This window comes from Pelagibacterium nitratireducens, from assembly GCF_037044555.1.
GTDB lineage: Bacteria > Pseudomonadota > Alphaproteobacteria > Rhizobiales > Devosiaceae > Pelagibacterium > Pelagibacterium nitratireducens.
In genome coordinates, this window is sequence record NZ_CP146275.1 from 1,565,502 (window position 1) to 1,620,758 (window position 55,257).

Annotated in this window: 56 protein-coding genes, 3 tRNA genes, 1 pseudogene and 1 other annotated feature (2 of these 61 running past the window's edge); of the genes and pseudogenes, 36 read left to right on the forward strand and 24 right to left on the reverse strand. The window is 60.6% G+C overall.

What is annotated here, in order from left to right:
• Nucleotides 1-497 carry the beginning of a sigma-54 dependent transcriptional regulator gene (locus tag V6617_RS07820; protein WP_338610241.1) on the reverse strand. Its footprint begins 871 nt before the window's first position, so the window shows 497 of its 1,368 coding nt (coding positions 1-497); the start codon lies at nt 495-497; its stop codon lies beyond the left edge, outside the window.
• The gene (locus tag V6617_RS07825; RefSeq protein ID WP_338610243.1) at nt 494-2,320 is read right to left on the reverse strand and encodes a sensor histidine kinase; all 1,827 of its coding nucleotides are present in this window, start codon (nt 2,318-2,320) and stop codon (nt 494-496) included. Before V6617_RS07825 ends, V6617_RS07820 begins: the two co-directional genes overlap by 4 nt.
• A 189-nt stretch (nt 2,321-2,509) precedes the next feature.
• Here V6617_RS07825 and V6617_RS07830 point away from each other — a divergent pair, with 189 nt between their 5' ends.
• Nucleotides 2,510-3,334 carry a TraB/GumN family protein gene (locus tag V6617_RS07830; protein ID WP_338610245.1) on the forward strand — a complete coding sequence of 275 codons (825 nt, stop codon included), beginning with the start codon at nt 2,510-2,512 and terminating at the stop codon, nt 3,332-3,334.
• Here V6617_RS07830 and V6617_RS07835 read toward each other — a convergent pair.
• Nucleotides 3,331-3,852 (reverse strand): gluconokinase, encoded by a 522-nt coding sequence (locus tag V6617_RS07835; RefSeq protein ID WP_338610246.1) that lies wholly within the window; start codon nt 3,850-3,852, stop codon nt 3,331-3,333. The genes V6617_RS07830 and V6617_RS07835 overlap by 4 nt on opposite strands.
• A 297-nt stretch (nt 3,853-4,149) precedes the next feature.
• Here V6617_RS07835 and gndA point away from each other — a divergent pair, with 297 nt between their 5' ends.
• Complete coding sequence (gene gndA, locus V6617_RS07840) at nt 4,150-5,562, forward strand: NADP-dependent phosphogluconate dehydrogenase (RefSeq protein ID WP_338610247.1); 1,413 nt, start codon at nt 4,150-4,152, stop codon at nt 5,560-5,562.
• 24 nt (nt 5,563-5,586) lie between these two features.
• Here the strand turns inward: gndA and V6617_RS07845 are convergent, their stop codons facing one another.
• From V6617_RS07845 to V6617_RS07855, 3 genes are all read right to left on the reverse strand, one after another.
• Nucleotides 5,587-6,954, reverse strand: a complete 1,368-nt coding sequence (locus V6617_RS07845) for a TCR/Tet family MFS transporter (RefSeq protein WP_338610249.1) — start codon at nt 6,952-6,954, stop codon at nt 5,587-5,589.
• A 91-nt stretch (nt 6,955-7,045) separates the two neighbouring features.
• Nucleotides 7,046-8,236 carry an FAD-dependent monooxygenase gene (locus V6617_RS07850; protein ID WP_338610250.1) on the reverse strand — a complete coding sequence of 397 codons (1,191 nt, stop codon included), beginning with the start codon at nt 8,234-8,236 and terminating at the stop codon, nt 7,046-7,048.
• Nucleotides 8,237-8,242: 6 nt separating this feature from the next.
• The gene (locus V6617_RS07855) at nt 8,243-8,488 is read right to left on the reverse strand and encodes a zinc-finger domain-containing protein (protein ID WP_338610252.1); all 246 of its coding nucleotides are present in this window, start codon (nt 8,486-8,488) and stop codon (nt 8,243-8,245) included.
• Between the two features lie 145 nt (nt 8,489-8,633).
• On the opposite strand from V6617_RS07855, the gene V6617_RS07860 reads away from it, so the two are divergent.
• The 4 genes from V6617_RS07860 (at nt 8,634) to V6617_RS07875 (ending at nt 12,419) form a co-directional block, all read left to right on the forward strand.
• On the forward strand, nt 8,634-9,392 hold the full coding sequence (locus V6617_RS07860; protein ID WP_338610254.1) for an alpha/beta hydrolase: 759 nt from the start codon (nt 8,634-8,636) through the stop codon (nt 9,390-9,392).
• Between the two features lie 97 nt (nt 9,393-9,489).
• Nucleotides 9,490-10,311 carry a serine O-acetyltransferase gene (cysE, locus tag V6617_RS07865; protein WP_338610255.1) on the forward strand — a complete coding sequence of 274 codons (822 nt, stop codon included), beginning with the start codon at nt 9,490-9,492 and terminating at the stop codon, nt 10,309-10,311.
• Between the two features lie 150 nt (nt 10,312-10,461).
• The gene (locus V6617_RS07870) at nt 10,462-10,680 is read left to right on the forward strand and encodes a DUF3126 family protein (RefSeq protein WP_014130940.1); all 219 of its coding nucleotides are present in this window, start codon (nt 10,462-10,464) and stop codon (nt 10,678-10,680) included.
• A gap of 128 nt (nt 10,681-10,808) precedes the next feature.
• On the forward strand, nt 10,809-12,419 hold the full coding sequence (locus tag V6617_RS07875; RefSeq protein ID WP_338610259.1) for a BCCT family transporter: 1,611 nt from the start codon (nt 10,809-10,811) through the stop codon (nt 12,417-12,419).
• A gap of 20 nt (nt 12,420-12,439) precedes the next feature.
• Here the strand turns inward: V6617_RS07875 and V6617_RS07880 are convergent, their stop codons facing one another.
• The gene (locus tag V6617_RS07880) at nt 12,440-13,135 is read right to left on the reverse strand and encodes a hypothetical protein (protein WP_338610260.1); all 696 of its coding nucleotides are present in this window, start codon (nt 13,133-13,135) and stop codon (nt 12,440-12,442) included.
• A 95-nt stretch (nt 13,136-13,230) separates the two neighbouring features.
• On the opposite strand from V6617_RS07880, the gene V6617_RS07885 reads away from it, so the two are divergent.
• The 3 genes from V6617_RS07885 (at nt 13,231) to V6617_RS07895 (ending at nt 16,109) form a co-directional block, all read left to right on the forward strand.
• Nucleotides 13,231-13,557: a DUF6949 family protein gene (locus tag V6617_RS07885; RefSeq protein ID WP_338610262.1), complete on the forward strand. Its 327-nt coding sequence runs from the start codon at nt 13,231-13,233 to the stop codon at nt 13,555-13,557.
• 74 nt (nt 13,558-13,631) lie between these two features.
• Nucleotides 13,632-13,687 (forward strand) — a sequence feature (sul1 is cis-regulatory element that is thought to sense ions involved in sulfur or methionine metabolism; They are found in Alphaproteobacteria).
• A gap of 75 nt (nt 13,688-13,762) precedes the next feature.
• Nucleotides 13,763-15,247 (forward strand): SulP family inorganic anion transporter, encoded by a 1,485-nt coding sequence (locus V6617_RS07890; protein WP_338610264.1) that lies wholly within the window; start codon nt 13,763-13,765, stop codon nt 15,245-15,247.
• Between the two features lie 10 nt (nt 15,248-15,257).
• On the forward strand, nt 15,258-16,109 hold the full coding sequence (locus V6617_RS07895; protein ID WP_338610266.1) for a universal stress protein: 852 nt from the start codon (nt 15,258-15,260) through the stop codon (nt 16,107-16,109).
• 206 nt (nt 16,110-16,315) lie between these two features.
• Here V6617_RS07895 and V6617_RS07900 read toward each other — a convergent pair whose 3' ends face one another.
• From V6617_RS07900 to V6617_RS07915, 4 genes and pseudogenes are all read right to left on the reverse strand, one after another.
• Complete coding sequence (locus V6617_RS07900; protein ID WP_338610267.1) at nt 16,316-16,945, reverse strand: transglutaminase-like cysteine peptidase; 630 nt, start codon at nt 16,943-16,945, stop codon at nt 16,316-16,318.
• Nucleotides 16,946-17,081: 136 nt separating this feature from the next.
• Nucleotides 17,082-17,429, reverse strand: a pseudogene (locus V6617_RS07905) (cell wall hydrolase); the annotation flags it as partial.
• A gap of 286 nt (nt 17,430-17,715) precedes the next feature.
• Nucleotides 17,716-18,348, reverse strand: coding sequence for a PilZ domain-containing protein (locus V6617_RS07910; RefSeq protein WP_338610269.1), 633 nt, complete (start codon nt 18,346-18,348; stop codon nt 17,716-17,718).
• A 220-nt stretch (nt 18,349-18,568) separates the two neighbouring features.
• Nucleotides 18,569-19,222 carry a PAS domain-containing protein gene (locus tag V6617_RS07915; protein WP_338610271.1) on the reverse strand — a complete coding sequence of 218 codons (654 nt, stop codon included), beginning with the start codon at nt 19,220-19,222 and terminating at the stop codon, nt 18,569-18,571.
• A gap of 182 nt (nt 19,223-19,404) precedes the next feature.
• Between V6617_RS07915 and V6617_RS07920 the strand changes: the two genes are divergently transcribed.
• Entirely contained in the window at nt 19,405-20,148 is a 744-nt protein-coding gene (locus V6617_RS07920; RefSeq protein ID WP_338610272.1) for a rhomboid family intramembrane serine protease, read from the forward strand.
• Here V6617_RS07920 and hisI read toward each other — a convergent pair.
• Together hisI and folE are read right to left on the reverse strand one after the other, a co-directional pair.
• Entirely contained in the window at nt 20,136-20,585 is a 450-nt protein-coding gene (gene hisI / locus V6617_RS07925; RefSeq protein ID WP_338610273.1) for a phosphoribosyl-AMP cyclohydrolase, read from the reverse strand. The genes V6617_RS07920 and hisI overlap by 13 nt on opposite strands.
• Nucleotides 20,586-20,625: 40 nt before the next feature.
• Nucleotides 20,626-21,252: a GTP cyclohydrolase I FolE gene (folE, locus tag V6617_RS07930; RefSeq protein ID WP_338610274.1), complete on the reverse strand. Its 627-nt coding sequence runs from the start codon at nt 21,250-21,252 to the stop codon at nt 20,626-20,628.
• A gap of 191 nt (nt 21,253-21,443) precedes the next feature.
• Here folE and V6617_RS07935 point away from each other — a divergent pair, with 191 nt between their 5' ends.
• From V6617_RS07935 to thrS, 4 genes are all read left to right on the forward strand, one after another.
• On the forward strand, nt 21,444-21,872 hold the full coding sequence (locus V6617_RS07935; RefSeq protein ID WP_338610275.1) for an iron-sulfur cluster assembly scaffold protein: 429 nt from the start codon (nt 21,444-21,446) through the stop codon (nt 21,870-21,872).
• Complete coding sequence (yidD, locus tag V6617_RS07940) at nt 21,872-22,204, forward strand: membrane protein insertion efficiency factor YidD (protein WP_338610277.1); 333 nt, start codon at nt 21,872-21,874, stop codon at nt 22,202-22,204. Before V6617_RS07935 ends, yidD begins: the two co-directional genes overlap by 1 nt.
• Nucleotides 22,182-22,595 carry a GFA family protein gene (locus V6617_RS07945; RefSeq protein ID WP_338610278.1) on the forward strand — a complete coding sequence of 138 codons (414 nt, stop codon included), beginning with the start codon at nt 22,182-22,184 and terminating at the stop codon, nt 22,593-22,595. The genes yidD and V6617_RS07945 overlap by 23 nt, the downstream gene beginning before the upstream one ends.
• 129 nt (nt 22,596-22,724) lie before the next feature.
• Nucleotides 22,725-24,695, forward strand: a complete 1,971-nt coding sequence (gene thrS, locus V6617_RS07950) for a threonine--tRNA ligase (protein WP_338610279.1) — start codon at nt 22,725-22,727, stop codon at nt 24,693-24,695.
• A 641-nt stretch (nt 24,696-25,336) separates the two neighbouring features.
• Here the strand turns inward: thrS and V6617_RS07955 are convergent.
• A complete protein-coding gene (locus V6617_RS07955) occupies nt 25,337-26,320 on the reverse strand; it encodes a hypothetical protein (protein WP_338610281.1) in 984 nt (327 codons plus the stop codon).
• Between the two features lie 106 nt (nt 26,321-26,426).
• On the opposite strand from V6617_RS07955, the gene V6617_RS07960 reads away from it, so the two are divergent.
• The 3 genes from V6617_RS07960 (at nt 26,427) to V6617_RS07970 (ending at nt 29,171) form a co-directional block, all read left to right on the forward strand.
• Nucleotides 26,427-27,005, forward strand: a complete 579-nt coding sequence (locus V6617_RS07960) for a nitroreductase (protein WP_338610282.1) — start codon at nt 26,427-26,429, stop codon at nt 27,003-27,005.
• Nucleotides 27,006-27,063: 58 nt separating this feature from the next.
• Complete coding sequence (locus V6617_RS07965; protein WP_338610284.1) at nt 27,064-27,882, forward strand: transglycosylase SLT domain-containing protein; 819 nt, start codon at nt 27,064-27,066, stop codon at nt 27,880-27,882.
• 80 nt (nt 27,883-27,962) lie between these two features.
• A complete protein-coding gene (locus tag V6617_RS07970) occupies nt 27,963-29,171 on the forward strand; it encodes a DUF2336 domain-containing protein (protein ID WP_338610286.1) in 1,209 nt (402 codons plus the stop codon).
• A gap of 7 nt (nt 29,172-29,178) precedes the next feature.
• Here V6617_RS07970 and V6617_RS07975 read toward each other — a convergent pair whose 3' ends face one another.
• The 3 genes from V6617_RS07975 to V6617_RS07985 form a co-directional block, all read right to left on the reverse strand.
• Complete coding sequence (locus V6617_RS07975; RefSeq protein ID WP_338610287.1) at nt 29,179-29,955, reverse strand: NAD kinase; 777 nt, start codon at nt 29,953-29,955, stop codon at nt 29,179-29,181.
• Between the two features lie 60 nt (nt 29,956-30,015).
• Complete coding sequence (locus tag V6617_RS07980; RefSeq protein ID WP_338610288.1) at nt 30,016-30,612, reverse strand: HdeD family acid-resistance protein; 597 nt, start codon at nt 30,610-30,612, stop codon at nt 30,016-30,018.
• Nucleotides 30,613-30,684: 72 nt separating this feature from the next.
• A tRNA-Thr gene (locus V6617_RS07985) sits at nt 30,685-30,760 on the reverse strand.
• Between the two features lie 134 nt (nt 30,761-30,894).
• On the opposite strand from V6617_RS07985, the gene V6617_RS07990 reads away from it, so the two are divergent.
• Entirely contained in the window at nt 30,895-32,001 is a 1,107-nt protein-coding gene (locus V6617_RS07990; protein WP_338610289.1) for an NADH:flavin oxidoreductase/NADH oxidase, read from the forward strand.
• Nucleotides 32,002-32,003: 2 nt separating this feature from the next.
• On the opposite strand, the gene V6617_RS07995 is transcribed toward V6617_RS07990, so the two are convergent.
• Nucleotides 32,004-33,242 carry an ROK family transcriptional regulator gene (locus V6617_RS07995; protein WP_338610290.1) on the reverse strand — a complete coding sequence of 413 codons (1,239 nt, stop codon included), beginning with the start codon at nt 33,240-33,242 and terminating at the stop codon, nt 32,004-32,006.
• Nucleotides 33,243-33,469: 227 nt separating this feature from the next.
• Between V6617_RS07995 and xylF the strand changes: the two genes are divergently transcribed.
• The 6 genes from xylF (at nt 33,470) to V6617_RS08025 (ending at nt 39,396) form a co-directional block, all read left to right on the forward strand.
• The gene (xylF, locus tag V6617_RS08000) at nt 33,470-34,510 is read left to right on the forward strand and encodes a D-xylose ABC transporter substrate-binding protein (protein WP_338610291.1); all 1,041 of its coding nucleotides are present in this window, start codon (nt 33,470-33,472) and stop codon (nt 34,508-34,510) included.
• Nucleotides 34,511-34,598: 88 nt separating this feature from the next.
• Complete coding sequence (locus V6617_RS08005) at nt 34,599-35,921, forward strand: sugar ABC transporter permease (RefSeq protein WP_338610292.1); 1,323 nt, start codon at nt 34,599-34,601, stop codon at nt 35,919-35,921.
• A 12-nt stretch (nt 35,922-35,933) separates the two neighbouring features.
• Nucleotides 35,934-36,719 (forward strand): ATP-binding cassette domain-containing protein, encoded by a 786-nt coding sequence (locus V6617_RS08010; RefSeq protein ID WP_338610293.1) that lies wholly within the window; start codon nt 35,934-35,936, stop codon nt 36,717-36,719.
• 102 nt (nt 36,720-36,821) lie between these two features.
• Nucleotides 36,822-37,949, forward strand: coding sequence for an S-(hydroxymethyl)glutathione dehydrogenase/class III alcohol dehydrogenase (locus V6617_RS08015; protein ID WP_338610294.1), 1,128 nt, complete (start codon nt 36,822-36,824; stop codon nt 37,947-37,949).
• A 2-nt stretch (nt 37,950-37,951) separates the two neighbouring features.
• Nucleotides 37,952-38,413, forward strand: a complete 462-nt coding sequence (locus V6617_RS08020) for a YaiI/YqxD family protein (protein WP_422394814.1) — start codon at nt 37,952-37,954, stop codon at nt 38,411-38,413.
• A 182-nt stretch (nt 38,414-38,595) separates the two neighbouring features.
• Nucleotides 38,596-39,396: a polysaccharide deacetylase family protein gene (locus V6617_RS08025; RefSeq protein WP_338610296.1), complete on the forward strand. Its 801-nt coding sequence runs from the start codon at nt 38,596-38,598 to the stop codon at nt 39,394-39,396.
• Here V6617_RS08025 and rlmB read toward each other — a convergent pair.
• Nucleotides 39,393-40,253, reverse strand: coding sequence for a 23S rRNA (guanosine(2251)-2'-O)-methyltransferase RlmB (gene rlmB, locus V6617_RS08030; RefSeq protein ID WP_338610298.1), 861 nt, complete (start codon nt 40,251-40,253; stop codon nt 39,393-39,395). The two genes, V6617_RS08025 and rlmB, sit on opposite strands and share 4 nt — an antisense overlap.
• A 71-nt stretch (nt 40,254-40,324) precedes the next feature.
• On the opposite strand from rlmB, the gene V6617_RS08035 reads away from it, so the two are divergent.
• From V6617_RS08035 to V6617_RS08080, 10 genes are all read left to right on the forward strand, one after another.
• Nucleotides 40,325-40,409 (forward strand) — tRNA-Tyr (locus V6617_RS08035).
• 54 nt (nt 40,410-40,463) lie between these two features.
• A tRNA-Gly gene (locus V6617_RS08040) sits at nt 40,464-40,537 on the forward strand.
• A gap of 265 nt (nt 40,538-40,802) precedes the next feature.
• Nucleotides 40,803-41,738, forward strand: a complete 936-nt coding sequence (locus tag V6617_RS08045) for a DUF6282 family protein (protein ID WP_338610299.1) — start codon at nt 40,803-40,805, stop codon at nt 41,736-41,738.
• Between the two features lie 41 nt (nt 41,739-41,779).
• The gene (locus tag V6617_RS08050) at nt 41,780-42,772 is read left to right on the forward strand and encodes a fumarylacetoacetate hydrolase family protein (RefSeq protein WP_338610301.1); all 993 of its coding nucleotides are present in this window, start codon (nt 41,780-41,782) and stop codon (nt 42,770-42,772) included.
• Nucleotides 42,769-43,767, forward strand: a complete 999-nt coding sequence (locus V6617_RS08055; RefSeq protein ID WP_338610303.1) for an NAD(P)H-quinone oxidoreductase — start codon at nt 42,769-42,771, stop codon at nt 43,765-43,767. The genes V6617_RS08050 and V6617_RS08055 overlap by 4 nt, the downstream gene beginning before the upstream one ends.
• Complete coding sequence (locus V6617_RS08060) at nt 43,764-44,675, forward strand: helix-turn-helix domain-containing protein (RefSeq protein ID WP_338610304.1); 912 nt, start codon at nt 43,764-43,766, stop codon at nt 44,673-44,675. The genes V6617_RS08055 and V6617_RS08060 overlap by 4 nt, the downstream gene beginning before the upstream one ends.
• A gap of 141 nt (nt 44,676-44,816) precedes the next feature.
• Nucleotides 44,817-45,278 carry a tripartite tricarboxylate transporter TctB family protein gene (locus V6617_RS08065; protein ID WP_338610305.1) on the forward strand — a complete coding sequence of 154 codons (462 nt, stop codon included), beginning with the start codon at nt 44,817-44,819 and terminating at the stop codon, nt 45,276-45,278.
• 1 nt (nt 45,279) lies between these two features.
• Nucleotides 45,280-46,779, forward strand: coding sequence for a tripartite tricarboxylate transporter permease (locus V6617_RS08070; RefSeq protein ID WP_338610306.1), 1,500 nt, complete (start codon nt 45,280-45,282; stop codon nt 46,777-46,779).
• 3 nt (nt 46,780-46,782) lie between these two features.
• The gene (locus V6617_RS08075) at nt 46,783-47,253 is read left to right on the forward strand and encodes a MaoC family dehydratase (RefSeq protein WP_338610307.1); all 471 of its coding nucleotides are present in this window, start codon (nt 46,783-46,785) and stop codon (nt 47,251-47,253) included.
• Nucleotides 47,243-48,778, forward strand: coding sequence for a class I adenylate-forming enzyme family protein (locus V6617_RS08080; RefSeq protein ID WP_338610308.1), 1,536 nt, complete (start codon nt 47,243-47,245; stop codon nt 48,776-48,778). The genes V6617_RS08075 and V6617_RS08080 overlap by 11 nt, the downstream gene beginning before the upstream one ends.
• On the opposite strand, the gene V6617_RS08085 is transcribed toward V6617_RS08080, so the two are convergent.
• The 3 genes from V6617_RS08085 to V6617_RS08095 form a co-directional block, all read right to left on the reverse strand.
• The gene (locus V6617_RS08085) at nt 48,766-49,224 is read right to left on the reverse strand and encodes a MaoC family dehydratase (RefSeq protein WP_338610310.1); all 459 of its coding nucleotides are present in this window, start codon (nt 49,222-49,224) and stop codon (nt 48,766-48,768) included. The two genes, V6617_RS08080 and V6617_RS08085, sit on opposite strands and share 13 nt — an antisense overlap.
• Nucleotides 49,221-50,609, reverse strand: coding sequence for an MmgE/PrpD family protein (locus tag V6617_RS08090; RefSeq protein ID WP_338610312.1), 1,389 nt, complete (start codon nt 50,607-50,609; stop codon nt 49,221-49,223). Before V6617_RS08090 ends, V6617_RS08085 begins: the two co-directional genes overlap by 4 nt.
• Nucleotides 50,610-50,694: 85 nt before the next feature.
• Nucleotides 50,695-51,663, reverse strand: coding sequence for a tripartite tricarboxylate transporter substrate binding protein (locus V6617_RS08095; protein WP_338610313.1), 969 nt, complete (start codon nt 51,661-51,663; stop codon nt 50,695-50,697).
• A gap of 615 nt (nt 51,664-52,278) precedes the next feature.
• Here V6617_RS08095 and V6617_RS08100 point away from each other — a divergent pair.
• A complete protein-coding gene (locus V6617_RS08100; protein WP_338610315.1) occupies nt 52,279-52,914 on the forward strand; it encodes a PRC-barrel domain-containing protein in 636 nt (211 codons plus the stop codon).
• Nucleotides 52,915-53,004: 90 nt separating this feature from the next.
• On the forward strand, nt 53,005-53,250 hold the full coding sequence (locus V6617_RS08105; protein ID WP_338610317.1) for a hypothetical protein: 246 nt from the start codon (nt 53,005-53,007) through the stop codon (nt 53,248-53,250).
• Nucleotides 53,251-53,296: 46 nt separating this feature from the next.
• Here the strand turns inward: V6617_RS08105 and V6617_RS08110 are convergent, their stop codons facing one another.
• A complete protein-coding gene (locus V6617_RS08110; protein ID WP_338610319.1) occupies nt 53,297-53,668 on the reverse strand; it encodes a hypothetical protein in 372 nt (123 codons plus the stop codon).
• Nucleotides 53,669-53,672: 4 nt separating this feature from the next.
• Nucleotides 53,673-55,257 carry the 3' portion of a cytochrome c oxidase subunit I gene (ctaD, locus tag V6617_RS08115; protein WP_338610320.1) on the reverse strand. It continues 950 nt past the right edge of the window, so only the last 1,585 of its 2,535 coding nucleotides appear in the window; its start codon lies beyond the right edge, outside the window — the gene reads right to left on this strand; its stop codon occupies nt 53,673-53,675.

Consider the following 55,257-nt stretch of genomic DNA (forward strand, 5'->3'; position numbering starts at 1 on the left):
TCGGTCGGGCCGATGGTTCGCAGCTTGCGGCGCAACTCCACCATGGGATTGGAGCGGCCCAAAAGCCGCTGTTCGAGATCATCGCTCTGGCCGGCTGCAGCGCGCAGGACCCGGTTTTCCAACACCAGCTTGCGGTATTCGAGGGCGCGGGCGGCGATCTCGGCCAACTGGCTGGTCACGAACGGCTTTTCGATGAAATCATAGGCGCCTTCGCGCATGGCGCGGACTGCCAGTTGGACGTCGCCATGGCCGGTGATCAGGATCACCGGTATGTCGCGGTCGAGTTCGTGCAGCCTGTTCATCAATGTCAGGCCGTCCGGGCCCGGCATGCGGATATCGGTGATGACGATGCCTTTAAAGCCAAACCCGGCGAAATGGGTGGCCTGTTCGGCCGAAGCGAAATCGATGACCTCGAAGCCGGCCAGTTCCAGGGCCTGGGCGGTCGAATGACGCAATTCGTTTTCGTCGTCGACGAGGATGATCTTTGCGCCGCTCATTGTGCGGCCTCGGCAAACCCGGATTGGACGCTTTGGAGTTCGATGGTGAACAATGCGCCGCCTTCGGGATGGTTTTCCACGCGCAATTCGCCTCCGAAGTCCTTGATGATGTTGTAGGAAATCGAAAGCCCGAGCCCCAACCCCTTGCCGACTCCCTTGGTGGAAAAGAACGGGTCGAAGATCCGCTCGGCAAGGCTCGAAGCGATGCCCGGCCCGTGGTCGCGGATCGTGACGGCGACCCGGTTTTCCTCTCGCCGTGCAGTCAGTTCAATGCGGCGGTCGGTTCCGGTTTCGGCGGCGTCGATGGCATTGGTGAGAATGTTGACCAGGACCTGCTGGAGGCGAACCGGACCGCCAATGACCGTCAGCGGTTCTTGTTCAATGTCGACGATCAGGTCCACGCCAGTCGATTTCACCCGCCAGTTTATCAGTTCGATCGTATCGCCGATCACCAGATCGAGCGGCACATTTGTCAGCTTTTGCTTGGGCTTGCGGGCGAAATTGCGCAGGTGGCCCGAGATGGAATTCATGCGGTCGATCAGCCCCGAAATGCGCCCCACATTGGCGCGCGCGTCTTCGATCCGTCCACGATCGATCAGGACCAGCGCGTTGTCGGCATAGTTGCGGGCGGCCGAGAGCGGCTGGTTGAATTCGTGCGACAGGGCAGCCGACATCTGACCCAGAGCGGCGAGTTTGCCAGCCTGAATCAGGTCCGATTGGGTCTTGCGCAACATCTGTTCGGTCACCCGGCGCTCGGCCACTTCTTCTTCGAGCTTGATATTGACGCTGGCAAGTTCGGCCGTGCGCTCGGTGACGCGGCGCTCGAGCATTTCCTTGGCCTCGCGTTGCAGGTGCATGCGCTCGCGCAAGCGGGCCCGTCGCTGGGCGTAGATTGCACCGGCCAATGTGCCCAGCGCGATGGCGAGGAGGGCGATGATGGTGGTCGTGAGCGCCTGGGCACGGGCCGAGGCGGTGTCGAGCATGACGCTGACCGTCCAGTCGGCCTCGGGCATGGATTCGGAGACCACAAGATATTCGCTGGCCGTCGCCTCGCGCTCGATGCTGAGCAGGCGATGACGCGCGTCTCCGGTTTCGCGGAACGGCAGCTCGACGAGTTCGGCGTTGGCATAGCGCCGGGTTTCGGCGGTGCGGGCCAACCGGTCGGCGGTCAGCGGCAGCATGGAATTGTAGAGCAGGTCGGCCCGACTCGACATGAAGATGATGCCCTCGGGGTCGGTCACCACGATGAGATAGTCGCCGCCGCGCCAGGTCTCTTCGATCGAATCGACGTCGACCTTGACCGCCACGACACCCTTGAACTGGCCATCGACCAGAACCGGCGCGCCGAAATAATAGCCGCGCTTGAACGATGTGGTGCCAAGAGCGAAGAAGCGGCCTTCGCCCCCCTCGATTGCGTCGTAGAAATAGGGGCGATACTGGAAATTCTCGCCCACGAAAGGCGTATCGCTGTCGTAATTGGAGGCGACGATTGTCGTTCCGTCTTCGCCCATAACGTAGATGTCGGAGGATTCGAACTGTGTATTGATCTGCTTGAGATAGGTGTTGACGTCGGCAACGAGGTCCTGATTGCCGGGATCGGCGAGCACGGCCTTGATGTCATCAAAATCGGCAATAACCCTGGGCAGGCTTTCGTAGCGCTCCATGTGGCCACGCAACACGGCGACCGCGAGACGCAGGGTGTTGTTGCCGCGCGCATTGGCTTCGTCGAAATAGAGCCGGTTGGCGTAGCCGCTGCCCCACAAGGCCACCGCCGCCATGGCGAACACGGCAAAGCCAGCCGCCGCAATCCAGCGGCGTGGCATTGGCCGATGAAGCGGCGCGCTAATGGTTTGAGCAAGGGTCATGGCGCCATAGTAATGGCGAGATGAACTTTTCGAAACAATTTCTTGGACTGGGGGTTCTCCCCATTCCGCTTATCGACTTGAAAGGTTGAACTTATGGCGTTTGGACGATGGACACGAAGGATTGCGGCTGGACTGTTGTTTGGAACAATGGCCGGCCCGCTTGCCGCCCAAACGCCCGAGCCACCGATCTGGGTTATCGAGGACGACAATTCGACCGTCTATATGATTGGCACCGTGCATATGATGCGCGACGGCGTGGATTGGGAAAGCCCGCAACTGGCCGACATTCTCGATGCGGCCGACAACGTCTGGCTCGAGCTCGCCAGTTTCGATCCTCCGGAAAACCTGTTCGGGCTCATAATGGAATCGGGCATGTCGCCTGACCGTCCGCTGTCTTCATTGCTTGATGACGAGGAAATGGCAGGGCTTGAAACCATTCTCGATGAGCATGGGGTGCCGCTCGACAGTTTCGATGACTTGCGCCCCTGGTACGCGTATTTGCAGATTTCGAGCCTGATGCTGGTCGATGCCGGGTTCGATCCGCAGGGCGGCATCGACATGCACATCAAGGACCGGGCCGACCGGATGGGCATTCCCGTGATGGGGTTTGAAACCTTCGAGCAACAGTTCGAAACGCTTTCGGGCATGGACGAGGCCGTGCAACTGGACGTGCTGCGCCAGACCATAGTCGAATATGAGGAAGCCAAGATCAGTCTGGTCGATGAACTGGAAAGCTGGATCGACGGCGATCTTTCCACTCTGGAGAGGGAAACCGCCGAAATCGCCGAGGAACTGGAAGGGTTCTACGATGTGCTGTTTACCGAGCGCAATCTCGGTTTTGCCGATGGTATCGAGGACATTCTCTCGGGCAAGGGGACATCTTTGGTGGCCGTCGGGCTGGGCCACTATGTCGGCCCGGATTCCATTCCCGAAATTCTGGAAGAACGCGGCTATACGGTCGAGCGGCGCTAGCCGAGTGCCGCAGCCGCTTCGTCGACGATCTCTTTGATCGACAGTGCCACGTCGATGGTTATGCCGTGCTCGTCGGGTCCGAACGGCTCGAGGGTCGCGAACTGGCTGTCGAGCAGGGCCGATGGCATGAAATGGCCCGGACGGTTGGCCTGGCGCTCGGCAATGACCGATTTGTCCCCATGCAGCAGCACGAAGCCGATCGGTTCCTCGGCCCGGTTTGTGAGGCAATCGCGATAGGATCGGCGCAGGGCCGAGCATGCGCAGACAACCCGCCCATTGGTGTCGGCGGTGTTGCGCATGGCGTCGGCAACGATCTCCAGCCACGGCCAGCGGTCTGAATCCTCGAGCGGGGTGCCGCCGCGCATCTTTTCGACATTGGCGCGCGGATGGAGATTGTCGGCGTCGATAAAGGGCACATCCAGCCGTTCGGCCAGCTCCTCCCCGATTGTCGATTTTCCGGCGCCCGAAACGCCCATGACGACGATGAGACGGGGTTTGCTGGAGGCAGGTGACGGCATGGCGATCCGGGTGTTGCTTGATGAGGTTTTCTTACCTGCCACGGTCCCGCCCGCGCTGCAATCGGTTGCAAGCCATTGATGCATCGGAGTGACAGCAGGGCGCGATGATGCACGCCGGAGGTTCGGCACAACTTGCCCCGGCTCCCGTCGAGGGCTAGAGACAAGGACTATAGAACTGGAACCAGGGGTCGCCCAACCGATGGACACGGCGTTCCAGGTCCTTATTTGGTCGCGCGGTCGAAGCGGAAAAGTCTGCAGCTTTTCCTGACCGCACACGAAAGTTGAGAGGCTTTGTGCATGGAAGAGGCAGATATCGGCCTTGTCGGGCTTGGGGTGATGGGTGAAAATCTTGCCCTCAACATTGCCGACAACGGCTACAAGGTGGCCGTTTACAACCGCACCGCTGAGAAGGTGGATGCGTTTCTGGCCAATGCCGGGGACCTGAAATCCAACGTGATGGGCAGCGGCGAACTGGCGACGTTCATTTCCATGCTCAAACGGCCGCGCTCGGTCATCATCATGGTCAAGGCCGGCGATCCGGTCGATCAGGTGATTGCCGAACTCAAGCCGCTGCTTTCCGAGGGCGATGTCATCATCGACGCGGGCAACGCCAATTACCACGACACCGTACGCCGCTTTTCAGAGCTCGATGGCACGGGCATCGGCTTTCTGGGCATCGGGGTGTCGGGTGGAGAAGAGGGTGCACGGCACGGCCCCTCCATCATGGTCGGCGGTTCGGAAGCCCAGTGGGACAATGCCGAGGCCGTCCTGACCGCCATTTCCGCCAAGTTCAATGGCGAGGCGTGTTGCGCCTATCTGGGGACCGGCGGGGCGGGCCATTTCGTCAAGACCATCCACAACGGCATCGAATATGCCGACATGCAGATGATCGGCGAGATTTACGGCATCATGCGCGACGGGCTGGCCATGAGTCCCGCCGAGTGTGCCAAGGTTTTCGAGGAGTGGAACAAGGGCCCCCTCGATAGCTATCTCATTGAAATCACCAGCCATGTGCTCAACGCCATGGACGATGAGTCCGGCAAGCCATTGGTCGAGGTCATTCTCGATGCGGCGGGCCAGAAGGGTACTGGCCGCTGGTCGGCCATCGAAGCGCTCAATCTGGGCGTGTCGGCCACCACGATCGAAGGTGCGGTTGCCGCGCGGTCGATTTCGGCGATGAAGGACGAGCGCGTCCGGGGCGAGGAAATCTACGGCGCGGGCGCCAAAGGCAAGGCGACCATTTCGCTCGAGGCGCTGGAAAAGGCGCTGCTGGCCGGAAAGATCGCAGCGTATGCGCAGGGCTTTGCGGTCATGGCCAAGGCGTCCGAGGACAATGGCTGGAACCTGCCGCTGGCCACCATCGCCAAGATCTGGCGGGCAGGCTGCATCATCCGGTCGCGGTTCCTTGACCAGATTGCCCAGGCGTTCGACAGCGGTGGGGCGGCCAATCTTCTGACCCAACCGGCCTTCATCGACATGATGAAGGACAGCAATGGCGCATTGCGGGCCGTGGTTGCCACCTGCGCGATCAATGAATTGCCGTCGCCCTGTCTTTCGTCGGCCCTGGCCTATTTCGATGCCTATCGCCAGGCGCGGGGCACGACCAATCTGACCCAGGGGCAGCGCGATTTCTTCGGCGCCCACGGGTTCAAGCGCTCGGACAAGGATGGCGATTTTCACCACACATGGCCGAGCCTGATCGGTCAATAACGAGAAGGCCGGGGCAACCCGGCCTTATTTGTTCGTGGTCTGAGCTGCACCTTCCGGCTCACCGTTGCCGTTCTCGTCCTCGGGCAGTTCGGTTTCGGGCGGATTGACCGCCTGGCCGCTCGGTTGGGCATAGCGCGGTTTTTCGCGCGCTTCATCATAGGGCCGGTGCGACAGGTCATAGCGGATGGCGGCGAAGATAAAGAGCGCCATGGCGCAGGCAATGATCAGCCCGGCCGCAAAGAACGGCGCACCGGGGAAGGTGAAGGGCCGCAGATCATTGTTGGTGAAAAAGGAAAACATCTGCGTCGCCGCGAGCGGCGCGATGATGGCGGTCAGCGAATTTGAGGCGTTGACCGCGCCCTGAAGTTCACCCTGCTGGTTGGCGCGGGCGTTGTTGGCCAAAAGTCCGGTGAGTGCCGGGGCCGCGACACCCGAAAAGGCGCCGACGACCAGGAAGGTCCACAAGCCCAGCTCGGTGTGGATCATCGAGACCCCGATAAAGGCGACCATGGCCAGCGTGAGCCCGATGATAACGGTGGCGGTAACACCGAGATAGCGGGTTGAAAATCCGACCAGAAGGGCTTGGCTCAGCGCGAACAGGATGCCGAATATGGCCAGCGACCGGCCAACCTGCGATGGCCCCCAGCCAAATTGCTCGATGGTGAAGAAGTTCCAGACATTGGGATAGGTCTGTCCGGAGAGCGAAAACAGGAACACGCAGCCCAGCAGAACGAAGATCACCGGGGTATGGCGGAAGGCCCAGAGCGCGCCGAAGGGGTTGGCGCGCTTCCAGTTGAACCGGCGACGCCGGAATTTCGACAGGCTTTCGGGCAAAACGAAAAAGCCGAACACCACATTGGCGGCAGCCAGCGCCGAGGCCAGATAGAAGGGTGCGCGAGGCCCGAATTCGCCCAACTCGCCGCCGATCACCGGGCCCACGATAAAGCCCAGCCCGAAGGCGGCCCCGATCAGCCCGAATCGTTGCGAGCGCTTTTCCTGGGGCGTGATGTCGGCCACATAGGCCGTTGCCGTGCCCATCGCCGCGCCGCAGATGCCCGAGAGCACGCGGCCAACGAACAGCCACAGAAGCGTGGGCGCCCAGGCCATGATGAGGTAATCGAGAGACAGCCCGACCAGCGAGAGCAGCAGGATCGGTCGGCGTCCCCACCGGTCGGACAGATTTCCCAGGATGGGGGAGAAGATGAACTGCATCGAGGCATAAACGAAGATCAGATAGCCGCCGATCTTGGCGGCATCGGTCATTCCTTCGTGCGACAGCTCGACGATCAGCCCCGGAAGCACCGGCAGTATGATGCCCAGCCCCACGATGTCGAGAAATACCGTGAGAAGGATAAATACGAGCGTCAGCTTGGACTGGGGATTAACGCGCATGGATTTTGGGTGCGGCCTTTGGACAAGCGTTCAGTTGGCATATCGGCGGTGGGAAAGGCAAGAACCAAGAAGCCGGTTCCGAGGCCTTCGATCAACTCTTTCCCGTTTGAATGGCATCATACCCATAAAGCCAGTCCAGACGCTTGAAATGTCCCTGGGGACCTTCAACCCTGATGACCGCGTTGCGGGCCAGCGAGAAGGGAAAGCCCATATGAAAGATTTTCCCGTTGCTGGCCGAGACGTCCTGCACACGCTTTACCCGCTCCTGACGCAAGGCTGCAAAGCGGGAAAAGGCGTGCTCGGCGCTGGGCGAGGCGGCGAGCAGGGGCGCCAGAACCGCAGCGTCCTCTATGCCCATCGCCGCGCCCTGGGCCTGAAACGGCAGCATGGCGTGGGCGGCATCGCCGACAAGCCCGATAGGACCCTTGTGCCAGACGGGCGTTGCCACGCTCGAAAGGACCCAGGGTGTCCATTCTTCGCCCACTGAATCGAGAATGCGGGCCAAGCGCCTGTCCCTGCCGGGCTTTATCCGTGGTGCGCGGTGGTCGAGGACGGAAAGATCGCGCTCTTTTTCCTGCGTGAACAGCGCCAGATTGACCGTGTTGCGGTGTGGCAATGGATAGACCACGAGGTGAAAATGGGGATTGAGCAGCAGGCTGGTGCGATTGAGGTCGAGGACATCTGAGAGCGCGTCGGGCGCGACCAGTGCGCGCCAGGCCACCTTGCCGGTGTATCGGGCGTCCGAGCCGTCCAGATAGCGGGTTCGCGTGACCGAGCGGACCCCGTCGGCACCGACAAAAGCGAAGGGCTTTGCCTTGCGGCTTTTCCCGTCCGGGTCCTGTGCGCTCACCGTCAGGGTGTTGGCTGAACTCTCGAGGACAAAATCGGTGACGGAAAAGACGATGTCGATATTGGCAAAGCGCCTGGCGGCGCTGTGGAGAACGTCGAGCAGATCGGCCCGATGCATCACGGCATAGGGCGCCCCGAAGCGTGTTTCGATGGCTCTGCCCAGCGTGAGGGTCTGCAGCGGCGTTTCCCTTCCATCGGGAAAGATGTCGATCCCTTCGGGTGCAAAGCTGCGTTCGGCTATCGCTTGAGAAAGCCCCAGGCTGTCGAGCACTTTTCGCGCGTTGGCGCTGATCTGGAGCCCGGCGCCGAATTCGGAAACCGCGGCATTGCGCTCGAGCACGACAACCTGCAGGCCGAATTTGGCCAGCGCCAGCGCAAGGGTCAGCCCGGCAATTCCAGCGCCGGCAATATAGACTGTGCGCGGAGCGCCCATGGCGCTCTAGGCGTGTTCGACCTCGAACACCGCGCTGGGCGGGTTGGCCGCACCATGGGGCAGGGCGGGGCTGAAGATATAGAGCGTCGAGCAATAGGGGCAGACGATCTCGGTGTCGTGGCCCATGTCGAGGAACACATGGGGATGGTCGAAGGGCGGCTTTGCGCCAACGCACTGGAATTCCTTGGCGCCGATCTCGATGCGGGCCAATCCTTCGGAATTGTGGAAGTGAGGAGTTCCGTGCTGTGCCATGAGAGCGACCATCCGGCTGGGCTTGTTTGAAATCGGGCGGACCATACCGATTTGGGCCGGTCATGGCCAGAGACATGTTGGCGCGGTTGGCGCTGCGGTGCGGGCTTGGTAAGAGAAGGCGATTTCAGAATCGAAAGAATCCCTTATGCCCGTTTTCCAATCCGAAGGTTTCGCGCTTGCCTACCAGGTTCACGGCGAGGGAAAGCCGATAATTGCCGTTCATGGCTTTGCTTCGAATGGAGACGTCAACTGGGTGGCGACCGGCTGGGTCGATGAGCTCACCAAGGCGGGTTATCAGGTCGTCACGCTGGACAATCGCGGTCACGGAGCGTCCGAAAAGATCTACGATCCATCGGTCTATGGCGCTCCGGACATGGCGCGGGACGTGGCCAATCTCATCGATCATCTCGGGTTCGATAAGGCTGCGCTGATCGGCTATTCGATGGGCGCGCGGATCAGCGCTTTCGTGTGCATCCAGAACCCGGAAAAGGTCGCCTGCGCCATCTTTGGCGGGCTGGGCGGCAATATGGTGCGCCCGATGCTCGACAGCGACGAGATCATCGCCGGGCTCAACGCGCCCACGCTGGCCGATGTCACCCACAAGACAGGGCGGCAGTTCCGCATTTTTGCCGAACATACAAAGAGCGATTTGAAGGCGCTTTCGGCCTGCATGGCCGGGTCGCGCACCAAAATGACCGAAGAGCAGGTCAGCCAGATTGCCGTGCCGGTTCTGGTTGCCGTGGGCAGCGAAGACGAGGTGGGCGGCGACCCCCAGGTGCTGGCCAATCTGATGGCGCATGGCGAAGCGCTGGTTATCGAGCGCCGCGATCACATGCGCGCAACCGGCGACCCGCAGTTCAGGCGGGGCGCGGTGGCGTTTCTGGCGCGGGTTTATCCCGCGTAAGGCAAAAGTGAACCAATTTGCCTCAGAACCCTTTGTTTGCGACAATGGGTTCGCCTATATGTGGCAATCTGAAAAAATCGCAGCGAGCGGAGAAGTCATGTCCTCGAGCGTCAAGAAGCCCGGCACCATCAAGGCCGTCGATCCCATATGGGATGCGATGACGGTCGAGGCCGAGCGCATTTGCGCCGACGAACCCTTCCTCACGCAACTGGCGATTTCGAGCATTCTCAATCATTCGAGTTTTGAATCGGCGCTGGCCCATCGGCTGGCCGCGCGGCTCGACCATTCCGACGTTCCGGCCGATCTTATCCGGCAGGCGTTCGATGAAATGCTCGAGAGCCATCCCGAAATCACCGCCTCGGCACGGGCCGATCTGGCGGCGACCCTGGAGCGCGACCCGGCCTGCCACAGGGTCGTCGAGCCCTTCCTGTTCTTCAAGGGCTTTCAGGCCATTCAGACGCATCGTTTTGCCCATGCGCTGTGGAACACGGGGCGTCGCGATTTCGCACTCTATCTGCAAAGCCGGTCCAGCCAGGTGTTCCAGACCGACATCAACCCAGCCGCCCGGATCGGCAAGGGTATCATGCTCGATCATGCCACCGGCTTTGTCGTGGGCGAAACGGCGGTGATCGGCGATCATGTCTCGATTCTGCATTCGGTGACGCTGGGCGGCACCGGCAAGGCCGATCAGGACCGGCACCCCAAGATCGGCAATGGCGTGCTCATCGGGGCAGGAGCCAAGATTTTGGGCAATATCAAGGTTGGCGATTGCTCACGCGTCGCCGCCGGCTCGGTGGTGCTCAAGGAAGTGCCCGAGCGCACCACGGTGGCCGGTGTGCCGGCCAAGGTGGTTGGCGAAGCCGGTTGCAACCAGCCGGCGACGGTCATGGACCAGATCGTCATGGTCTCACGCGACTGACAGCGTGTGCAGCGGGGAAAAATCATCCCCGTTCTTGCGTTTGGGGCCATGATGGCTAAAGTCGCGCCGACCTCAAAACGACTGTAATCGATAGCGTTCCAGCGGTGGGCATTGGCTTCGCCGAGCGATAGCGCGCAATGGAGACTTTTTGTGAAGCACGAAGAAATCATCAAGCTGCAGAAATACCTGCAACACAAGTTCGGCAACCGCTCCATCGATGTTCGCCCCCGCCCCAAGCAGGACGACTCGGTCGAACTCTACCTGGGCGATGAATTCATCGGTCTGATCTATCTCGATGAAGACGAGGGTGAACGGTCTTACATGGTGCAGATTTCGATTCTCGATATCGATCTCGACGAAGTCAGCTAATCGGCTGCAAATAAAAAGTGAATTTTAAAAAGGCTTCCCGTTCGGGGAGCCTTTTTGCATTTCGGTCGTTTGCCGTGCATGCTTCCCGTCAGGGGGATTTGTTTGCGGGCTAACAAAGGGAGGCTCCAATGGAAGCCTGGGCCGAGCGGTTGGGTCTGAGGACGGACCCGACGATATTTTTTGTTTCAGCGGGACTTACTGTCATTTTCGTTCTTTTGCTGGTCGTTGTTCCCGAACCGATCGGCAATTTCTTTGAGGTGACCCGTGCCTGGATCGTTACCAATCTGGGCTGGTTTTTCATTCTCGGCGTCAATGCCTGGCTGGGGTTTTTGATCTGGGCCGCCGTCAGCCGGCACGGCCATATCAAGCTTGGCCCGCGCGACAGTACGCCCGACTATTCCAATCTCTCATGGTTCACCATGCTGTTTGCCGGCGGCATCGGCACGGTCCTCATGTTCTGGGGCGTGGCCGAGCCGATCAGCCATTTTTCAAGCCCGCCGATGGCGGGTGTCGAGCCGTTCAGCGAACAGGCGGCCAAGGACGCGATCTCGATCTCGATCTATCACCTGGGCCTGCACACCTGGACGATTTTTACGCTGCCCGGTCTGGCCTTCGGCTATTTCATCAACCGCTATAACCTTCCGGTGCGGGTGAGCTCGGTGTTTTATCCGCTGCTCAAGGACGGCATTCATGGCCCCATAGGCAAGGCGATCGATATCGCCTCGATTCTCGGCACGCTTTTCGGCGTGGCGGTCTCTCTCGGCCTCGGTGCCTCGCAGATTTCGGCTGGCATTTCCGCTTTGACCGGGATGGCCGACGATGTGCCGTTGACGGTGGGGATCCTTGTGGTGCTCACCGCCGTCGCGGTCGTTTCGATCGTGGCCGGTCTCGACAAGGGCGTGAAGTTGCTCTCCAACCTCAATATCGGCATGGCCGTGGGGTTGATGATCTTTGTTCTGGTGACCGGCTCGACCCTGTTTCTGTTTCGGGCGATCGTCGAGACGTTCGGGCTTTATTTCTTCAATCTGCCCAGGCTGGCGTTCTGGAACGACATGTTGGCCAATATCAATCCCACCAACGACCCGTGGGGCTGGCAGGGTGACTGGACGGTCTTTTACTGGGCCTGGACAGTGACATGGTCGCCGTTCATCGGCCTGTTCGTGGCCCGCATTTCGCGAGGGCGGACCATCCGCGAGTTCGTGTTCGGCGTACTTCTGGCGCCCTCGCTGTTCACCCTGATCTGGTTTGCGATCTTTGGCTGGCAGGCCATGGAAATCGATGGCATCGGTCTGGCGCTGCGCGAGCAGATGGGGCCGGCTGCCGGCGAATTGAGCCGGGCGGTCGGTGAATCGGTGCCGCTGGCGATGTTCGCCTTTTTCGAGCATTTCCCCCTGGCCACCCTCGTGCAGGGCATCGCCATCGTCGTCGTCGCCATCTTTTTCGCAACGTCTTCGGATTCGGCCTCGCTCGTGGTTGATATGCTGTGCACGGGCGAGGCTGAGCCCGGCCCGGTGCACCAGCGCGTGTTCTGGGGCGTGGCGGAAGGAATGGTGGCCGTGATGCTGATCATCCTGGCCGGCGATCTGGGCCTCACGGCACTGCAGCAGGTGATTACGGTGGTGGGGCTGCCGATCTTCTGTCTGGTGTTCATGATGATCCCGTCGATCATCATGGGTTTCCAGATCGAAGACATCGACCACGTCACTGTGGGCCGACGGCCCAAGCTCGACCAGTTCTAGAAATATGCGGTCTTGAAAAGCTATTTTCGGAGAGGCGTCAGCGCCTCTTCGATACGGCTGTCAAAGCTGCGCCAGTTGTCCAGCGCTGCCGGATCGAAAGCCACGATTGCCGTGTTGCGATCGGAAAGGATCAGCACGCGCAGGCAGGTTCTGTCGCCGATTGTCATGGCGACCGGCGTCATGCATTTGGCCACGAAGGGGTTGGCCGTCAGCGGGTCATACCAAACCGTCTCGCCCGACGTTCCGGCGTCGAGTTCGAGTGGCTTGCCGACAAGTCCGGGGACACCCGAAAGCTGGGTTGCTGCAAACTGGTGCAGATAGACGCTGTCGAGCAGCGCCGCGCTGGTGCGCATGCGTCCGCGCGGCATGATGGTGATCGCGACTTCGCTCAGCTTCCCGTTCTCGCCCAAGGGCAGGGCCAGCGTCAAATCCATCCGCTCGGCAAAACCGTCGCGGCGCTGGATCGGATCGGCCATCAATGCGGCGGGTATCGCGTAACGCTGGGCGCCGATGGTGACGATGTGACTGGCCGAGGGTTCGGCGGCTGCCGCGTCGGCGGCCATCGAATCGAGCCAGCTTCGCACGCCATAGGCAGCTCCCAGGCCCGCCATGGCCACAATCAGCCCGACAGCAATCACCGTATAGAGCGCAGAGCCCGCCGTACGGGCAGGCAGGATGTCTCGGCGGGTGTCCGACAGGCTGTTCACATTAACCATAGATGCGCGTGAGCAATGACAACCAGTTTGGGGGCACTTATGCTTAATAAATCGTAAAGTCGGTAATCTGCGCCGCCCCGGCGCCGGAGGAAAGCGTGACGCATCTTATTTTGGCGCTGTTTCTGATCGCCGTGGGCATGAGCGTTGCCGGCACCGGCACCCATCTCTACCAGCAGGTTGCCCGCAAGGTGGCCGAGTTCCGCGTCGAGGGCGCCAACGCGCTCGAGAGCCTGGTCAATCTGTTCGTGATGTTTATCTGCGGTCCCTACATGATGCTCAGGCTCGGCATGCGCGCCGACGCGAGCGGAAGGGCCTCCACCGTCAACGTGATGCTTGCTGCGGTCATCGCGTTCGGCTGGAGTTTCGTGACCGGAATGATGGTTGTGGGCACCTATATCTCGGTTCTCAAGGCCGCCGCCTGACGCCATGCGTCCGGCGCATGGCAGTAATGCCTTGCGCTCGGGCGCCGTTTCCGGTCAAACGTGGACCCACGAACCCTGGACCCGGTGAAACCCCGGGTGGCTCTTCCGGCCGCCGATCCGCCGGACAACTAAATCAAGTTTCCAGCTCTCCTGGACCGGAGTATTTCGCTCCGCTGGTTTGGTTCTCAAAACATTCGGAAAATAAATGACCTCATTGACCGCCTATCGCGCGCAGTGGTTTGGCAATGTGCGCGGCGATCTTCTGGCCGGCCTCGTTGTTGCTCTCGCGCTCATTCCCGAAGCCATTGCGTTTTCAATCATTGCCGGGGTCGACCCCAAGGTCGGCCTTTATGCATCGTTTTCAATCGCCGTCATCACCGCTATCGCCGGCGGACGTCCGGGGATGATCTCGGCGGCCACCGCGGCAACCGCCGTACTCATGGTCACGCTGGTGCGCGATCACGGCCTGCAATATCTGCTCGCCGCAACCGTTCTGGCCGGGCTGTTGCAGATCGGCATGGGCATGCTGAAATTGGGCGCCTTGATGCGGTTCGTCTCGCGCTCGGTGATGACCGGGTTCGTGAACGCGCTTGCGATTCTGATATTTCTTGCCCAGATTCCCGAGCTGACCGGTGTGCCACTGCTGACATACGTGCTGGTCGCGGCCGGGCTTGGCATAATTTATCTGTTTCCGATGCTGACTAAGGCCATTCCCTCACCGCTGGTCTGCATCGTGGTTCTGACGGTACTTTCGATTTTTCTTGGTTTCGACGTGCGCACTGTCGGCGACATGGGCGAGTTGCCCTCGACGCTGCCTGTGTTTCTGATTCCGGATATTCCGCTAAACCTCGACACGCTCATGATAATCCTGCCCTATTCGGCAGCGGTTGCCGTGGTCGGTTTGCTCGAATCGCTGATGACGGCGCAGATCGTCGACGACCTGACCGATACTCCCTCGGACAAGAACCAGGAGTGCATCGGGCAGGGGCTGGCCAACACCGCTACGGGCTTTATCGGCGGCATGGCGGGCTGCGCGATGATCGGGCAGTCGATCATCAATGTGAAATCGGGGGGTCGCGGGCGGCTTTCATGCTTTGCAGCTGGCGTGTTCCTGCTGTTCATGATCGTGGTGCTTGGAGACCTTGTGGCCCGCATCCCCATGGCCGCACTGGTTGCGATCATGATCATGGTATCGATCGGCACCTTCTCGTGGTCCTCGATTCTCAACCTGCGCACCCATCCGCGCTCGTCCTCGATCGTGATGATCGCAACGGTCGTGACGGTGGTCTACACCCACAATCTGGCGATCGGCGTTCTGGTTGGGGTGTTGCTGTCAGGGATCTTTTTTGCCTGGAAGATCGCCCAGCTCTTCGTTGTGCGCTCGGAGATTTCAGAAGACGGACGCCATCGCACCTATGTTGTCGAGGGGCAATTGTTCTTTGCCTCGGCCGACGATTTCATGGCAGCCTTCAACTTCAAGGAGGTGCTTGAAACCGTCACCATCGACGTCAGCCGTGCCCATATCTGGGATATTTCGAGCGTTGCCGCGCTGGACATGGCGGTGCTCAAATTCCGGCGCGAGGGGGCCACGGTCGAGATCATCGGTCTCAACGAAGCCAGTGAAACGATCGTCGACAAGCTGGCTATCCACGACAAGCCGGGCGCCGTCGACAAGCTCATGGCACATTAGGGAGGCAATAATGGGAAACAAACTTGTCGCGCTGGTCGATGGCTCGGTCTATTCCAAAAGCGTTTGTGAAAATGCGGCCTGGCTTGCAACCCGGTCGGGCCAGCCGGTCGAGGTGCTCCATGTGCTGGGCCGGCGGGACGTGCCGGTCACCGACCTGAGCGGATCGATTGCGCTGGGTGCGCGTTCGGCGTTGTTGGCCGATCTGGCAGACCTCGACGAACGCCGGGCCAGGCTGTCTCAGCAGAAGGGCAGGGCGATCCTTGAGGATGCCCAATCGATACTGACGGACGGGGGCGTGAAGGCGGTCTCTACCCGTCTGATGAATGGCGATATCGTCGAGACGTTGAGCGATCTCGAAAAGGATGCCGAACTGCTGGTCATCGGCAAGCGCGGAGAGGGTGCCGATTTCGCCAAGCTGCATCTGGGGTCAAATCTCGAGCGTGTCGTGCGGTCGTCCAAGCGTCCGGTATTTGTGGCAGCCAGGAGCTTTGTCGATATCAAGACGGTGCTTGTCGCCTTCGATGGCGGGCCGAGCGCCATGAAGGCCGTGGATTATATCGCCACAAGCCCGATCTTTGCAGGTGTGTCCATTCGCCTGCTCACCGTGGGTAACGAAAGCGGAGACGCATGGGCCAAGCTTGAGGCCGCCAAGGCCAGGCTTGCCACGGCCGGCCTCGACGTCACCGCAGACATTCAGGCCGGGCAAGCCGAAACGGTTATCACCCGGGTCGTCGAACAGGACGGTGTCGATCTGCTGATCATGGGCGCCTATGGCCATTCGCGCATAAGGAGCCTGTTTATCGGCTCGACCACTTCGGAAATGATGCGGTCGTGCAAGATCCCGGTGCTGCTGTTTCGGTAGCGCCAGCGAGCCAGAAAAATGCCGGCATTCGGGGAGGAATGCCGGCTCAGTGAACACTCCTGTCGGGGAGTGAGAACGGATGCCCCGGTGGCGGGGCAGATCTTTAGAGCGTGTCCAGCAAAAGTGGATACGGTTTTGCGGTTCGGACACGCGACAAAACAAGGGTTTAGAGCCAAGGATTTGAGTCAATCAAATCCTGAACGGCTCTAGTAACCGGCGGTTGCAGTCACGATTTCGTCACGGCCGTCGACAATATCGACCCACTGGCCGGAATGGGCCTGCGACTGGCGCTTGAGGTAGGTGTAGGGGGTGTCGGTCCAGAGCTTGATGAGCCCTTCCTGATTATCGAGCACAAGGTCGCCCCGGTCGGTGCGCACCATCAGCACCGCATGGCCTTCGCCATCGGGTTGCTTGACCACCGAGATCAGCAGATTGGCTGGGTTCCAGCCGCCCTCGATCAGCGCGGCGCGCTTGGCGAGGACAAAATCCTCGCAATCGCCATAGCCCGATGTGGGATAGGTCCAGAATTCCTCGGTGCCATAGAGGTCGCTGTCGCTCACGGCGGTTATGGTGGTGTTATAGTGGTTGTTGACGTCCTGAAGCTGGCGCCACAGATCGTCGCTAAGGGCCGCCGGTGCGGCCGCGGCCAGCGGCTGGCACTCATAGGGACGGCTCTGGCAGAATTCCATATGCCCGACCGGAATGGAGGTCGTGCCGGCCGAGACCTCGGCATAGGCGAGCTCGAGACGGCTTTCCTGGGCGAGCGCAGGTGCGGCAGCTCCGGCGGACGCGATGAGGGCGACAAGGCCCGAAATAAGGATCGAATTGTTTTTCATTATCGTAATCTCCCCGACGGAGACCACGATAGAGGGTGGCAATTGCCCTGATAGAAAAATTGCCGCGCAGTTTTTAAGCGTGTTTTATCGGGTTGTTTTACAGCCCGTTAGGCATGTTCTTTCCGGTATCGATTCAGCGCCGCGCGTAAAAGGCGTTGCCGCCCGCCACGAGCACATAATGCATGTTGCGATAGGGAAAGGTCAGCCCTGCGGTGTGGAAGTACATGGCGTCCTGCACGCCGGGATGGCGTTCACCGCGCAGCACGCGGGTTGCCATCTGCGCCGCCAGGTTGAGGCTGCGCTGTTCGGTCATCTGCCGCGACAGCACGCCATCGGCGAACTGGTTTTTCTGGCCGACCACGCCGCAGACATCGCTGGGGAACTGGTGGGAATTGGCCCGGTTCATCACGACCGTGCCCACGGCCAGCATGCCGTCCGGGCTCGAGCGGTTGGACTCGAAATACATGACGCGGGTCATGCATTCGTGCGGCGTTTTCGATCCGAACAGTCCGAACAGCGAAACGCAGCCGGAAAGGGAGGTGAGGGCGGCAAGGCTGACGGCAATCGCGGCAACCTTTTTTACGATACGCATGACTTTAGACCATCCAGAATACGCGGGTGGTTGCGCTTTCCGATCCCGCCCCCCAACGACCGGTCTCGCGCATGTTGGACAACATTAGACGGGCCGGGTTAAGGATCGGTTCACTACGAAAATTTCGGATTTGATCATCGGCCGGTGCGGCTGCAAACTCGGCACCGAGAGCGCCCGATCAGTTGATCCGCAGGTTCTGCTGCACGACCGTCAGCATCTCCTGCACCGAGGCAAATTCGACCGCGATGCCGTCGGAGAAATGCCGGACCACGCGGGCCCGCATGCGGCCGAGCGAGATGGGGGTGCCGAGCGCGGGGCGAACCTCGATTTCCACCGCAGCGCCCGAGAGCGAGATGTCGGTGATCTTGCAATTGTAGCGCCGTCCATCCTCGAGAACGATGGATGAGTGGCGAATGTCGGGCACCACGCGCTCGTGACGCCGGTCCTCGGGCAGGTTCAGGATGTCCTTGTTGGCCAGCCAGGTCAGTTGGGCCGCCATCTTGTCGCGCCTGCGGGCCGAGGCGACGATATCCATGTGAAATCCGCCATCGATCAACTCAAAGATCGTGCCTTCGACGCGGCCCAGATAGTCGAGATAGATGATGACCTTTTCTCCGACCTTGCCGGAGACCGGAGCAATGACCATGGCGTCGCCGGGCGACATCTCGATGATCTGGCAGGGAAACTCGCGACGATCGGCCAGCATGTAACGGCCAAGCACGGAGACCTGAACACGTTGGAAACGGTCTGCATCTTCGCGCGGAAGAACGTCAGCCAGCGTCGTCCGAAGCGTTGTATCTTCGCTGAACATGTTGCGCGCCGCCCTGTTGCCTGTCGGTTTTCATACCAACAATATGCGCAATAGCGTTAACGGACGGTAAGGGTGGCGATGTTTGACCCGCCCGTTAGAGCGTGTCCAGCAAAACCATGTCCTCGACGCGATCGGGAATGGAAACGGTTTTGCCGTTCGGACACGCGCCAAAACAAGGGTTTAGGGTCAAGGATTTGATTCAATCAAACCCTGAACGGCTCTAGTTCTTTCCGCCGTCGATAACCGAGAGGTGCGCGTAGCGGCGGGCCGAGTAGCCGGCGACGGTTGCGGGCATGGGGGTGGAGGGCCCATCGTTCATTGCCGCGGCGATGTCGTCGAGCATGGCGCTGCGATACCCTTCGGGGGTCACGGTGTCCTTGTCGTCGGGCCAGATCAGCCGCAGGCCGGTAATGCGCTGGTCGACGATAGGGTGGATGCCGAGCCAGTAGGGTGCGTCGAGCGCCGAAAGGCCACCCATCATCCGCGACGTCGTGACGCCGTTGTGCCGGAGCGGGAACAGCGCCATCTCGAATGAAAGCTTTTCGCCGCGTTCAGTACTGCCCTCGAATGTCACCAGGGCCACCGCATGGTCCTCGGTTACCGCCCGCATCAGCGTTTCGAGCGCGTCGTGATCGCGCACCGACCACAGGGCCGAGAAGGGCCGGGACTTGAGTTCGCGGCAATAGGTGGCGCAGATATGGGAGCCGGCAAGCCGGAAATTGAAATCGAGCCCGTCGCCGGATTCGAGGATGAAGGTGTGGGCCAGCGCATCGCGAATCCGTGTAGGATCGATGTCCCGGCGCTCGGGCGTGGAGCGGGCACCGCGGATTTCGTTCCAGTAGGAGTAGAGCGTTTTCGTCGAGCGCTGTTGCATACCGGCAGACCTTAACAATACGATGCGGCGGCTCGTGATGAGCTCCCGCCAGGACAACGTTACATTGCCAAATCGGCTGCGTAAAAGCGCTCTTAAACAATCATTAAGGTTAATTTCCACCGGCCCGGTGTGGATAAGCCGCCAAGCCGGTACACCGCCGCTGCAAGACAAGGGAAAACCCGATGGCCGATACGCCGCAAGAGCCGCAACGCGAGCCGATTTTCAACGTGCCAGGCGTCATCATGGTCCTGATCGGGCTGATGTGGGCGGTTCACATTGCCGCCGATCTGGCGCTCGATGAATACGGGCTTGGCAATCTGCGGATCTGGTTCGCGTTTATCCCTGACCGGCTCACCAACGGCGCCGCGTGGCAGGGTGGGGCGCTGCCGCTGCTTTGGACCGGTTTTACCCACGCGTTCCTGCATGTCGATTACATGCATCTGCTGGTCAACACCGCCTGGCTCATGGTGTTTGGGACGCCGGTGGGACGGCGCTATGGCACGGCGGGCGTTCTGATCGTCTTCCTGCTCGGAGCGCTGGCCGGAGCTATCGTCCAGTCGATTGCCCTGATGTTTTCTGTCAATCAGTTCGCCGTGCTGCTTGGCGCCTCCGGTGGTGTATCGGCACTCACCGGGGCCGCGATGCGGTTCATTTTCGAGCCCATAGTGGTCGGCCATGATTCGGAAACCGGCGAGCCGGTGGCGCTTGGGCGCCGGACGTCTACACTTGCCGGCGTGTTCGCCAATTCGCGCAGCCGGACCTTCATCATCTTCTGGTTGGGGCTGAACCTGCTGATCGGCTTTGCCCCCTTCATCCTGGGCGCCAGTGTTGCCATTGCCTGGGAAGCCCATATCGGCGGGTTCGTCGCGGGGCTCTTGTTGCCTTCGGTTCTCGACAGATTCGCGCGGCGCAATCAGCGCCCGTAAACCTCTTTAGGATCGAACAGCGGCGCCTCGCCCGTATCGCTGAGCCCGACTTCGCCCTCGGTCATTTCGACCCGACGGTAAAAGCAGCTCTTGCGGCCGGTGTGGCAGGCTGCGCCGTGCCCGGTTTGCCTGACGACAACCACCAGCGCGTCCTGGTCGCAATCGGTGCGCAGTTCCACCAGTTCCTGGAGTTCGCCCGAGGTTTCGCCCTTTTTCCAGAGTTTCTCGCGCGAGCGCGACCAATAGGTCGCGTGGCCGGACCGCAGCGTCTCTGCAATCGCCTCGGCGTTCATGTGCGCCACCATGAGCACCTCATTGGTGCCCGCCTCGATGGTCACGGCGGTCACCAGCCCATTCGCGTCGAACTTCGGCGCAAAGATGGTGCCCGCTTCGAGATCGGTTTTGGAAAGGGTTTGGGGGTCGGTAAACTGTGTCATGGCGCGGTCTTTACCCGATGACCGCGCCTCGCGAAAGCGTCTATCGCCCGGCGCGGATGAGGGCGAAGAAGCGGTCCTGTTCCTGCCGATCCTCGGCAAAGACCCCGGTGAAGCGGTGGGTAACCGTCGACGAGCCGTGCTTTTTGATGCCGCGCATCGACATGCACATATGCTCGGCCTCGAGCATCACCGCGGCCCCGCGCGGGTTGATGGCTTCGTTGATCGCCTCGATGATCTGGGCGGTAAGGTTTTCCTGGGTCTGCAACCGCTTGGCGAAAACGTCAGTCACCCGAGCCAGCTTGGAAAGGCCCACCACCCCGTCATGGGGCAGATAGGCGATATGGGCCTTGCCGACGAAGGGCACCATGTGGTGTTCGCAATGGGAATGGAACGGGATATCGCGCACCAGTACGATGTCGTCATAGCCGCCGACCTCGGTGAATGTGGTTTCGAGAACCGCTTTGGCGTCTTCCTCGTAGCCAGCGAAAAATTCGCGATAGGCGTCGGCGACGCGGCGCGGCGTGTCGATCAGGCCTTCGCGCTCGGGGTTGTCCCCGGCCCAGGCGATCAGCGTGCGGACGGCCGCCTCGGCTTCCTGGCGGCTGGGGCGTTCGATCACGCGGTCGAGCGCGGTCGGCGCAGGCTTGGGCTTTACGTTCATGTCCATGAAGGGTGTCCCCTTGAAAATCGACGGGCGCTTATCTGCCCCTTATACGCCGACGGATTGAATCTGGACCAATTGCGTTTGCAGCCCGTGACGACGCTCCTTATATAGGCGGGACGTGCCGGTCGACAAGAAAACAGATTGGCAAATTTGAGTGAACAACAGGGTCCGGCGACCCACAATCGGCCCGAAAAATGGAATTTTCCGACCTTTACAGCAATCGGATCCTCGAAATCGCCGGTGCGGCGCGCCAGATGCCGCGACTCGAAAACCCCGATGCCACGGCGCGAAAAGTGTCGCGCGTGTGCGGCTCGGTGGTCGAAGTCGATCTCGAGTTCGATGAGGGGCGGGTTGCAGCCTATGGCGCGACCATCAACGCCTGCGCGCTCGGCCAGACCAGCGCGGCCATCGTCGCCGAGCGGATCGTCGGCTCGACGCCGGCCGAACTTCGCGTGGTCCGCGACCAGATGACCGCCATGCTCAGGGCTGACGGCCCTCCGCCCAACGGAAAATGGGACGATTTGAAATATCTCGAACCGGTTCGCGCCTTTCCGGCCCGCCATGCCTCGACACTTCTGGTGTTCGAGGCGGTGGTCGAGGCGCTCGAGCGGGCCGGGGCGTGATGGATCGGGTCTGGGCGGTCATCGACTGGCCGTTTAAATGGACGGCTTATCTCCTGATCCAGGCCTATCGCTACACACTTTCGGCGCTCGTGGGCCGCAATTGCCGCCATGCGCCGACCTGTTCGGAATTCACCCGCGACGCCATTTTAAGGCACGGCTTCTGGCCGGGCGGTTGGATGGGGGCAGGGCGCATCTGGCGCTGCCGCCCTGGTGGCACGCACGGCTACGATCCGGTGCCCGACGCGCTGCCGAATGGCGCGCGCTGGTATCTGCCATGGCGCTATGGGCGCTGGAGAGGAAAAAAGAACGATGAGCACCAACCGCACGCTTGAGGGCTCGTGTCTTTGCGGGGCCGTGACCTATGAGGTCGAGGATGCATTTCGCTATGCGCTCAATTGCCATTGCACCGATTGCCGCAAAGCGACGGGGGCTGCGTTCAAGCCGATTGCCGGCATCGAGGCGGAAAAGCTCTCGATTACTTCGGGCGCCGACACTGTCCTGCGATATGGTGGCGATAGGCCAGAGGACTCCTATGACATCCACTGCGGGAAATGCGGTTCGCTGCTCTATTCGATCGTCCAGAAGGGCACACGGGCCAATGTCTCGCTGGGCACGCTGACCGATGCCCCTTCGATCCGTCCCACAATGCACATTTTCGTCGGCTCGAAAGCGCCCTGGTACGAGATTACCGACGATCTTCCCCAATATGAGCGGTTTCCGTAAGCCTGTGCCGGATACCGCTGGCCATAAAGGGCTGGATTGACCGCCAATTCATGCTAATCAACCGCGCGCGCTCCAGTGCGCATTTCTTATGAACATCCGCTCGATTGTGAGCAGTTTTGGAGACCGACGATGATTAAGGTGACGTTCCCCGATGGTGCAGTGCGTGATTACGCAAAAGGCACCACCGGCACCACCATCGTCGAAGGCATCTCCAAATCGCTGGCCAAAAAAACCGTCGCCATGCGCTGGGACGGGGAATTGGCCGATCTCTCGAGTGAACTCGAGGCCGATGGTCGGATCGAATTCGTCTTGCGTGACGATCCCGCCGCGCTCGAGCTGATCCGCCATGACGCCGCGCATGTTCTTGCCGAGGCGGTGCAGGAGCTCTGGCCCGACACCCAGGTCACGATCGGCCCGGTCATCGAGAACGGGTTCTATTACGATTTCTACCGCGCCGAACCGTTCTCGGAGGACGATCTGCGCGCCATCGAAAAAAAGATGGAAGAAATCGTCGACCGTGGTGCTGAATTTACCCGCGAAGTCTGGGACCGGGACGAAGCCAGGAAGGTCTTCGGGGCCAAGGGCGAGCAGTTCAAGGTCGAGTTGATCGACGCCATTCCCGCCGACCAGCAGGTCAAGATCTACAAGCAGGGCCAGTGGTTCGACCTGTGCCGTGGGCCGCACATGCGCACCACCAAGGATGTCGGTAAGGCCTTCAAGCTGACCAAGGTGGCCGGCGCCTATTGGCGCGGGGACTCCAACCGCGAGGTTCTGAGCCGCATTTACGGCACCGCCTGGGCCTCGAAGGACCAGCTCGACGCCCATCTGCACATGATCGAAGAGGCCGAAAAGCGCGATCACCGCAAGATCGGCCAGGAAATGGACCTTTACCACTTCCAGCACGAAGCGCAGGGCTCGGTGTTCTGGCACCCCAAGGGGTTCGTCATGTACAATCAGATGGAGGAATATATCCGCCGCCGTCTGAATGCTTCAGGCTATAAGGAAATCAAGACACCTCAGCTTCTGGACAACAAGCTGTGGGAGAAATCGGGCCATTGGGGCAAGTTCCGCGAGAACATGTTCGTTGTGCCCGACGAGACGCCCTCGACCGAAGGCGATCAGCCGGAAATTTCGGCCGATGCCAACCTGCTGGCCCTCAAGCCCATGAACTGTCCGGCCCATGTTCAGGTGTTCAACCAAGGCATCAAGTCTTACCGCGATCTGCCTTTACGGCTTGCCGAATTTGGCTGCTGTCATCGCAACGAGGCGCATGGCGCCTTGCATGGGTTGATGCGCGTGCGGCAGATGACCCAGGACGATGCCCATATTTTCTGCCGGGTCGATCAGATCCAGGCCGAAACCGAAAAGTTCTGCGCGCTGCTTGATTCCGTTTACGAGGACATGGGCTTTACCGAGGTCAAGATCCTGCTCGCAACGCGGCCTGAAACCCGCGCCGGCGACGACAGCGTCTGGGACCTTGCCGAAAAGAGCCTGGGTGATGCCCTCAAGGCCACGGGTCGTGGTTTCGAGATCGCGGAAGGCGAGGGGGCGTTTTACGGTCCCAAGCTCGAATTTCATCTCAAGGACGCCATCGGGCGCTCCTGGCAGTGCGGCACATTGCAGCTCGATTTCGTGATGCCCGAGCGTCTCGATGCGTCCTATGTGGCCGAGGATGGATCGCGCCAGCGTCCCGTCATGCTGCACCGGGCGATCCTTGGATCGCTGGAGCGGTTCCTGGGCATGATGATCGAAAGCTATGCCGGCCGCATGCCGCTCTGGCTGGCGCCCGTGCAGGTGGTGGTGGCGACCATCGTTTCCGATGCTGATGATTATGCCAATCAGGTCGTGGCCGATCTGCGCGCGCAAGGCATTCGGGCGGAAGTCGACACCCGCAATGAATCGATCAACTACAAGGTGCGCGAGCACTCGGTCGGCCGGGTGCCTTTCATCTTCGTGGCTGGCCGCCGCGAGGCCGAGGAAAAGACGGTCTCGATCCGGCAGTTGGGCAGCCAGGGCCAGACGGTAACACCGGTTGCCGAGGCGATCGCCGATCTGGCCGGGCAGGTAACCCCACCCGATCTCAAGCGCAAGGCCGCGTGAATTTCAAGGGCCGCGCACCGCGCGGCCCTTTGTTCTTGTATGCTTTCTCAATAGTCGCGTTCGACGCGAGCAGCCGGTGCTCCCGGCTCCATCCCCAGCGCCCCCCTGCGCGTCATCCTCGGGCTTGACCCGGGGAGTGAGTGCCGTCCGTAGGCAAATCGCTCCGGTGGAGCGATTTGAGGCGCGAACGCCCGGAGCGCTATGCGCGAGGGCAGCAACGCCCGTGGATGACGACGGAGAGGATGGAGACGCGCGAGAAACTTTATCCCCGTCCTCTCCATCTCCCCCATACTGCCCTCACGAACCCGCGCAGATAGACGCAAGCGCAACGAACGTTTGGGCGGGATCGGTTCGGGTTCCATGCGGGTCGCCGCAGGGAAGGTCCAAAGCGGACGGATGGCCGGACGAGGAGTGGTATCCACGTCGCACCGGGGAAACCCGGAGGGGCACCGCGGAAGGCACCAGCGATGGTGTCTTCCCGACAAACCCCAGCCCGAGACGCCGCCATAAGCCAAAAACCCCGGATGCATGGGGCGATGATCGCTTCATATATATAAATTTCAGTGCGGAGCGTTCATCGCCCCATGCCGTCTAACCATTCACCGAGGCGATCTCGCCGTCGGAGGTTTTCGCATGCGCGTTCAATACACCGTCGTCAGAATCTCGACCTCGCGCGGGCTACCTGCCGTCACCTCGAATTCGCGGTTATAGACATTCTCGCCCAGCTTGGCCAAAGCCAGGTAGTCGCCTTCGGCCAGCACGGTGGTCGGGAATGCGCCGATGTCGGCAAAGATGGTCTCCCCCTCCGGCGTCTTGATCGTCCATTCGACGTCGGCAATCGCCTCGCCGCCGTCTTCGGACACCAGCCTCAGCGCGACCTGGGCGGCCTTCTGGTACAGTGTCGCCTCGGTGATCTGCCCCGGCTCCACCCGCAACTCGGTGCGCACCACGGCATTGACCGAACCAAAGCGCGAAGTGATTGCATAGATGCCGGCGTTGAGGTGGATGAGTTCGTCGGGCGCCACGTTTTCGGCCACCGTGACTCGGCCATTGGGGCCGTTGGAATAGATATCGAAACGGAGCAGGTCGCTGGGGATCGGCACATCCCCCGAGATCATCGCCGAGAGCCGCAATCCTCCCACCTCGAAAACGATGGTATGGGTGTTGGGGCCGGGTTCGACAAACAGCGTATCGCTGGCCTGGGCCCGCCCATACGCCACATGCATGATGTACTCGCCCGGCGGAAGACTCAGCGTTGCCGTGGCGTCTTCGGACTTCGCGACCAGCGCCAATTCGCCTGTCTCATCGGTTCGCGTGTCGAAAACGCGCCACACCAGCCCTTCGGGAATGAAGGGGCCATCATCGGTCAACCGGGCCGAAAGCGTCACGGGCTGCGGGTCGGTAATGCCGGAAAAATCGGGGCGGTCCGGCCCCGTGTCGGGGCCATCGATTGCGGTGTCGGGACCGGCACCATTGCCCGAATCGGCGGGCTGATCCGTGCCGCCGAATTCGGTCGGCCGTGGCGGGGGAACCGGGGCGACGAGCGTTTCATCGATTTCCTGGCCGAAGGCCGGTAAGGCGCCGAACGCCAGAACAAAAAGCAAAAGCAGGGACCGAAGGCGCATCAAACCACTCTTTACCGAATACTCCTCGCCAGCGAACACTCTGATAGGCTTGGATTGGGGAAAAGCTGTGTCATAAGGGAGCCCGATGAGCAAGTTGGGAGCTGTCATGACTGTGAATACCACGCTGCGCGACTATCTGTCGTCCCGCCGCACCGTCACCGCGCCGTTTCTGGCCGAGCCGGGGCCATCGCCCGAGCAGTTGACGGAGATGCTGACCATCGCCTGCCGGGTTCCCGATCACGGCAAGCTCGCCCCGTGGCGCTTCGTGGTTTATGACGGCGAGGCGCGCCAGCAGGTCGGCGACCGGCTCCTGGAGATCGCCAAGACAAAATGGCCCGAGCGCGACGACGAGCAGCTTGAAATCGAGCGCAAGCAGTTCCTTCCCGCACCTCTGACCGTCGGTGTGATCTCGACGGCCGCTCCTCATTTCAAGATCCCTGAATTTGAGCAATTGCTGGCCGCCGGAAATGTCGCTTTCAATCTTTGCCATGCGGCCAACGCCTTTGGTTTTGGTGCCCATTGGGTCACCCGCTGGTTTGCCTATGACGCGCAGGCCGCTGCAATGCTGGGGGCTGCGGAAGGGGAGCGTTTCGTCGCCTTCGTTCACATCGGCACGCCGCAGACCCGGCTCGAGGAACGGGACCGACCCGATCCTGCGGCGCTGACCACCTATTGGCGTGGTTAACCGGGAGTTAACCACGGTAGGGTTTCCTTAACGTCCAAGCATACTTGAGTCGGATTTCATGGCCTCCCCGATTTCCAACGTGCCGCAGCCCATCGCCTATGCCCTCGACAGGGCCGGGGCGCGCAATGGTGTGGATTTCGATTATCTTCTACAGACGGCAATGCGGGAAAGCAGCCTGAACCCCAGCGCCAAGGCCCAGACATCGTCGGCGACGGGGCTGTTCCAGTTCATCGAGAGCACATGGCTCGAAGTGATGAAGGATGAGGGGCCAAGGCTGGGCTACCAGGATTTTGCCGATCACATTCAGGAACATGAGGGCGAATTCTTCGTCTCTGATCCGGCGGTGCGCCAGCAGATTCTCGAATTGCGCAACGATCCGCAGGTGGCGTCCGACATGGCAGCGGCATTCACCCGCCGCAATGGCGATTATCTGATGGGCAAGTTCGGACGCATGCCCAGCCCTGGCGAGCTCTACATTGCCCATTTTCTCGGGCCGAGCGGGGCCGAGAGGTTTTTCGAGCTCGGATTGCAGAACCCGAACGCCGATGCGGCAGCGGCCTTTCCGCGTCCCGCCGCCGCCAACCCATCGATCTTTTACGAAAATGGCCGCCCGCGCAGCGTGCGGGAGGTCTATGAAGCGCTGGTGGCCCGCCATTCGGGTACGACGGACAACGCGGCCTTTGCCGCCCAGCAGCTGGCGAGCCAGCAGCCCTTGCCCTCGCGGGTGGAAATCGATTCGGCGCCGTTGATCCCGCCCGGCGTCTCCTTTACCTCGCTGTTTGCCACCGAAGCGCAATCGTCGGTATCGGCTCCCGTCCAGACGCCAAACGTCGTGCCGGGCCGTGCGCTGTTCAGCGGGTTCTATTCGGGCGAATAGTCCTCGGGGCCAATTGGCCGGTTATGGTGAACCAAAACTTAAACCTTGCGGGCTAGTTTGTCCCCAAGAGTGTTTTGGGGATGCGTATGGTCGCCTATCAGCGTTACGTGCAACTTTGCCAATCGCGGGACAGCGAGGAGCGGGGGCAGGCAGCTCATCTGGCTGCCATGGCCTATCTTGCCCATCGCGGGCCGGCGGACGAGCAGGCAGCGCTTTATGCGGCGCTGATGAATTTTCTCGACGATCCGTCGGTCAAGGTCCGCGCCGCGCTGGCCTATGGGTTGCTGCATTCCGAGAACGCGCCGCGCCCGATCATGCTCTCTCTGGCCCAGGACGCGCCGGTCATTTCCCGTGCCGTGGTCCAGTTTTCCCCGGTCCTGCTCGATGCCGATCTGATGGGCATTATCCGCTCGGGCGATCCGGACATGCTGGCGGTAATGACCGCCCGTCCGACACTGAGCCAGCGTGTGGCGCTGGCGCTCACCCGTCTGGGCGATCCCGATCTGTGCCTTCGGGTTCTGGGCCGCTCCGACATCGCCTTGCCGGAAGACGATCTTACCCTGCTGTCGGAAAAATGGGGCGAGGACGCAAAGGTGCGCGGCGCGCTGCTCAAGCGCCGCGATCTGCCCGGTATTGCCCGATTGCATCTGGTCGAACGTGTCCGGCAGGCGCTTTTGGGATTGCGGGTCGTCAAGGGCGCAATCCAGCCGCGTCGCCTCGAGCGCCTGATGCGCGATGCCTGCGACAACGCAACCACGGCCATCGGTGAGCGCGAAGCGGGCAGGGGCGCGCGGGGCTATGTCGCGGCGATGTCGGAGGGTGAAAAGATCAACGCCCGGCTGATGCTGCATGCCATGGTGCACGGGCACGTGCTGTTTTTTGCCGACGCGCTTTCCCATCTCTCGGGCACACCGCGGGCCAAGATTTTCACCATTCTCGACAGCGGCAGCCGCGCGGCGCTGCATGCCGTATTCAGTCGCTGCGGGTTTACCCCTGCGGTGCGCAACTTGCTCGCGCGCCTGGTCGGTCATGCACGGCAGGCCGATCTGGCCGACGATGTGGCGGCGCGCCACTGCGTCGTTTCGCTCCTGATCGAGGAGTTGATTGTCGAGCACGACGGGGTGCTTCCAGCTGCGCTCGAAGAATCGTTTGCCTATCTCAACGAGCAGAATATCGCGCTGGCCCGCAGCGCGGCGCGCGGCGTGATGCCTGCCTTTGCCGCCGAATCGCCCGATGAGATCATGGTACCCGATCTGCGCCAGCAGCGTCTGGCGCTTCCGGCGGCCTGATTTCGGGTCAGTAGCGAAACTGCTCGATCAGCACCCGCTCGTCGAGGCTGTGACCGGGGTCGAACAGAAGCGTTGCCGAATGGCGGCGGCTTTCATGGACCTGCACTTCAACGACATTGTCGAACTGCACGTTGTCTGCAACCGCACTGACGGGCCGCTTGCCGTTTTCCTGGGTCGTAAAGGTAATATTGGCCCGGTTCGACAGGATCGCCCCACGCCAGCGCCGCGGGCGAAATGGCGAGATCGGCGTCAGGGCCAGAAGCGGCGCGGTGATCGGCAGGATGGGACCGTGGGCCGACAGGTTGTAGGCGGTCGACCCGGCCGGGGTCGCCACGATGATGCCGTCGCAGATCAATTCCTCGAGGCGCGTTTCCCCGTCGATCGCGATTCTGATCTTGGCGGCCTGATAGGACGAGCGATAGAGCGAGACTTCGTTGAGCGCGAGCGCTTCGGATACCTTGCCATCGGAATCGGTCACCCGCATCGCCAGCGGATGAATGCGGGTCGGAAGGGCAGCCCGCAGCCGAACGTCCAGGGCGTCGGCGTTGTAGTCGTTCATCAGGAAACCGATGGTCCCGAAATTCATGCCATATACCGGCACGTTCCGGTCCATGACCCGATGCAGCGTTTCGAGCATCAGCCCGTCACCGCCCAGCGCAACGACGATCGAGGCGTTCTCGATCCCCGCATCGCCGTGATGTGATATCAGCGCCTCCCGGGCCGCATTGGCTTCGGGCGTATCAGAGGAGACAAAGGCAACCTTGCCATCAGTATAGAGCGCCAAGGTATCCTCCGCAGAACCGCATTTGCCAAGCTGGCCAAGGCCTTACCACGGCTTGCCAGGTCAGCCAATCGGTTTGGACTGTTCGGTGACCTGCCGGATCGACCAGGCGAGATAGCCGATGGCCGCCCCGATCGCGATCAATTGCAGGCCTACGAATATGGCGATCAGCCAGGGAGCGGTGGTTTCGAGGTTGATGATGAGAATGATCGAAAGGACCACCCCGAGCACCCCACTGAGCAAGACCCAGAGCCAGCCGACAATTGGCCGGATGGTCAGCGCCCAGACAACTTTGGAGAGCCCTTCGATCATGAAAAAAACCACAAGCAAGAGCCCGAAAGCCAAAATCGATTGCCCGGGATTGCGCAGGATGAGAAACCCGATCAACAGCGCCAGCACCGCCGAAATCAGTTGCAACCAGACATAGGGCGTATGTCGGGCCGGAATCAGCCCGATGCCCTGGAGAACTCCGCTGGCAACCAGTAGCCATCCGATGGCCCCGATAACGGCTTGGGCCGAAAATATTGGGGAAATGATCGAGAGCAGGCCGGCGAGCACCAGCAGCCCCGCCTGCGCAAGATAGAGCAGCGAAAACCGCCGAACCCCCTCCCGCATCGCCTGACGATAAAGTTCTGCCGCAGCGTCCATCGAGATGGTCATGATGATCGAGCCTCCGCCTGTTGGCCGCGAGTCTAGCTCATTCGATGCAATAGGGAAATCGGTGGGGATCACTGGTGCCGGCAGCAGGACTTGAACCCGCGACCCTCTGATTACAAATCAGATGCTCTACCAACTGAGCTATACCGGCAACGGCGTGGTTGCTAGCACCAGTCCCGCTCCGATGCAAGGATCATGGCGCTGTGTGGTTAGGAGATTTGTTGCCTTATCCTCGCCCCCGGCGCTACCCATTATCATTCCACCATAACAAGGACGCAACTGACCATGGCACAGCCAAAACTGTTCGAGCCGATCAGGATCGGAGACACCACTCTGGCCAACCGGATCGTCATTGCACCGATGTGCCAGTATTCGGCACAGGACGGGGAAATGAACGACTGGCACCTGATCCATCTCGGGCACCTGGCACTGTCTGGCGCGGCGCTTCTAACCATTGAGGCGACCGCGGTAAAGCCGGAGGGCCGGATCACCTATGGTGATGTCGGGCTTTACAACGATGCAACGGAAGCGGCCATGAAGCGTGTGCTGGATGGCATTCGCCGATGGTCCGATATGCCCATTTCGGTCCAACTGGCCCATGCCGGCCGCAAGGCGAGTTGCGAGGTGCCTTGGAAGGGCGGAGCCCAGCTGCCTCCCGATCACGCGAATGGGTGGCAGACCGAGGCGCCGTCCGCGGTTGCCTTCCTCGATAGCGACAACGACCCGGTGGCGCTGGACGCAGATGGGCTTGCCCGTATCCGCGATTGTTTCGCCGAGGCGGCACGGCGGGCAGACCGGTTGGGGCTCGATGCCGTTCAGATTCACGCTGCGCATGGCTATCTGCTGCACGAATTTCTGTCCCCCATCTCGAACCGGCGCGATGATGAGTATGGCGGGTCTCTTGAAAACCGCATGCGCTTTCCGCTCGAAATTTTCGACGCCGTTCGGGCGGCCTTCCCTTCCCAAAAGCCGGTTACCGTACGCGTATCGGGAACCGACTGGGTCGATGGTGGCTGGGATGGCGAACAGACAGTGGCATTCGCCAGGGCACTCGAGGCAAGAGGATGTTCTGCAATTCACGTTTCGAGCGGCGGCACCAGCCCTGCCCAGAAAATTCCCGTCGGGCCGAACTATCAGGTTCCTCTGGCCCGGCAAGTCAAACAGGCCGTCTCCATGCCGGTGGTTGCCGTGGGGCTGATTACCGAGGCCGAGCAGGCCGAGGCCATCGTTTCGACTGGTGATGCGGACATGATCGCGGTGGCACGCGCCGTACTCTATGATCCGCGTTGGCCTTGGCACGTGGCGGCGACGCTGGGCGGGCAGGTCAAGGCGCCGCCTCAATATCTGCGGTCTCAGCCGCGGCAGTATTCGCGCCTGTTTCTGACCGATTGAGCCTATTCCGCGGAACGGCGTGCCGCAGGCAGGGATACGCGGTCGGCAAAAGTTCTGTCGATTTCGGTCAAGGTCTTCATCATGAGGCCTCGATAAATCGGCTCGCCGGCGTCAGGCACAAGCTGAATCGGCGGCAACCCGCGCATCCGGCCCATGAGCGAAGCAGCAGCGCCTTCGGCGATTGCGGTTGCGACCAGGTCATGGGCGGCGGTGTTGGGGCCGAGCAGGATGAGCCTGTCGATCTTGACGATCGAAATCAGCCGGCTTATGCCGTGCCCGATGGCCGCTCCAGCTGCAGAAAAGGCCCGTTGGGCGGCCCGATCGCCCTGACGCGCTCGCGCCATGATGTGCTGGAAATCGGCGGGCGGGACGGCGCTGGCCGGCGTGGCATGCTCGGGCACCGAATAGGCGGCACGCAATATGGCGTAATCGGCGGCATAGGCCTCCACGCAACCGCGCGCGCCGCAGCGGCACAAGGCGCCGCCGGGGATATGGATCATGTGCCCGAACTCGGTCGCCAGTCCCGCGTCGGGACTTGCGTCGGTGGGGAGCGTCAGCCCCATGCCGATTGTCGAGCCGAGATAGATCGTTGCGATGCCGGCCTTTGCGAGATCGGGATCGAGCCAGCGCATGCCATCCGCCATCAGCCGGCCGCGCTTGAACAGGTGGGCGGCCAATCCGAGCCGGTTGTTGATCGCCGTCACGATGTCGTGGCCGCTCAAATGGGGAATGGGCGACCAGGTCAGCCCATGGCCCAAGGCGTTCAATATTCCCTGCACCGAGATGGAAACGCCATGCAGCGTGTTGCCGATATCTGTGTTGCGGCCAATCATGTGGCCGATGCGCTCGATGAACCACGCTGCTGGTGCGACTTCGGAAAAGAGGGTAGGGCCAACGCCGGATTCGACCCTGTCGACGAGCACGCCGCCATAGTCGAGCAGCGACATACGGCAGCGGTTGACGTCGAGTTCGATGAGCAGAACGAAGCCGGCGCTTCGGTTGTGTACAAGTTGCACGGCGGGCCGCCCGCGCGCTTTTGCGCCGGCCTGCGGCTCGGCAAGTTCGGCAACGATGCCGTCGCCGACAAGATCTGCGGCAATGGCCGTCAGGGTGGCATTGGAAAGTCCGGTCAGCGTAGCCACCTGCGAACGCGAGAGCGGACCGTGCCGGCGCAATGCGTCCAGCACCAGGAGCCGGTTCTGCCGCCGGATCATTTCCGTGTCCGCAACGCCCTGCGCCAAACGGGCCTCCCACTCGTGCCGCCGTGGGTCTTCTATGGGCTGCTGTGCCAGGTTGCACGCATTTTTCCACGCCGAACAAATGGACGTTGACACAGCAATGCGCCCGTGCCAATTATTTTTTCGGGTATTGAAAAATATCCGTTGCGGTGGCCCGAGGAGGCATGCCGCTGGAGGCATAACCCTTTTACTGTGGTTTGGCGGACGCAAATGTCCGCAGGAGGAAAATCATGAAAACTTTCGCAGCTGCCCTTCTGGGCACGACTGTTCTTTTCGGTCTGGCCGGGGGCGCACTGGCTCAGGACATCACCGTTGGCGTTTCCTGGTCCAACTTCCAGGAAGAGCGCTGGAAGACCGACGAGGCAGCCATCCAGGCTCAGCTTGATGAAATGGGCGCCAGCTACATTTCCGCAGACGCGCAGTCTTCAGCATCCAAGCAGCTTACCGATATCGAAAGCCTTATCGCTCAGGGCGCCGATGCGCTCATCGTTCTGGCTCAGGATACCGATGCCATCCAGCCGGCAATCGCCGCCGCAGTGGCAGAGGGCATCCCGGTGATCGGCTATGACCGCCTCATCGAAAATGCCGATGCGTTCTACATCACCTTCGACAACCAGGGTGTTGGCCGCCTGCAGGCTGAATCGGTGTTTGCCGTGCAGCCGACCGGCAATTACGTCTTCATCAAGGGCTCGAGCACCGATCCCAACGCGGACTTCCTGCATGCGGGTCAGCTCGAAGTGCTTCAGGATGCGATCGACGCCGGCGATATCGTCAATGTCGGCGAAGCCTATACCGATGGCTGGCTCCCGGAAAACGCTCAGGCCAACATGGAACAGTTCCTGACCGCCAATAACAACGAGGTCGATGCGGTCGTTGCCTCGAACGACGGTACCGCTGGTGGCGCCATTGCCGCCCTTGCTGCTCAGGGGCTTGATGGTGCTGTGCCGGTCTCGGGCCAGGATGGCGATCATGCCGCCCTCAACCGTATCGCTCTTGGCACCCAGACCGTGTCGGTCTGGAAAGACAGCCGTGAACTTGGCGCCAAGGCTGCCGAGATCGCAGTTGAATTGGCCGGCGGCGCTGCACTTGCCGATATCGAAGGCTCGGTGACGTTTGATGGTGGCCCGAATGGCGTCGAGATGAACTCGCTGTTCCTGGCTCCCGTTGCGATCACGCAGGACAATCTTGATGTGGTCATTGACGCTGGCTGGGTCAGCAAGGACGTTGTCTGTCAGGGCGTTGACGCCGGTTCGGTTGCCGCTTGCGACTGATCTGCATCATCAATTTTTGATCAGTGGTCGCGGCGCTGTTGTGGCGCCGCGGCCCGTTCCATAAGGAACCAGCCCTTTGGGGGAGAGAATGGCCGATCAGAACGCCATGTCATCATCATCGAACTCATCATCGTCCGGTCTGGTGATGGGCAACCCAATCCAGCGCTTCTTGAGCGCCACCGAGATCGATACCCGTCTTCTGGGCATGCTCGGGGCGCTGCTCTTGATCTGGATTGGCTTCCATTTCATGTCGGGCGGCCTTTTCATGACCCCTCGAAACCTCTGGAACCTCTCGGTTCAGACGGCTTCGATCTCGATCATGGCAACCGGCATGGTGCTGGTCATCGTCACCCGCAACATCGATCTGTCGGTGGGTTCGCTGCTTGGCGTGCTTGCGATGGTCATGGGCGTAACCCAGACCGAATATCTGCCTGCGCTGCTCGGCTTCGGCCATCCGCTGATCTGGGTCATTACGCTTGCCGTGGGCCTTGCGTTCGGCCTCGCGATCGGAGCTTTGCAGGGCTCGATCATCGCCTATCTCAAGGTGCCCGCCTTTATTGTCACGCTGGGCGGCTATCTCGTCTGGCGCGGTGCGGCCTGGTGGGTGACATCGGGGCGGACGGTCGCGCCGCTCGATACCAATTTCCGCTTGATGGGTGGCGGTCCGGAAGGTGCGGTTGGCTATTCGGTGAGCTGGATTTTGGCGCTCGTTGCCTGCCTGGCCATCGGCGCCTATCTCATCTATGCGCGCCAGCAGCGCCGGCGGTTCAACTTCCCGCAGCGCCCCGTCTGGGCGGAGGGCGTTCTCGCCATACTCGGCTGCGGTTCGGTCATCGGTGCGGTGGCGGTCTTCAATGCCTATCCCTGGCCCATCCGTATTGCGGAAAACTATGCAAACGCCAACAACATCCCCGTTCCGGAAGGCGGGCTGTTCATTGCGCATGGCATTGCCATTCCTGTGCTGATCGCCGTGGGTGTCGGGGTCGTCATGACCTTCATTGCGACGCGCACCCGGTTCGGGCGGTATGTCTTTGCCATGGGCGGCAGCCCTGAAGCGGCCGAACTGGCCGGTATCAATACCCGCTGGGTCACCGTCAAGATCTTCATGCTCATGGGCGCGCTGTGCGCCATCGCCGCGTCGATCTCTTCGGCTCGGCTTAACGCGGCAACCAATGCCATGGGCACGCTGGACGAGCTTTACGTCATCGCTGCGGCGGTGATTGGCGGCACCTCGCTTTCGGGCGGTGTGGGTACCATCGTCGGCGCCATGATCGGCGCGCTTGTGATGCAGTCACTCCAGTCCGGCATGGTGCTGATGGGGCTCGACAGCCCGCTTCAGTCGATCGTCGTGGGCATAGTCCTCGTGGTCGCGGTCTGGCTCGATACGCTCTACCGCAATCGCGGGCAGTAAGGATTTGAATCGATGAACCAACACGTGACAACTCCGCTCGTTGAACTCGAAGACATTTCCATCGCGTTCGGTGGCATTCGTGCCGTCGACAGCGCTTCCATCGATCTTTATCCCGGTGAGGTGGTCGGTCTGCTCGGGCATAATGGCGCGGGAAAATCGACGCTGATCAAGATACTGTCGGGTGCCTACAAGCGAGATTCGGGCGATATTCGGATCGATGGGCAGAGCGCAACGATCAACAATCCTCGCGATGCCAAGGCATATGGCATCGAGACGATCTACCAGACCCTCGCGGTGGCCGACAATGTCGATGCTGCGGCCAATCTGTTCCTCGGGCGTGAATTGACCACGGCGATCGGCACGCTCGATGACGTCGCCATGGAACACAAGGCACGCGAGGTCATGGGACGCCTCAACCCCAATTTCCGGCGTTTCAAGGAGCCGGTCAAAGCCCTTTCGGGCGGTCAGCGCCAGTCGGTGGCCATTGCACGGGCAATCCTGTTCAATGCGCGGATACTGATCATGGACGAACCTACAGCCGCGTTGGGACCGCAGGAGACCACGCAGGTCGGTGATCTCATCAAGCAGCTCAAGTCCGAAGGCATCGGTATCTTTCTCATCAGTCACGACATTCACGACGTGTTCGATCTCGCCGACAGGGTGTGCGTGATGAAGAATGGCCAGGTGGTTGGCTCTGCCAAGACCGCCGACGTGACCAAGGACGAAGTGCTGGGCATGATCATTCTGGGCAAATGCCCACCGGGTGCCACGCCGGGGCCGGGGGCCATGAAAGAGTGATCGACAGCGGGCGCTTCGGCGCCCGTTCTCGTTTTCATCATTTGCCCTTTGTGTTCGGGCTGTGCCAACTTTGCTTTCCGAACAGAATCGAGGAGGCGGATCATGAAGACGCGGGCTGCAGTTGCATTTGAGGCCGGCAGGCCGCTGGAAATCGTCGAGCTCGACCTCGATGGCCCCAAGGCGGGTGAAGTGCTTGTCGAAATCAAGGCGACCGGCATCTGCCACACCGACGATTTCACGCTTTCCGGTGCGGATCCCGAGGGATTGTTTCCCGCCGTACTCGGCCATGAAGGGGCCGGGGTGGTCGTGGAGGTCGGCGCAGGTGTGACGTCGGTCAAACCCGGTGATCACGTCATTCCGCTCTACACGCCCGAGTGTCGGGAATGTCCGTCCTGCTTGTCGCGCAAGACCAATCTTTGTACCGCCATCCGCGCCACGCAGGGGCAGGGATTGATGCCCGACGGAACGTCCCGCTTTTCCTACAAGGGCAAGCCCGTGTTCCATTACATGGGCTGCTCGACCTTCTCGAACTATACCGTCATGCCCGAAATCGCGGTGGCCAAGATCGATGCCAGCGCGCCGTTCGACAAGGTCTGCTACGTCGGGTGTGGTGTAACGACGGGCGTTGGCGCAGTGCTCAACACCGCCAAGGTGGAGCAGGGGGCTACTGCCGTTGTGTTCGGGCTCGGCGGTATCGGGCTCAATGTCATTCAGGGCCTGCGCATGGCCGGTGCCGACATGATCATCGGCGTCGATCTCAACAATGACAAGCAAAGCTGGGGCACGCGCTTCGGGATGACCCATTTCGTCAACCCGCGTGAGATCGAAGGCGATATCGTCAGCCATATCGTCAACATGACCAAGCGAGGTGCCGATCAGATTGGTGGTGCCGATTATACATTCGATTGCACGGGCAATGTGACGGTGATGCGTCAGGCTCTCGAAGCCAGCCATCGTGGCTGGGGCAAATCGGTCATCATCGGCGTGGCCGGCGCCGGGCAGGAAATTTCCACGCGTCCTTTCCAGCTCGTCACGGGCCGCACCTGGATGGGCACGGCGTTTGGCGGCGCGCGCGGGCGCACGGACGTGCCAAAAGTCGTCGACTGGTACATGAACGGCAAGATCGAGATCGATCCGATGATCACCCACACGCTGCGGCTCGAAGACATCAACAAGGGGTTCGAGCTGATGCATTCGGGCGAATCCATCCGGTCGGTGGTTCTTTACTGACCATGCCTGAAATCTACGTCGACGCTGATTCGTGCCCGGTCAAGGCCGAAGTCACCCGCGTTGCCGAGCGGCATGGGCTCGTTGTGACCTTCGTTGCGAATTTCGGTCTGCGACCGTCGCGCGATCCCATGATCCGCCACGTCATGGTGCCCCAGGGTGCCGATGCCGCCGACGACTGGATCGTCGATCATGCCGGTGCCGGCGACATTGTTATCACCTCCGACATCCCGCTGGCGTCACGCGCGCTGGAAAAGGGTGCCCATGTTCTGGGCCCGTCCGGCAAGCCGTTTACGACAGCTTCGATCGGCATGGCGCTGGCCATGCGCGATCTCAACCAGCACTTGCGCGAAACCGGCGAGAGCAAGGGCTACAACCGCGAGTTCACCGCGCGCGACAAGTCGAGTTTTCTCCAGGCCCTCGACGAACTTGCAGCTCGGCTCAAGCGGGAGCGCTCGGCCAAGTAACTGTTCGTTAAGTATAAACTCCTGCATTCTGAACGCGTTGTTAACCATGTTGCACGCAGCTTGGGTGCCGATCAGGATTGTTCGGCCGGGTGGTTGGTGTTGTGCGGACAGCATGTCTATTGGGGGTAGTGGCGGCGTTATTGGCAGGATGTGCCAAACCGCCAGAGATGAATCCGGATTTGATGGCCAGTGCGGGCGTCGATACGATGAGCACCAGCTCGATCAATCCGATGGCCATGAGTTTGAGGACGGCCTACCAGCCGATGCCCGTAATGCCTTCAATATTTTCCGGAAAGCTCGCCGGCCGAACGATGACGGTTTCGGAATCCGGGCCGTTGGGTCTGCAACCGGGCGAAATCATACTGACTTTCGATGACGGTCCCCGTGCTGGCATTACTGAGTCCATTCTCGATACGCTGGATCAGTATGGGGTCAAGGCGACCTTCCTCATGCTCGGATCGGCCGCTGAGCGCTATCCCTCGCTTGTGCGCGAGGTTGCGGCCCGCGGACACACGATCGGCACCCACACTTACAATCATGTCGATTTGTCCAATCTGAGCAATCAGGAGGCAGTCGCCGAAATCTATGCGGGGCAACAGGCCGTCGCGGCGGCGCTGGCGCCAGACGATCTCGCGCCGTCGCGTTTTTTCCGGTTCCCCTATCTGGCGCAGAATGGTGTGATCCGCACCAGCGCGGTCGAGAGCCGCTTCATCGTTCTCGATGTGGATATCGACTCCAAGGACTATTTCGCTGAAACTCCGCAACAGGTGCTCGACCGCACGCTTGCGCGGCTTGATGAACAGGGGGCGGGGGTAGTGCTGTTCCACGACATTCACTTGCGAACGGCCGCGGTACTCCCGGAATTTCTCAAGACCTTGCGAGAGCGAGGCTATCAGGTCGTTGCACTGAGATCGTCTGGTGGCGGGGTATTCGACGGCCCCGTCATAACCGCTGATGCATCAAGCGCTGACCCGGAAATCTAGCCGGTTGTGGCGGCGAACAGGGCAATTGCCGCAGCATTGGAGACGTTGAGCGATTTGATCGGTCCGGGCATATCGAGCCGCACCATCTCGTCGCACAGCGACCGCGTTTTCTGCCGCAACCCCTTGCCTTCGGCGCCGAGCACGATGGCCAGCTTGCCGCCGGCGGGGCGGGGGCGTAGCAGTCCGGGCGCTTCGGAATCAAACCCTAGACACACAAGGCCGTTGCTCTTGAGGGTTTCGAGCGCATCGCCGAGATTGCGCACCGACACCATGGGAATCAGATCCAGCGCTCCGGAGGCCGATTTGGCCAGTACACCGGTTTCCCGGGGCGCGTAACGCGCCGTGGTAACCACTGCATCGGCGCCGAAGGCGCAGGCCGTTCGCAGGATGGCCCCGACATTGTGCGGATCGGTCACCTGATCGAGAACGATCACCAGGTCGAGCTTTTCGATATCGGTAAGGCCGAAGCGATCGACCGGATCGACTTCCAGTGCAACACCCTGATGCACCGCATCTGCACCGAGCAGTTTGTCGAGGTCACGAGGCGTCGTTTCTTGTACTGCCAATTGGGGCAGGGCCGCGCCCTCGGTCAATCTGTTGAGACCGTTCGGTGTTGCCAGGAGTCGCCGCTTGGCGCGACGCGGATTGTCGAGCGCGGCGCGCACGGTGTGCAGCCCGTAAAGATAGACCGGCCCATCGTCCGGCAGGATGGGTGGGCGCCTTTTGGGTGGGAACTTGTTCTTGCTCATGGCAATGGCGTATCGCTTTGCCGCGAACTCGGCAAGCGGCAAGCACAGTGGTGAAACATATGAAATTTCCTTGCGATGGCAGTTGACAGGGAAGGTCGCTACCACCATAAACCGCCCCGTGATGGTGTTCGGAAACGGGTGCTATTGCAAATGCCTCGCTTCGCCGATGTCACGATTGGGGAGGGGTGGGAGAGTGGTTAAATCCATCAGACTGTAAATCTGACCGCTTAGCGTACGCTGGTTCGAATCCAGCCCCCTCCACCAAAATCGTGCTTGCCCACAGGGCATGAACCGGACACAGTGGCGAGACACCCTCGGGCGGGTGTAGCTCAATGGTAGAGCAGAAGCCTTCCAAGCTTACGACGAGGGTTCGATTCCCTTCACCCGCTCCATTTTTTCCCAGTCCTTCCATACTGCCTGATCTGATCGAACAGCCGCGCGAAGGTCGCTGGCGGTATGTTCGGTGTGCCGATCCATTTTGATCTGGCAGCGCAACAGGCATCCGCCTTCCGGCGCTATATGCGACATCACCGACTACCAGCCTGGCACCCGATCAGGCGTTTCGACTGGCGAAAAGGTGGCCTGCTCACTTTGAAGCGATAACGGCTTTCTTCTAGCTTCGCCGGCAATCGAAACGCAAAAATGAAGTAGTCGAAAATGGCCGGAAAACAATGGCGTAGCGAAGCGCGTGCGCTTATCGATTCAATTGCGCCCGAGCGTGTTGATGCTCTTTTGAAGGGGGCCGTGGACTTGCACGTTCATTCCGGGCCGTCCACCATGCCACGCCAGCTCGACCACCTTGAAGAGGTCGACCAAGCGGCGGCTGCGGGCATGCGTGGGGTGTTGTTCAAGGATCACCACTATTCCGTTTCACCAATGATGCCGATGCTCGAGCGTATCAGCGCCAGTTCGGGCGTCCACATGTTTGGCTCGCTGGTTCTCAACAATACCGTTGGTGGTCTGAATCCTCACGCGGTGGACTACAACGTGAAGATGGGTGCGAAGCTTGTCTTCATGCCGACAGCGCATGCGGCCAATCACATCCGCAACACGCACCGCAACGCCAGGCTGGCCAGCAATGTGCAGTTGCGTAAGCCGTACGGGATCACCGTCATTGACGCGACAGGCGAGTTGCTCGACCCGGTCAAACAGATCCTGGACATCATCGCCGAGCACGACGTGATCTTGTCGTCCGGCCACCTTCACATTGCAGAGGTCTGGGTCCTCTTCGAGGAAGCCAAGCGTCGCGGCGTGAAAAGGCTGCTGGTCAACCACCCCGCTTACGGCCTTCACTGCACGTATGAAGATGTTTCCGAGCTTGCGGCCATGGGCGCGATGATCGAGCAGTCCGCCTGCCTGTTTGTCGACTCGCGATTCAACGTCTTCCCTCCCGATGAACTCAAAGCCCAGGTCGATGCGGCCGGCGTCGCCAACTCATCAATGGGCTCGGACCTTGGTCAGGTTGATAATCCAAGCCCGGTGGAGGGGATGCGCCAGATCATTGCCATGCTGCTCGCACTGGGCTTTTCCGACGAGGATGTCGGAAAGATGGTTCGCGACAATCCTGCACGCCTCGTCGGCCTGGAAAGCTGACTCCTCCCGCATTCCACTACTGTTGAAGAAAGTCTCAAACCATGAAGCTGGGAACGGCCCTTATCGAGGGGCGCGATACGCTCATTGCCGCAATCGGCGACACCGGCGCCGTGACGCTGTCGGCCGCCTATCAGGCGGCCGGGCTCGGGGCTGTGCCCGCTAGCCTCAACGACCTGATCGAGGCAGGGCCCGATGAGTTGTCACGGGCGCGCGGCGCAGTCGAGACAGCTGCTGCCAACGGCGTAAGCATGCTCCGGGTGGCGGACATCGATTTCCGGCCGCCGCAGCCGCGTCCGACCAAATTCATGGGCGTAGCGATGAACAATCGCGGTATCCGCAAGGAGGCTCACAAGAGCCCAACTGTTCCCAATTATTTTCTCAAAGCGCCCTCCTGCCTGACTGGACATAACCATCCGATCATCATGAAGGAGCACTATGGAGAGACCATTCCCGAACTCGAACTTGCCGCTGTCATTGGCAAGCGGGCAAAGAACGTTTCGGTAGAGGAGGCGCGCGATGTCATCTTCGGCTATTCGATAGCCAACGACATTACTTCGCACGGCATCAAATTCGGCTATGACTCGATAGCCACGACCCGGGCACCCGAATTGACCCGCCCTCATCATTTCGCCTGGCGCAACCGGCATGGCGAGGACGACAACGACATCTATTTCGTCTACCACACGCGATCGAAGGCGACCGATACGTTCGGGCCGATGGGGCCCTGGATAACTACGGCCGACGAGATAGCAAATCCCAACACCCTCGACGTGCGGGGCTATTTCAACGGTGAGCCTTTCGCCCAGGATAATACGTCAAACTACATGTTCACTGTCGAGCAGGTGATTGCTGACGCGAGCGAATGGTTTACTCTTGAACCCGGTGACATCATCATTTTCGGGACAACGGCCAAGGGTGTGGGCAAATATCCGCACGGCCACCGCGAGATCAACATGCACAAGATGAATGGGTTGATCGAGTGCGAGATCGAGGGCCTTGGAAAATTGGCCAACCGGGTGGTTCACGAAAAATGACCGAGGCGATGCGCGTCATTGAAATCGCGGGTGCAGGCGGGCCCGAGGTCCTTCGGATGGCCGAACGGCCGCGTCCCGAGCCACGGCCCGACGAAGTGCGCATCAAGGTGGCTGCAATAGGCCTCAACCGTCCGGATATCCAGCAAAGGCGCGGGCTCTATCCGCCTCCGCCAGACGCCAGTGATCTGCCCGGCCTCGATGTTGCCGGCACGGTCGACGCCGTGGGGCAGGGCGTCGATACTGCGATACTGGGAAGGCAAGTCTGTGCGCTCACCAACGGTGGAGGTTATGCGGAATTTTGCTGCGTTCCCGCAGTTCAAACCATGCCGGTCCCTCAAGGGTTCAGCATAGAGGAAGCCGCCTCTCTCCCCGAAGTCTTCTTTACGGCCTGGAACAATATTGTCCTGCTGGCCCGATTTGCCGACAAGGAAACGCTTTTGATTCAGGGCGGCTCGAGTGGCGTCGGGCTTGCGGCCACCCAGATCGCACGTCACTTGTTCGATGGCACAGTGATCGTAACGGCTTCAACCCCGGAAAAGCGACAATTGTGTCTCGAGTTCGGTGCATCGCACGCCTTCGACTATCGCGATCCAGGTTGGACCGATCAGGTGCGTGCCGCAACGGGCGGGCAGGGGGTCGACGTTATCCTTGATGGACAGGCCGGGCCCTATACGCAGCCCGAACTCGACCTTCTGAGATCTGACGGTCGGCTCGTGCTGATCGCCAGCCATCTGGGAAAGACCGCAGCAATCAATCTCAACGGCATTGTTCGTCGGCGCCTTACGCTCACCGGTTCCACTTTGCGGCCCCGTTCGCCCGCCTATAAAGGGCAGATCGCCTCGCAACTGACCGACCGGGTATGGCCTCTGATCGAAACAGGACAGATCAGGACCCACATCCATGAGGTTTTCGCATTCGATGATATGCGGCGAGCTCATGCGCTGATGGACAGCAACGACCAGATGGGCAAGGTCGTGGTCAGGGTTGCACCATGAGTGGCGCAACACCGGTGATGGCGCGGCCCCTTTCAAATCGTGAGCTGCGGGCCGATAGTGTCGACTCGACGGAATGGTTCGGGACGGCAGTGTTGGATTCGCCGGTGGTCGTTGGCAAGAGCAGTGAGATCAGATCTGCAAGCCGCATTTTGGCGGTGCTGCAAGCCATGAACCGCGAGCCCTACTCCACGATCCAGTCGCTTCATGAGGCGACTGGACTGCCCAAACCCACTCTGGTGCGTATGCTCAAGACCCTGGAGGCAGGAGGGTTTGTCAGCAATGATCGTCGCCAGGCCGGCTATCAGATCACCTCACTTGTTACATCACTCAGCAATGGTTTTCACGGCGATCCACTGGTGGTTGAGGCCGGTCGTGCCTGGGCGATGAAACTCAATTCGGAATACAAATGGCCCGTTGCCATCGGAGTCTTTGATGGTGAGGCAATGGTTGTGCGTTTTTCTACGGTGCATGACAGCCCTGTGTCGCCATTTCACGCCACAATCAACATGCGGTTGAGCTTGTTCACACGCGCGCTGGGCCGGGCCTATCTTGCGGCGATCAGCGACGATCAGATTGCCGAACTGATCGTCAATGCCCGAGGCTCCGACGAACTGGAGCCGCCTTCGGCGCGTGATCCGGCCTTTGTCGAGCGTATGGTTCGGACGGTGCGTGAGCGGGGCTATGCCATGCGCGACGCCCATGTGGAGCCGCGGTCATCCGATACCATCGCGGTGCCGATTTTTTCGCGTGGGACCGTGCAGGCCAGCATCGGGATCACCTATTTTCGCTCGGCAATGAACTCGTTCGGATCCCACACCAAGTTCGTTGCCGCCCTCAAACATGCGGCTGAGGGCATCGGCGCCGAAGTCGACCGGCTCCAGATCGCGCGCGGCTATCAAAACAGTTGAGCGGTGACGCCCCTTGTTTCGCCAGACGAAACGAGCAGGCGGTGCCGTTGTCGTTTCGGGGTCGAGCCGCGACCTTCGGGCAACTTTGTATCAAGAGGATATTTGCACCATGAGCACATCAACTTCTGTCGGTATCGCGCCATGAAGGTGGGCTCGGACGCTTTGGCCGGAATCATTTTCATCGTCTTTGGCATCGGCACGGTGGCGCTGGGCTGGGGCTATGGTTTGGGTACCATGAACCAGCCCGGCAGTGGCGCAATGCCTGTCATGGCAGGCGCTGCGTTGGCGCTTCTCGGCATGGCGCAGATGCTCAAGGTCCGCATGGAAGCCGGCGATCCTGCGTCGTACAAACCTGCTTTCTCCGTGTCCGAAATTCGACCTTTGCTGGTGATTCTGGCAGCGGTGTTCGCCTTTGCCACCCTTATTCTGCCCACGGGGCTTATCCCGGCCTTGATCGCGCTTATTGCGATTGCATGGTTTGCGCAAAAGGGTGGTGCCCGCTGGGAATTGTTCGGGGCCATGATCCTGGTCGTTGTCGTGATAACCGCCATTTTCAAGTTCGGACTCGGGCTTCCCCTGCGCCTGTTTGCCTGGGGGTTTTGAGATGGATCTGCTTCCGCTTTTGACACTCGGCCTTCAGGTCGCCACCAATCCCGTCAATCTCCTTTATTGCCTTTTGGGTGTGACCTTGGGCACAGCCATTGGCGTCTTGCCCGGTGTGGGGCCAATCATCACCATTGCGCTTCTGCTACCGCTCAGTTTCGGGTTGCCCGCAGAGGCTTCGATCATCCTGTTGGCCGGCATCTATTATGGTGCCTCTTATGGCGGCTCGACGACCTCAATTCTGGTCAACCTGCCAGGTGAAGCGTCCTCCGCGGTTACCTGTATCGATGGGCATCAGATGGCCAAACAGGGACGGGCAGGGGCCGCGCTGGCCGTTGCCGCGCTGGGTTCGTTTTTTGCCGGCACGATCGGCACCTTGCTGATCGCACTAGCCGGGCCACCTCTTGCAGCCATCGCCATGCGCTTCGGCGCGGCGGAATATGCGGCACTGGTGTTTGCAGCGCTCCTCATGGTGGCCACCATGACACGCGGGGGTGCAATAAAGGGAATAGGCGTGGCCCTTCTGGGCGTTATTTTCGGGCTGGGTGGTTCCGATGTCATGACGGGCGTCTTCCGCTTCACCTTTGGCATTCCCGAATTGCGGGACGGTGTCGATTTCGCGGTGCTTGCCGTTGGGCTGTTCGCCATTGCCGAAATCGTCGGCAATACCTCCAAGCAGTCCGGGGAAACCATCACAACCAGCGCTATCGGGAAGCTCTGGCCAACGCGGCAGGACTTTCGAGACGCCTGGCCCGCCGTTCTGCGTGGCACAGGCATCGGCTCTCTGCTTGGGGTGTTGCCAGGAGCCGGCGTGGCGATGAGTTCCTTTTCGGCTTATATGGTCGAAAAGAGCGTGGCCAGGGAACCTGAGCGCTTCGGCGCCGGCGCCATCGAAGGGGTGGCCGCACCGGAATCGGCCAACAATGCCGCCTCCCAGACCGGCTTTATTCCCACGCTGCTGCTCGGCATTCCCGGCAGTCCCGTGATGGCGCTGCTGCTGGGAGCCTTCATGATCCACGGCGTGGCACCGGGGCCGCGCATGATGACCGATCATGCGCCGCTGTTCTGGGGGCTGATCGCCTCTATGTGGATCGGCAATCTGTTTCTCGTTGTCCTCAATCTGCCGTTGATCGGGCTCTGGGTGCGATTGCTCAAGGTCCCCTATCACTGGCTCTACGTTTTCGTTTTGGCCTTTGCCTGTGTCGGGGTCTTCACGATGGGGTCGTCCTCCTTTCAGATCTATGCTCTCGTGTTCTTTGGGTTGCTTGGTTATCTGCTGCGCGCGGCAGGGCTGAGCCCGGCTCTTTTCATCCTGGGCTTCATCCTGGGGCCGATGTTTGAGGAAAACTTCAGGCGCGCAATGGCGGTGTCTCATGGCGATCCCTTCGTTTTCTTCCAGCGCCCGATCAGCCTGATATTTGTATTGCTCGGCTTGTCCGTCCTCGTCCTGGCCACCACGGCCTTTGTTCGCCGGGGCCGCGAAGAGGCAGAGGAAGCCTAGGCAATGATCGACATCGAACATGCCGGCGATCTCGCAGCTCATGCGGGCAAATGTCTTGGCCGTTCGCAATGGATGGTCGTCGACCAGTCCATGGTGGACGCCTTCGCGACACTGTCAGGGGATACCCACTGGATCCATGTCGATGTGGCTCGGGCCCGGGCCGAGATGCCAAACGGAGAGACGATCGTTCATGGTCTACTCCTGCTTTCGCTGATGCCCCGGCTTCAGCAGGATATTTACAGGATCGCCGAGCGAGGCATCGGTCTCAATTATGGTTATGACCGGGTCCGGTTTGTCGCGCCGGCGCCGGTTGGCGCAAAAATCAGGCTCGCGCTGACCCTTATCACTGCGGAGCCACATGCGCAGGGCACGCGGATCATAACCGATGCGGAGATCGAGGTGGAAGGGAGTGCAAAGCCAGCTCTGGTCGCGCGCCACCTTCTGCTGGTCAGGGACAAGTCCAATGAAGATTGATCGATCGGTGGGTGCCGAAGGACAGTTGCTGCACACCATCATTGCCCACGCCCGCAAACGTCCGTATGCGCCTGCATTCAGTTGTGGCGGAGTCCATTTGACCTGGGAAGATTTTGCCGCAGCAATTCTGGATGTGGCTGGCACAATCGCCGCCGAATTCGGGGAACGAAAACAGCAACCGGTGGCACTGGTCGGCGTAAATTCCGCCGAACTGGTGATTGCCTATCTTGCGATCGTGGCGGCGGGTCAGTGCGCCGTTCCCTTGCCGGTCTCTGCGAACGCGGAGACCCTGGCTGGAATGCTATCTGACTGTCGCCCAAACCTGGTCTTTACTGATCGCGTTGGGTTCGACCTCATAGGGAGCGAGGGTGCCGATCGGATTGTTGCAATCGGCTTCTCCCAAACCTCCACGAAGGATTGGGATGAGTTTGCAATTGAAAACGCGAAGCTGGAAACGCCGGTCGCTATGTCGGGGACCGATGACTTCAACATCATCTATAGTTCCGGCACTACGGCGCGTCCCAAAGGCATCGTGCAATCTCATGCCATGCGATATCGGCAGGCGGCGCGCGCAACATTCGGTCTGGGACCCGCCAGCACCATGCTGCTAGCGACCCCGCTTTATTCCAACACCACACTGATGCCCCTGCTGGCCACGCTCTGCCACGGCGGAAATGTGGTGCTCATGCAGAAGTTTTCGGCGGCTGGCTACCTTGATCTTGCCGAAGAAATCAGCGCGACACACACGATGCTGGTACCAATACAGTACCAGCGCCTCCTTGGAGAGCCTGATTTTGTTCGCCGCGATCTTTCCGCGTTCGTCGTCAAACAATCAACTGGCGCGCCACTTGCGAGCGCCATGAAGCGCGATCTGACCGCCTACTGGCCCGGCAAACTGCTGGAAGTCTACGGCCTGACAGAGGGAGGCTGTACGTCAATCCTTGATGTGGGCGCCCATCCCGACTGCTATCACACCGTGGGTCGCCCGGCACCGGGCAACGATATCAGGATCATCGACGAAGCCGGCACCGAACTGCCGGCCGGCGAGGTGGGGGAGATCGTGGGACGCTCTCCAACCATGATGACGCGCTATTTCCGCAACCCCCAGGCCACCGAAGCTTTCTACTGGCGAGATGCGGAGGGCCAAAAGTTCCACCGGACCGGGGACATCGGTCTGATCGATGAGGCCGGTTTCCTCGTACTGCGTGACCGAAAGAAAGATGTCATCATATCTGGCGGCTTCAACGTTTACGCCTCTGATCTGGAGCGCGTTCTGCTCGATCATCCAGATATCGAGGATGCCGCCGTGATCGCCGTTCCCAGTCAGAAATGGGGAGAGACCCCGCTAGGGCTGGTGGTGATGAAAGAGGGTGTCACGGCCGATCTGTCGGAGGTTTGCTCCTGGGCCAATGATCGCCTCGGCAGCATGCAGCGGCTCTCGAGGGTCGAGGTGCGTCCAACGCTCCCGCGCTCTCCGGCCGGCAAGGTGCTTAAGCAGGACCTGAAAAAACCCTACTGGGCCTGAGGCTGGCGCGTCGGGACCTGACCGATCGAAATCATCGACATCACCACTTCAGTGTTATGATTGACGACGCTGATCCGCGTTCGGATGATGCCAAATTTGGGGTTGGATTTCGAGAGGTGCTTGTCGATCACTTCGCGTACGACGTGCACTCGGTCGCCGGGCCTCACGGGTTTTTTCCAGCGCAACTCATCGATGCCCATTCCGACAACCGGCGTTTCGCCGTAACCGCCGGATTCGATAAACAGTCGCATCGAGAGAGCAGCGATCTGCCATCCGCTGGCGATCAGGCCTTTGAAGCGTCCATTGGCCGCCGCTATGGGGTCGTAATGGATTGGTTGTGGGTCATTGGCACGGCCGAAATTCACGATCTCGGCTTCGGTTATTTCGAGCTCTTCGCTCTGCCATATCTCGCCAATGGAAAAATCCTCGAAGGTGCGAGCCGTCATGTCGGCACACGTAGCGGTGCAAACGTGCCGGCGAGATCTGTTACGGTATCGAGCCCGGTCAACGCTGCGACCAGATCTTCCGCCCGGTCTTGCGAAATGACGCCTGCCACATTGGCCATGAACTTTTCGATATAAACACTGGCCGGGGCGGGGTTTCTTGCGGTGCCCTGCATGTCTTCAACAGTATGGGAAATGGTTGTCCCGTCTGAAAATTCGATCGTCACCACGCCGCGTGAGCGGGACGTGTCCTGTGCCGCAATCGGATCGGCGATATGAATGACCTTGTCCGCCAGGGCGTTGATGCGAGGATCTATAAGGCTGCTTTGTGCGTAGGCGGACTTGTCGAAGCGGCCAAGCACCAAGGCTTCGGCCACTGTATGCTGCAGGCTGATGCGGCCGTGCCAAGAGGTGAGCGGGCGCCGTTTTTCGCTCAAGGGCTCGCAGACGGTGCGAAACGAGCGGGGCATGATCTCACAGCGGATCTGGGCGATGGCACCGATGTCGATCTCGTTCGTGGCCCTGAGCGCCAGTGCTGCCGCGATAAAGGGCATCAATGTGTAGGCACACGGATAGAGCTTTGTTGCGATGTTGAGCACTTCCCAACGTTCGCCAAGGTCCTGGATGAGTTCGTTGAAGCGGAATTCGGGTTCTGACTGTATGTGGCTCTTGAACCATCCGAACTTCCCTTCGAAAACGGCGGCGGGCCCCGAAACGCCTTGGGCCGCCAGAGCCATCGCACGCACGGCAGCGGCGGCGGCAAAGCCGACATGGAGGGTCTTGGTAGAGGTTCCGTCTTCAAACGAAGCAATCGATCCGGACGAGAGGCTGGCTGCCGTTCCGACCGCATCCACGGTTTGCCCGCGATCCAAACCACGCAGGCGAGCAGCGGCGTATGTTGCGCCAAACACCCCGTAAACGCTGGTCGGGTGCATTCCCACTTCGTGCATCCGCACTGGCGAGACGAGGCCGAGACGGCACAGAATTTCGGACCCAACGATTACGGCTTCCAGAAACTGGCGACCTGAGAGGCCCTGGGCTTGCACCATCGGCAGCGCTGCGGAAACAATAACGCCCGTCGTATGAATGTTGCTCGCGATGTGGGTATCATCGAATTCGAGAACAGCCGACGCCACGCCGTTTATGAACGCAGCACCGGCGAGAGAGGTTTCCGCTGCACTCAAGAGCGCATGGGCGCCCTTGCCGCCACCGTCTGCATTGCCATACGCCCGCTCAGCGGCTGCAACGGTGGGATGTGCGCTGGACGCAATCATGACGCCAACTATGTCGAGTACTCGCAGCTTGGCGTTTTCGATAACCGACGAGGGGGCGTCATCCAGCGAAAACGCCAGACCCCATTCCGCCAGCCTTGCACTCAATGTCGTCATCTCGCCCGATATCCCGATATGTCTGGAGGCAAACAAAAAGCCCGGCGGCGAACTGGCGCTGCCGGGCTCATCAACTGGCAAATTACTACTGTTTGAGACCCATTGTGGAGAGCAACTGGTCGTAGTTGTCATATTCTGCCTGCAGGGCGGCCTGAAGGTCGCTGCCGCTCATGTAGCGCGGCGTCACGCCCGCCCGGAGCAAAATGTCGGTGAACTCTGGCGAAGTGCTCGCATCCTGCAGCGCGCGCTCAAGAGCGGTGACCACTTCTTCCGGCATGCCCGAGGGCGCCAGGATCATCTGAAGTCCGGTGCCCCGGATGGATGGGTACCCGGCTTCGGCAAGCGTCGGCACTTCGGGGAAGTCATCCATTCGGTTATCGCCCGGAACAGCCAGCGGCGTCACTGCATCCTGGCGAGCCTGTGGAATGGCCGCTGCATCAAGCATGAACTGAACGTCGCCCGAGAGCACCGCCTGCACGACCTCTGCCGCACCGGAATAGGGGATATGGTTTGCTTCGATGCCTATATTTGCCAGCATGTCGACGGTCGCGATATGCCCCGTCGATCCGACGCCGACCGATCCGAAATTCATCTCGCCGGGATGATCGCGGCCATAGGCAGCGAACTCCTCGAAATTCGACACCGGCAGCCCCTTGGACGCAACCAGCATACGTGGCGCTTCACTGACGTTCGCGATGGTCATAAGGTCGGCGAGCGGGTCGAAGCCGACCGAGGCCAAATGCGGCGCCGTCGTGATGATGGCGTTGCCCGCCAACAGCAAGGTCGATCCGTCTGCCGGAGCGCGAGCCGCGCGCTCTGCGCCGATCGTGCCGCTCGCTCCGCCAATGTTTTCGACGATGAAATTGGCTTCGAAGCGCTGGCTGAGTTCGTCTGCCACGATCCGTCCAACGGTATCTCCAGCTCCGCCCGCTGCATAGGGCACGATGATGGTGACAGTGTCGACAGGGTACGGTTCGCGCTCCTGCGCTGCCGCGGCGGTGGAAAAGAGTGCGGATGCGGCAATGGCGGCGGCTAAGCAAGTTCTTATCGTCATGGACAATTCCTCCCAAATGATGGCGCAGAACTTGGCATCTGGTCCGAGCCTCCGCCAGCTCACCGGTGCCTTCGTTCCGCAGTGCGAAACGTAGAATCAAATGCTCTCAGTTGAAATTTGTAGGACGGAGTCTCAGGCGGTAGCGGCTGGGGCACCTCTAAATTCACGTTATTGCAGCCAAGGATGCGATGCACCCCCAGCATACGATAATGCCGCCCTGCTTGCCCCGGTTTAGTGGTCGCGCCCGTCCGGCATATGCAATAGACTGGAGCGTGGAGCAGGGGGCAGTGGACCAACGTGACCTTCTCGAGCCATTCAGGATTTGATTCAATCAAATCCTTGGCTCTAAGCCTTTGTTTTGTCGTGTGTCCGAACCGCAAAACCGTTCCCACTTTTGCTGGGCACGCTCTCGAAGAACAGAACGAGTTCGATCTTCTCGCTGATCAGCCGTGTGCGGATAAACCCTGAACAACGCCAAGCAGCGTCACCCTCGAGGGGATAACCCAGGTTGGTTGGCGGCTGCCGCAAGAAACAAACCTGGGTGGGACGACATTGGTCGTTGGAGCGCCGCACTTATCAGCGGGCAAATGACAACACGGACTCAAGGAGAGTGAGATGTTTCGCACCTTCCTCACAGCCACTGCACTTTCGACCCTGATGCTCGGCTCTGCTGTCGCGCAGAGTCAGGATCAGGCGTCTCAGGATGAGGGGCTGGACTTGCAGTCAACTCAGACAAATTCTGGTCAGCCGAGTGGTGAACCCTCAGTTACCGTTCGCAGCGGGGATACCATCTATATCGAACCCACCAGTGACGGCCAATTCACGCTCAACTTCCAGATCGGGCAAACGGGGGCGGGCATGGCCGGCGGGCAAATTTCCCAGACCGCGCCGGGTCAGACATTGATCGAGCGCAACCAGCTTCAGCAGGGAGATCCCGAGCAACTTTCCGTCGATAATCTGATGGGGTCGGATGTGTATGGCGCCAACGATGAAAATGTCGGCAATGTCGATGACGTCCTTCTGACGGCGGAAGGGGATGTCGATGCCATGGTTGTTGATGTCGGTGGGTTCCTCGGGATCGGAAGCCGTCAGGTGGCTCTGGGCGTGGATAATCTCGAGTTCATGATCGATGCGGGTGGCAGTTGGTATGTCTTCACTCCCTTCACCAGGGACCAACTGGAAAGCCAGCCTGAATACGATCCCGAGACCTATCAGGACAATTATGAAAGTCAGCGCCTGACCGCCCAATAATTCCGGGCGGCGCGGATGCCGCACTCTCGGCATCTGCAGTGGTGCCCTAGCTTTGTCCTCGAATGGAAACGAGCCATAAGGAGATTTCTCATGGCAAATGCCGGCAAGAAAATGGGAGCCCACCCCACGGGCCAGCAGGGGGCCAAACCGGCCGGAAAGGTCGAACCGGGCGCCTTGCCCGACGAGTTCGATTATGCAGACGACATCCACGGGCGCAACAGCCTGCAGGCCAACGATCAACGCAACGTGCGCAATGAGCGCCAGGCCCAGGCCGGCGCAACCGGCGAGACTGAGAGCGTCGTGGAAAGCTTCAAGAAGCGCAAAAAATCCGAATAGTGCCCCCGATCGCCTGGCAGCCCCACCGGAATGTCAGGCGGCCTTCCTACCGGAGCCCGCCACAAGCGGGCAGCATGATGGCTCCAATAGCAGCGTAGGCAATCGCCAGCAGCGACAGCGCTGACAAGGCTCGCATCACAAAAGCCAGAAAACTCCACTGTTCACCGGCGGGAGAGCCGCCGGTGAACAAGGTATAGGTCTGTTTCGTCCAGACAATTCCGGCGCCGCAGGCCAGGCCAGCCAGGACACTGACCGCGAGCACCCAGCCGCTCACAAGCGGCTGATCGACGCTGCCGAAGGCGCAAAGCGCCGATTGCCCACCATACACGGCGGTAAGCTGGAGTGCCCAGCAGATCGGGCCGAATATCAAAAACACCAACGTGGCGACCATGCGCCGGGATGACGATACCTCACTCATGGCTCTATCCAATCAGACGTGGGAAGCCGTGGATGAGCAAGAGCCCCACGAGCCCCTGGCCCACAGTGTAATAGTAAAGAAGCGCGGCGTTATCGAACATTACGCGTCGGATGTTGTCGAGTTGGCTCGTGGCGTGCCGCGCGGCAGCGAACAGGCACATGATGATCGCCGCCGCTCCGGCCTGACCGGTCAGGACGGGCGCCATATAGACCATGGCTCCATAGGACGATGCAGTCGGGCCCAGCCCCGTCAGCGTATGCCCCCATATCTCGAGCCCCACCCCGGCTGCCATGGCAAGCGCTGCCATTGCCATTGCGGCGATGACCGCAATGCTGCGCCGCCCTTCGGGAGGGATGATCCGACCGACCCAAAAGAGAATTGCTGCCCCGCCTACAAACAACAGAGCGCTGCCCAATGGGAAGAGCAGGGAGGGCGGCGCCGGAGAGCCGTTGGGTGCCCAGACGTCGGGTGAAACCGTCCAGAGATAGAGGTAGGAAAAAATGTAGGACACATAGAGCGAGGCGGAGACCAGCATCAGAACGACCATGGCCCACCAACTGTGCGATAGCGGTCCTGTGACATAGGTCGGCACGCTGATGCCGCCACCGATATCGACCTTGCCGATGCCGGGCTTGTCGAGTTGCCAGGTCCAGAAAATGCAGGCGGCAATGGCAAGCACGCCGCAGGCCAGCGCGATTTCGACCTGCTTGATGGTCAGGAGGAGGAAAAACGCTGCGGTCATCGCCGCTGCCGCCAGTTGGGACCAGCCCGGCCCGGGCATCTGCAAAACGTATTGCGGCTCGGCATCGACGGCCGAGGTGACAAGCGTCTCGCGGCCTCCGGTCGGAGCGTTTGGGAGGTAATGGAGCCCCTCATCGACTTCTCTGGGTAAGTTGGGATTGTCCCAGACGGGCTCGCGGCTGGTGACGTGGGGAATCGAGCGCATGGCATAGACATCGTTGGGCAGAAATTCGAGTGTCCCGGCGCCCCAGGGGTTTTCCGGCCCGCCATTGCCAATACGGAAATTACGTATGAGGTCGATGACGAACACCAGAACGCCCGCCGCGATCGTGAAGGCGCCGACCGTCGAGATCATGTTGAGTACGTCCCAGCCCAGATTGGAAGGATAGGTCCACACGCGCCGCGGCATTCCCGCAAGGCCGGTTATGTGCATGGGAAAGAAGGTGACGTTAAAGCCGATGAACATCAGCCAGAATGCCCATGTGCCCAGCCGTTCCGACAGCATGGTCCTGCTCACGATTGGTGCCCAGTAATAGAAGGTCGCAAACAGCGGGAAGACCATGCCGCCGACAAGTACGTAGTGGAAATGGGCGACCACGAAATAGCTGTCATGGGCCTGGAAATCGAAGGGGACGACGGCAACCATGACCCCGGTTAAGCCGCCCAGTGTGAAGATGAATAGAAAGCCCAGGATGAACAACGAGGGCACGTTCAGCCGGAACCGTTTGCGGCCGGCCGCCATGGTCGCGATCCAGGAAAAGACCTGAATGCCAGACGGAATGGCGACCGCCATGCTGGCCGCCGAAAAGAAGGCAAGGCTCAGTCCCGGAATTCCGGTCGTGAACATG

Coding starts and splice junctions, on each gene's coding strand:
- V6617_RS07825 (WP_338610243.1), bottom strand. CDS start 2,320: ATGCCACGCCGCTGGATTGCGGCGGCTGGCTTTGCCGTGTTCGCCATG.
- V6617_RS07830 (WP_338610245.1), top strand. CDS start 2,510: ATGGCCGGCCCGCTTGCCGCCCAAACGCCCGAGCCACCGATCTGGGTT.
- V6617_RS07835 (WP_338610246.1), bottom strand. CDS start 3,852: ATGCCGTCACCTGCCTCCAGCAAACCCCGTCTCATCGTCGTCATGGGC.
- gndA (WP_338610247.1), top strand. CDS start 4,150: ATGGAAGAGGCAGATATCGGCCTTGTCGGGCTTGGGGTGATGGGTGAA.
- V6617_RS07845 (WP_338610249.1), bottom strand. CDS start 6,954: ATGCGCGTTAATCCCCAGTCCAAGCTGACGCTCGTATTTATCCTTCTC.
- V6617_RS07850 (WP_338610250.1), bottom strand. CDS start 8,236: ATGGGCGCTCCGCGCACAGTCTATATTGCCGGCGCTGGAATTGCCGGG.
- V6617_RS07855 (WP_338610252.1), bottom strand. CDS start 8,488: ATGGCACAGCACGGAACTCCTCACTTCCACAATTCCGAAGGATTGGCC.
- V6617_RS07860 (WP_338610254.1), top strand. CDS start 8,634: ATGCCCGTTTTCCAATCCGAAGGTTTCGCGCTTGCCTACCAGGTTCAC.
- cysE (WP_338610255.1), top strand. CDS start 9,490: ATGTCCTCGAGCGTCAAGAAGCCCGGCACCATCAAGGCCGTCGATCCC.
- V6617_RS07875 (WP_338610259.1), top strand. CDS start 10,809: ATGGAAGCCTGGGCCGAGCGGTTGGGTCTGAGGACGGACCCGACGATA.
- V6617_RS07880 (WP_338610260.1), bottom strand. CDS start 13,135: ATGGTTAATGTGAACAGCCTGTCGGACACCCGCCGAGACATCCTGCCT.
- V6617_RS07890 (WP_338610264.1), top strand. CDS start 13,763: ATGACCTCATTGACCGCCTATCGCGCGCAGTGGTTTGGCAATGTGCGC.
- V6617_RS07895 (WP_338610266.1), top strand. CDS start 15,258: ATGGGAAACAAACTTGTCGCGCTGGTCGATGGCTCGGTCTATTCCAAA.
- V6617_RS07900 (WP_338610267.1), bottom strand. CDS start 16,945: ATGAAAAACAATTCGATCCTTATTTCGGGCCTTGTCGCCCTCATCGCG.
- V6617_RS07910 (WP_338610269.1), bottom strand. CDS start 18,348: ATGTTCAGCGAAGATACAACGCTTCGGACGACGCTGGCTGACGTTCTT.
- V6617_RS07915 (WP_338610271.1), bottom strand. CDS start 19,222: ATGCAACAGCGCTCGACGAAAACGCTCTACTCCTACTGGAACGAAATC.
- V6617_RS07920 (WP_338610272.1), top strand. CDS start 19,405: ATGGCCGATACGCCGCAAGAGCCGCAACGCGAGCCGATTTTCAACGTG.
- hisI (WP_338610273.1), bottom strand. CDS start 20,585: ATGACACAGTTTACCGACCCCCAAACCCTTTCCAAAACCGATCTCGAA.
- folE (WP_338610274.1), bottom strand. CDS start 21,252: ATGGACATGAACGTAAAGCCCAAGCCTGCGCCGACCGCGCTCGACCGC.
- V6617_RS07935 (WP_338610275.1), top strand. CDS start 21,444: ATGGAATTTTCCGACCTTTACAGCAATCGGATCCTCGAAATCGCCGGT.
- yidD (WP_338610277.1), top strand. CDS start 21,872: ATGGATCGGGTCTGGGCGGTCATCGACTGGCCGTTTAAATGGACGGCT.
- V6617_RS07945 (WP_338610278.1), top strand. CDS start 22,182: ATGAGCACCAACCGCACGCTTGAGGGCTCGTGTCTTTGCGGGGCCGTG.
- thrS (WP_338610279.1), top strand. CDS start 22,725: ATGATTAAGGTGACGTTCCCCGATGGTGCAGTGCGTGATTACGCAAAA.
- V6617_RS07955 (WP_338610281.1), bottom strand. CDS start 26,320: ATGCGCCTTCGGTCCCTGCTTTTGCTTTTTGTTCTGGCGTTCGGCGCC.
- V6617_RS07960 (WP_338610282.1), top strand. CDS start 26,427: ATGACTGTGAATACCACGCTGCGCGACTATCTGTCGTCCCGCCGCACC.
- V6617_RS07965 (WP_338610284.1), top strand. CDS start 27,064: ATGGCCTCCCCGATTTCCAACGTGCCGCAGCCCATCGCCTATGCCCTC.
- V6617_RS07970 (WP_338610286.1), top strand. CDS start 27,963: ATGCGTATGGTCGCCTATCAGCGTTACGTGCAACTTTGCCAATCGCGG.
- V6617_RS07980 (WP_338610288.1), bottom strand. CDS start 30,612: ATGACCATCTCGATGGACGCTGCGGCAGAACTTTATCGTCAGGCGATG.
- V6617_RS07990 (WP_338610289.1), top strand. CDS start 30,895: ATGGCACAGCCAAAACTGTTCGAGCCGATCAGGATCGGAGACACCACT.
- xylF (WP_338610291.1), top strand. CDS start 33,470: ATGAAAACTTTCGCAGCTGCCCTTCTGGGCACGACTGTTCTTTTCGGT.
- V6617_RS08005 (WP_338610292.1), top strand. CDS start 34,599: ATGGCCGATCAGAACGCCATGTCATCATCATCGAACTCATCATCGTCC.
- V6617_RS08010 (WP_338610293.1), top strand. CDS start 35,934: ATGAACCAACACGTGACAACTCCGCTCGTTGAACTCGAAGACATTTCC.
- V6617_RS08015 (WP_338610294.1), top strand. CDS start 36,822: ATGAAGACGCGGGCTGCAGTTGCATTTGAGGCCGGCAGGCCGCTGGAA.
- V6617_RS08020 (WP_422394814.1), top strand. CDS start 37,952: ATGCCTGAAATCTACGTCGACGCTGATTCGTGCCCGGTCAAGGCCGAA.
- V6617_RS08025 (WP_338610296.1), top strand. CDS start 38,596: ATGGCCAGTGCGGGCGTCGATACGATGAGCACCAGCTCGATCAATCCG.
- rlmB (WP_338610298.1), bottom strand. CDS start 40,253: ATGGTGGTAGCGACCTTCCCTGTCAACTGCCATCGCAAGGAAATTTCA.
- V6617_RS08045 (WP_338610299.1), top strand. CDS start 40,803: ATGGCCGGAAAACAATGGCGTAGCGAAGCGCGTGCGCTTATCGATTCA.
- V6617_RS08050 (WP_338610301.1), top strand. CDS start 41,780: ATGAAGCTGGGAACGGCCCTTATCGAGGGGCGCGATACGCTCATTGCC.
- V6617_RS08055 (WP_338610303.1), top strand. CDS start 42,769: ATGACCGAGGCGATGCGCGTCATTGAAATCGCGGGTGCAGGCGGGCCC.
- V6617_RS08060 (WP_338610304.1), top strand. CDS start 43,764: ATGAGTGGCGCAACACCGGTGATGGCGCGGCCCCTTTCAAATCGTGAG.
- V6617_RS08065 (WP_338610305.1), top strand. CDS start 44,817: ATGAAGGTGGGCTCGGACGCTTTGGCCGGAATCATTTTCATCGTCTTT.
- V6617_RS08070 (WP_338610306.1), top strand. CDS start 45,280: ATGGATCTGCTTCCGCTTTTGACACTCGGCCTTCAGGTCGCCACCAAT.
- V6617_RS08075 (WP_338610307.1), top strand. CDS start 46,783: ATGATCGACATCGAACATGCCGGCGATCTCGCAGCTCATGCGGGCAAA.
- V6617_RS08080 (WP_338610308.1), top strand. CDS start 47,243: ATGAAGATTGATCGATCGGTGGGTGCCGAAGGACAGTTGCTGCACACC.
- V6617_RS08085 (WP_338610310.1), bottom strand. CDS start 49,224: ATGACGGCTCGCACCTTCGAGGATTTTTCCATTGGCGAGATATGGCAG.
- V6617_RS08090 (WP_338610312.1), bottom strand. CDS start 50,609: ATGACGACATTGAGTGCAAGGCTGGCGGAATGGGGTCTGGCGTTTTCG.
- V6617_RS08095 (WP_338610313.1), bottom strand. CDS start 51,663: ATGACGATAAGAACTTGCTTAGCCGCCGCCATTGCCGCATCCGCACTC.
- V6617_RS08100 (WP_338610315.1), top strand. CDS start 52,279: ATGTTTCGCACCTTCCTCACAGCCACTGCACTTTCGACCCTGATGCTC.
- V6617_RS08105 (WP_338610317.1), top strand. CDS start 53,005: ATGGCAAATGCCGGCAAGAAAATGGGAGCCCACCCCACGGGCCAGCAG.
- V6617_RS08110 (WP_338610319.1), bottom strand. CDS start 53,668: ATGAGTGAGGTATCGTCATCCCGGCGCATGGTCGCCACGTTGGTGTTT.